Below are 57,224 nucleotides of genomic sequence, written 5' to 3'. Positions count from 1 at the left end.
AACCCTTTCAACTTTGGATTTTTAGCAAGCTGCGCTTTGCTTACCCGTTTCATAAACGGCATACCCATGGCCCACGCACCAGTGCCAATAAAAGGCATGTATTTTAACCCGTCTTTTAAAAAGAACTTAGGGGCAGGCAATGCATGTAATGAGCTAAGTACAGTTATATCTAACCAACTCGCGTGGTTACAAATAAGTAAATACCAACTTTTTGAGTTTAAGTCGCCACTTATATCAACCACAATGTTAGGGCAACCTAACCAAAGCCCTAAACGGTTGCCGTTACACCAACCTCGGTAAGCGCTGTGTAATATAGAGTTAACCACAGGCAAAGGCAGTAATAACTTAATAAGGCCCAGTACAAATACTAGCGAGCCAAAAAGCATTACATTAGAAAACAATACGCAGCCTACAATTAAGCCGTTAAGCCAATTTGGTAACCACTTTTTTAGCATAACTGTAAGCTCATATTTTTACCTTTTACTTATGGTTTTTTTCGAGCGATTGTAGTGTTTGCTCTTTGTTTTCCCATAAGCGGTTTAACTCGCTTTGAAAGCGAACTCTAAATTCAGAATCACCTGTGTAGTCACCAATAAGCTCTTCGCTTACCGGCCTTACTTCCACGTGTACGTTGATATTTTTTACCTTACCACCAGCAAAATCCATAAAAGTAGGAATACCATCTGGGTACTGAATAGTAACGTTAACCACTTTAGTAATTTGCTCGCCCATTGCTTGCATTACAAAAGCAATACCGCCCGCTTTTGGTTTTAATAAATGTGGGAACGGGCTATTTTGGCGCTCATGCTTTTGCGTAGTAAAACGAGTGCCTTCTACAAAGTTAACCACACTTACTGGCATCTCTTTAAATTTTTCGCAGGCTTTACGTGTGGTTTCTAAATCTTTGCCACGCAGCTTTGGATTCTTTTTTAATTGGCTTTTACTCGTGCGAGTCATAAACGGAAAATCAAGCGCCCACCAACATAAACCTAAAATAGGCACGTAAATAAGCTCTTTTTTCAAAAAGAAGTTTAAAAATGGAATTTTACGATTAAACACGCGCTGTAATACTAAAATATCGACCCAGCTTTGGTGATTTGCAATTACTAGGTACCAATCTTTTAGTTTAAGGTCTTCAAGGCCAGTTACATTAAGTTTAGTTGGCGTAAATAACGCTTGATTTAAGCTATTAAAGGTAACCCAAATAGTTGCAAATTGCTTAGCTGCCCAGCTCATAAGCTTTTGTAGAGGCTTAATAGGGATAAGCTTTATAAGCCCACAAACAAAAATAGGCACAAACCAAAAAAGTGTGTTTATTGTGTAAAAAACAATACTAAATACACTGCGAATAACTGACATTACTTCCATTCCTTTAAACATTGCGCAGCCACTAATACTGCGCTTTCAGTTGCTTACAAATTAATCTTCAAAATAGGTATAGCCTTCAAGGCCTGCATTAAGCTCAGCTAAATAACCTTCTTTACACTGCGTCGATACATCAAGTTTATTAACTTGGTACGCAAAGTTGTCAGCTAAAATGGCGCTATCATAGTCAACAAACTTTAATACATCCTTAACGCTATCACCTTTTATGGCATTGGTTAACACGTAGCCATCGTCGTTAAGCTCTACGTGCACCGAATCAGTGTCACCAAATAGGTTATGTAAATCACCTAAAATCTCTTGATACGCGCCTACCATAAACATAGCAATGTGGTATTGCTCGCCATGCTTATATTCTGGTATTGGTAGGCTGGTTTCGATACCAGCGCCTTCAACGTATTCACGAATCTGCCCGTCAGAATCGCAGGTAATATCTTGAATAATCGCGCGCTGAGTCAGTGGCTGAGTTAAGTTTTCGATTGGCATAACAGGAAACAACTGCTGAATACCCCATACATCAGGCAACGACTGAAATAATGAAAAGTTAACAAAGAGTTTATCAGCAAGCTTTTCGTTTAAATCGTCGAGTACTTCACGGTGCGCGCGCGCGTTATTACTAAGCGATGCACGTACACGATGTAAAATAGTAAAGTAAAGCTGCTCTATTTTCGCCCACTCTAGCATGCTTACTAAGCCATGCACGTACTGATCGTGCGCTTCGCTAAATAAGTGCATAGCGTCGTGATAAATTTCTAATGCCATACGCGGGTTTAAACGCTGTAAACACTGCCACATTTCATCAAGCACTAATGCGCTATTTTCAAGCGGTGGCTCTGGATTTAAATGATTAGGCGCTTTTTCTACGTCAATTACATCGGTAATTAATACCGCATGGTGAGCAGTTAAAGCACGCCCCGACTCGGTGATAATGGCCGGATGCGTAAGGTTATGCTGATCGCACACTTCTGCAAATGCATTCACTACGTTACGCGCATACTCTTCTACGGTGTAATTCATTGAACATGCACTACGCGAGCCAGAGCCCTCGTAATCAACGCCTAAGCCGCCACCCACATCAACGGTATTTAACGGTACGTTTAATTGTGTAAGCTCAGCAAAGTGGCGTGCACATTCACGTAAAGCACGGTGAATATCACGAATATTGGCAATTTGAGAACCAATATGAAAATGCACCATTTGCATTAAGTGCAGCTTATTATGCTTTTTAAGCACTTCAACAGCACTTAGTACTTGGCCTGCTGTTAAACCAAACTTGCCTTTTTCGCCGCCCGTGTTTTGCCACTTGCCTTTGCCTACTGAGTTTAGGCGAATGCGAATACCAATAGCCGGTTCAATGCCTAGGTTGTCTATTTCTTCAAGTAGTGTGGTCAGTTCTGAAAGCTTCTCTACCACAATTTTTACGCTGTGGCCCATTGCTTGACCAATACACGCTAGGCGTAAAAACTCACTGTCTTTATAGCCGTTACACACTATTGTGATTGGCTCTTTTGCTACACCCAAAATAGCCATAAGTTCTGGCTTTGAACCTGCTTCTAGGCCAACAAGCCCGCTTGGATGCGCTAATAGTTTACTTACTACAGAACGTTGCTGATTTACTTTAATTGGGTAAACACAGGTGTATTTTCCGTTATATTCGCGATTTGCTCGCGCCTGCGTAAACGCGTTAGTAAGTGTGTCTACACGATTTTTTAAAATATCAGTAAAGCGCACTAAAACCGGCAACGTTAAACCTTGTTGCTTAAACTGCTCAGTTAATTGCGTTAAAGAAATGGCCGGTTTTGTTTGGTCGCCATCTGGGTAAGCCACCAGTTCGCCTTGTGCGTTAATATCAAAATAACCATCACTCCAATGAGCAACGTTATAAGTGGCGCGTGCTGTTTCTAAACCCCAGGTCATGGCAACTCTTCTTTAGTCAATTAGGTATAAAGGCGCATTTTAATACGTCACTATCCACTAGGCTAACAAAAATTGAACTTTCACTCACTCCTAACTAACTTTATTCGTCAAATCAGTTAAAATGTCATTGAGCAAAACGCCAAGCACTGGCAGAATTGCCCCTTTTTCATACTCAACCTAAAAAGTGTAATAGTAACTATGGCAAATTTAGATCAAAGTAAGTGGTTTACTGAAATTAGCGACCGCGATGGCAGCGCATTTTCATTACGTATTAATAAAAAGTTAGATGAAAAACAGTCTCCTTTTCAAAAGGTAGAAATGTTTGAAACCACAGACTTTGGTAATTTAATGATCATCGACGGGTGTACTATGGTAACAACCCGCGAAAACTTCTTTTATCATGAGATGATCAGCCACCCTGCACTTTTAGCGCATCCAAACCCTAAAAACGTCGTTATTATTGGCGGCGGCGACTGCGGTACTTTACGCGAAGTATTAAAACACCCAGGCGTAGAAACTGTAACGCAAATAGATATCGACGAAGTAGTAACGCAAATGTCGTTAAAATACTTCCCAGAGCTTTGTGAATCTAATAACGACGCCCGTGCAACTGTTATGTTTGACGACGGTATTAAATACATGCGCGAAGCCGCTGGCGAATCTATCGACGTAGTGATTGTTGATGGCACAGATCCGGTAGGTCCAGGTGAGGGTTTATTTAATCATGCGTTTTACACAAGCTGTTTAGATGCACTGCGCCCAGGTGGTATTTTAGTACAACAAAGTGAATCGCCACTTATGCACATGCCATTATTAGTTGAAATGCGCGAAGCAATGCTAAGCGTAGGCTTTAAGGATTTACAAACACTGCCATTCCCACAACCAATTTACCCAAGCGGTTTATGGTCAGTAACACTTGCGCGTAAATCACAAGCATTTGACGGTTTTAGAGAAGACGCTGCTGCAAATATTGCACAGCACAGCGAGTACTATAACAACGGTATTCACCATGGTGCACTCGCTACACCTAACTACATGAAACGCGCATTCGATAAAAAATAATACCAATCTGCTTATATATAGGGTCTATTTAACGTTAAGAAAATTACGCTAGAACTAGGCAAAAATTTTTGTATCTAGTTGTTCTAAATAAAAAATTTTTAACGACGTTATAGTGCAATTTAATTCGTTAAATTGATCAAAGATTTATGCAGGTTGGTATAATCTATACCAATTTTATTAAACTAAAAAGGGAGCATTTAAATGCTCCCTTTTTTATACTTTTAAAAACGCCATTGCGCATTTAGCATTATTTGCTGCTGCGAGATTCGTTCATTAAATCCAATTGGCTCTCTATTTTTTGCAACACTTTTAAGTGCAGAACCTTCAACCCCTATTTGTAGTTTATTAGTGAGCTGGTAGCGCCATGTTGCTGTTAAGCCTTCCCCATTGCTGGCATTAGGGTCAAACGCAGTTGTGTCGTTGTCAGTAACTTTAAAATAATCATAACGTACTGAAACTCGATGTTTGCCTTCTTTATGGCTCAGCATTAAATAATGGCTATAAAAAGCATTATCAATTAATGCGTTACTGCCCATTTCAGTTTTACCATTAAGTACCTGTGCTATTAAACGTGTTTTACTATTAAACTTATAAAGCCAAGCGGCGCTTGTAAAGCGAGTATCCCAAGCATACTGCCCTGTACTAATATTAAGTGTGGTTGGGTCACCGTTATTGTTGTAATAATAAATTCGAAATTGTGATTTTTTTAAGTAATCCCAATGTACGCCAGCGTAATAGCCAAAACGCCCGTCTACTTCTTCAAACGGTAAAACCTGATTAGCCTGCCAACGTAATTCGTATGCATTTAATGCCGCTATAGGCGCAAATTTAATACTTTCGTTAAATGTAGTTTGTCTATCGTGTAATGCAAAACCACGCCACGCAAGTAAAGTACCTGCAGGGTCATTGCCTTTAAATGTAGCACCTACAAAGCTAAAGCTATGAGCGCTGTTAAAACGTTTTGCTGGGCGCTTAATAGTTACCTCTGCGCCAACAGTGCGTACTTCCTCGCCTATCCAGCTATTAATAGCTGAGTTTGTATAGTTATAAGGAGAAGTCCACCCTATATCAGGATTTTCAAGCGACATAAGTGGGTAAAAGCCCCCCACGCGCATGTGCCATTTATAGTTGCTGTTAGATAGCGGCTGATACTTTATATAAGCCTGCGTAAAACCAAGGCCAACGTCAGGATCTTGATTCGCATTTAACACCCCATGAGCCGACCAACTAGATGCTAAATCAACATTAAAATCTAAAATACCTTGGGATAAAATAAGTTCGTCGCTTTTAGTATCGTGCCGATATAGCCCAAGGCCGCCTTCTTGGAAGCTACGTATATCGTCACCCTGCACGGCTCTAATTTGTATTAAGCCTTTTACTTGTGCATACAACACATTACTAAAACATAAAGCACCGGCTAAAAATGCCAGCCTCGTTAAGCGATTAATAGTCATCAAATTCATCCGTAGCAAAATCAATTTGCTCCGCAATTTCCTGCTTTACTTTATAAGTGATAGGGTTAGTAGCCACATTGATAGTTTGAGATTCAACCTTACTAATATCACTAAACCCAGAATGCCAAACACTTAACGTGTATTCGCCTGCATTGGCATTTAAATCAACATTCCCGTTTTCATCAGTGATTGCAAAAATAGTGCTATCTACCACCACAATATAACCTAACATCCAATCATGAATATTACAGCCAAGCTCAACAACACCCGTTTGATCAAAAGTAATGGGCGCTTTTGGGTGCTCCTTATATAGCTTTAATTCGAACGTTTTGGCTTTAGAAAATGAATAAACATGATGCATGATTGAGTCCGCATTCGGAAACTCTACCTTTGCATTTTGTGGGACAACTAAAATACGCGGCTTAAATTCTCGATTTTTCTGGGTCATCGCATAAGGTGCTTCTGGAGGAATAACGCTAGAGGTGTCTCCTGCAGTTAGCCATACAACAGCATTAGGTAATGGGTCATTATTAGCATTTTTAATTGTAATATTTGCTGCAAAAACTCCAGTACTAACACTTAGTAAAAATACATAAAGTAAGCTTTTTATCATTTTCTTGTCGCTATTATCAATTTGTTTACATTATAGACCGATTAAGCCACCAAATTCTTTCTATTTTTTAAAACATTGAATACGTATGTAAGCAGTCGTATTAATCATCAACAGTCATTATCCTTAGATGTCACCACCGACTCATCTAAGGACACACCATGAGAATACCAGCACTTGTGCTTTTAGCCTTTGCTAGTAATAGCTACGGACAAACCGTAGAGCTAAAATCGCCAGACACACAAATAACAGTAAGCATCTCTGACGAAAACAACACGCCAAGCTACGCAATAAAATTTAAAAACAAAGCGGTTATAAACAAATCTTTACTGGGGTTTGAATTTAAAACACAAGCAGCTTTTAGCGACGGCTTTAAAATTAAAAGCATTGAACAACAAAGCGTTAACTCGCAGTGGCAACAACCTTGGGGCGAACGCCAAAACGTTGTTGACGAATATAACGAAGTAGCCGTTACCTTTACAAAAAATGAGCCAAATAAAGGTACCTACACAATTCGATTTAAAGCATTTGATAGTGGTGTAGGTTTTCGATACGAAGTACCACAACAAGCCGGCTTCGAACATACAGAAATAACCAAAGAGCTAACTGAATTTGCAATAAACAATAGTCATGATGCAACAGCATGGTGGATACCTGCTCGTGGCTGGAACCGCTACGAATATGTTTACAACACTACTCCACTTAACGAAGCTCCACTAGCTCACACACCATTTACGTTTAAAACAAGTGACGGTACTCATATTAGCATTCATGAAGCCGCACTTGTTGATTACGCAGGCATGGTGCTTAATCAACGCCGCTCTGGTACGTTCACTGCCGATTTAACGCCGTGGTCAGATGGTGTTGCAGTTAAAAAACAAGGTGCTTTTAAAACACCATGGCGCACCATTCAAATAGCCGACAGCGCTGTTGGCTTAGTTAATTCAGATATAATACTAAACCTAAACGAGCCTAATAAACTCGGTGATGTGTCGTGGGTTAAGCCTGGCAAATACGTGGGTATCTGGTGGGGTATGCATATAAACACGCAAACTTGGGGTAGCGGTAAAAAACACGGCGCCACTACGCAAACCACAAAATACTATATGGATTTTGCAGCGCAGTATGGTTTTGATGGTGTACTCGTTGAAGGCTGGAATATTGGTTGGGATGGCGATTGGTATTTTAATGGCGATGTATTTAACTTTACCAAACCGTACGACGACTTTGATATAGCAGCGCTTGCTCAATACGGCAAAGAAAAAGGCGTACAGCTCATTGGCCACCATGAAACATCAGGCAATGTAAGCAACTACCGTGACCAAATGGAAGATGCCTTTGCCCTTTACGAAAAATCAAACGTAAGCCAAGTAAAAACAGGTTATGTAGCCGATGGCGGAAATATAAAACGTATAGACAAAAACGGTATTGCTCGCCACGAATGGCATGACGGCCAGTTTATGGTTAACGAATACCTTTATAACGTAAAACTTGCAGCTAAACATAAAATTAGCATTAATACTCACGAGCCAATTAAAGATACAGGCCTGCGCCGTACTTATCCAAACTGGATTGCGCGCGAAGGCGCACGCGGACAAGAATACAATGCATGGGGTTCACCACCTAACCCACCAGAGCATGTACCAATGCTTGCTTTTACCCGCATGCTTGCAGGACCAATGGACTTTACGCCAGGTATTTTTGATATGAGCTTTAATGGTTTAGGAGGCGATACAAACCGCCCACAAACTACACTTGCCAAACAACTTGCACTTTATGTTGTTTTGTATAGCCCAATTCAAATGGCTGCCGACTTACCTAAAAACTATTTGGCTAAGCCCGATGCGTTTCAATTCATTCAAGACGTACCAACAGATTGGCAGCAAAGTATTGCTATTGATGGTGAAGTAGGCGACTTTATTGTATTCGCTCGTAAAGAACGTAAAAGCACTAAATACTCAGGAAACGATTGGTACCTAGGTGCTGTTACTGACGAAAAAGCCAGAACAATTGAGGTAAAACTCGACTTTTTAGAGCAAGGCAAAAAGTTTGAAGCACAAATTTATAAAGATGGTAAAAGCGCAGAGTGGAAAAACAATCCGTACGATCTAGCTATCGAAAAACGTGTTGTAACTGCAAGCGATAAACTAACACTTAAATTAGCCACTAGTGGCGGTACAGCTATTCGTTTTAAAGCACTTTAAAATAGAAATTAAAGGCCGCAGTAAAATATAGCGGCCTTTAATTTATTTCTCTAAATTGCAACTAACTTCATCTTCGCGTCTGACAGCAGACAAGGCTGAAGCTACAATACCAGTGGGGACAGCTACGAGTCCAAGCCCAATCATTAAGATGAAAAAAGTAAAAAAACGTCCCCCAATAGTTATAGGGTAGATATCGCCATATCCAACTGTAGTTAATGTGGCAACTGACCACCAAAGGCTATCAAAAATTGATTTAAAAACCTCTGGCTGCGCAGTGTGCTCAAAATGATAAATACCTACAGCTGAAAGATATAATAAAACCAAACTCATCCCTGTAAAAATAACTAACTCTTCTTTTGCTAAGTAAATAGCCCTCGCAAATCGAAGTAAAGCAGTGTTATATCTTACTACCTTCAATACTCGAACTAATCTTAATAGCCTAATTAAGCGTAATGTCCTTAAATCTACAGCAAATGCTAGATAAAAAGGTAAAATAGCAACAAGATCCACAACTCCATAGAAGCTAAAAACAAAGTTTAGCCTGCGTTGCGATAAGGCAACCCTTGTTAAATATTCAAGAGTAAAAATTACAGCAATTAACAGTTCGGAGTACTTTAAAAATACTTTTGTTTCACTACTTAAGTCTGGCAATGTTTCAACTGAGAAACACAATACAGAAAATAAAATTAACCCGGAAATGACCCATACGAATATTGGTCTATCTAAAAATATTTTATCATCTTCCTTAACAACCACATTTATTCCTTGATATTAAAATTCAATAGTCTAAAAGCGCCTTTAGGTATTTTTTAAATTAATTCAAGACCTTTATTGGCAAATATACTTGTGCACTTAAACCGCCTTCTGGGCGGTTTTCTAGCTTTACTTTACCGTCGTGCATATCAACAATGCGTTTAATAATAGCAAGGCCTAGGCCACTGCCTTCACTTCCTCGTGCAGCATCGCCTTGTTTAAAAGGCTCAAAAACAGACTCTAATTCGTTTTCAGGAATGCCGGGGCCATTATCGTTTACAGCGATAACTACATACTTTTTGTTTGAATTAAAGTAGCTAAGTACTTCAATATCGCCCTCAGAATAACGCAGTGCATTACCAATCATGTTGGTAATTACACGCTTAATAGCCACAGAGCTTAACGGTATATTGCCTATCTTTGGATTACTTTTAAACGTAATAGTACGTTGATGCTGAAGCTCAGAATTGACAACCTCGGCAACTAAAGCATTGATATCTTCGCAACTTAGTTCTTCACGTTTATGGTGGCGTAGATACTCAATAAACTGATCAATAATCCCGTTCATGTCTTCTATATCGTAAATAATACCTTCACGAAGATAGTCGTCTTCATCAACCATCATTTCGGTGGCTAAACGGATACGCGTAAGCGGCGTACGTAAATCATGAGATACACCGGCCATTAGTAAACGGCGGTCGTTTTCAAGTGCAGCAATTCCGCGCGACATTTGGTTAAACGCGCGCGTTACTTCTATTACTTCTGTTGAGCCTTGTTCTTCTAACTTGGTAGAAAAGTCGCCTTTACCCACTTTCACTGCAGCTTGTTGCAGTGCTTTTAATGGTCTATTAAGGTGCCTTGCAAACAACCACCCACCCAGCACACTTAAAAAGCCAATACTTGATAAGTAAAAAGTTAAAAACTCTAAGTTGTTCTCTTTAAAGCCTTTAAGCGGTACTTTTACCCAATAACCTGGCGCTTGCGGTGCTTCAACCCAATAAATCAACGGATCAGTTTGGCTAATACGTACACGAGAATAACCACCAAGTTGCTCAGTCATGCTGCGCGATAGCATAGAATATTCGCGGCTTTGCCCAAGCCCTTGGCGCATCGCTTCTCGCTGAGTCATGACTTCAATGCCGGTAATTTCAAAAAACTTTGCAGATACTTCGTCGTTTATTTCAACGCCATCTTCCCAGTCAATGAATACTGTTTTAATTTGCTTAGCAAGCATCAAGTTAACTTGCTCAATGGTTGGTTTTACAACATAAAAACTAACCGTAACATAAGACACTATTTGATTTATGAGCAGCAGAGCCGCCACTAAAAAAACAGTTTGTCCAAAAGCACTGCGCGGAAACATGCCCATAAATATTACTTTTCACCGTCGGGAACAAACACATACCCCAAACCCCAAACGGTTTGAATATATCGTGGATTGGCAGCATCTACTTCGATCATGCGGCGAAGTCGCGACACTTGCACATCAATGCTTCGCTCAAGCGCACTGTAATCGCGGCCACGCGCTAAGTTCATTAGCTTATCGCGGCTAAGTGGCTCACGTGGATGCGAAACAAGCGCTTTAAGCACTGCAAACTCACCACTGGTAAGCGATATTGTTTTATCCCCTTCACTCATTTCGCGCGTTGCTAAATTAAGCGTAAATTTACCAAAAGCGATTAAGTTTTCTTCAGCAGCAGGTGCGCCTGGCACTTCTTTTGCGCGGCGACGTAAAATGGCTTTTATGCGAGCAAGTAGCTCTCGTGGATTAAATGGTTTTGGAATGTAATCGTCAGCGCCAAGTTCAAGGCCAATAATGCGATCTACTTCGTCGCCCTTTGCAGTAAGCATAACAATAGGAATTTCATTTTCTTTTTGGCGTAGACGGCGGCAAATAGATAAGCCATCCTCGCCTGGGAGCATTAAATCGAGAACCATTAAGTGAAAGTTTTCTCGCTCTAGGAGTCTATCCATTTGCTCCGAGTTTCCTGCGGTCCTAACAATAAAGCCTTGCTCTACTAAATAACGTTCAAGCAAACTGCGTAAGCGCATATCGTCATCAACAACTAATACTTTTGTGGTTTCGTGTCCCATAATCTCTTTCTTATTTTTATATCCAATTACTAGTTAATATAAATGAAAAACTTAATAATCAAAAACTAATTACTTGCTTAGATTGTTACTGAACATTTCAAAGCTTACTTACTCGTACTTTATTACATTTTACGCTCGACAAGTTTTGGCAAATTTAATAACGTGCACACCATTAGAGCTAATAAAGAATTCACCATGAAAACAAATTTAGTTACCCGCGAAGGTTACTTACAATTACAACAAGAACACGACCAACTATGGAACGTTAAACGCCCAGAAGTAACAAAAATAGTAAGCTGGGCAGCCAGCCTCGGAGATCGCTCTGAGAACGCAGACTATCAGTACAACAAGCGTTTGCTACGCCAAATTGACCGTCGTGTACGCTATTTACGCAAACGCATACCTGATTTAAAAATCATCGACTACTCTCCCGTTCAAGATGGAAAAGTGTTTTTTGGTGCATGGGTCGAAATTGAAAACGAAGAAGGTGAAACTAAAAAATTCAGAATTGTCGGACCTGATGAAATTTACGACCGAAAAGATTACATATCGATAGACTCACCTATGGCGCGGGCGCTGATTAAAAAACAAGTAGATGACGATTTTGAGGTACCTACTCCTCAGGGTAAAAAACAGTGGTATGTAAACAGTATCGATTACCAAAAAAAGAAATAAAAAGTTTTGATTCAGATCATGTTAACTTTTGATTGTGTAAATTAAACCAATAAGCTATAACTGAATTATTCAAGTTGATTTGTTTAATTTGAAAGCAGTTAATTAAGGTCGTGGTTATGTCAAACATAGTACAGCGCATATTAAATAATGCCGTATTGTTTGCACTTTTAATGAGTGTAAGTTTGACGCTGCATGCCAGTAACACTGAAGTAAACCTTGATAACGCTAAACTATCTAATCACTTTATTGCTTGTGACATTCCTGACCAAGCAAACCTCGATTTTGACGTAGACTCTCACGTTAATACTATTACCTTTAGGTCGCCTCAACCACTTCCTAATGTCGTAGATTCTTTTTATAAGAGCACCAACCTAAACAGACCTTTTAGCACTGCGTACCAACGCGGACCACCTAGCTATTTAATTTAATTCATTATTTTACAACTTAATTAAATTTTATAACTACTAAGGTGACTACTATGTCTAACTTTAAAGAATTACGTACTCTAAATGTTTCTCACGGCGTTATTGCAAGCACATTTGCAGATGACCAACCATTGATTGATTTATCATCTCCAGCGCTAAAAATGGTAAATAACTTTACTCAAAAAACGCCTATTCGTGCAGAGCATACAACAACGATTACAGATGCACTTAAACAAGTTAGTGCACAACAATCTGATTTTGTTTTAGTAACCGACGAGAACCAAAAATTGATTGGTCTTGTTTCTAGCGCCGATTTACAAAGCTCTAAAATTACTATTATTGCAGAGCGTTTAAATACCCCACGAAGTGAAGTAAGTTTACGCGATATTATGACGCCAATTAGCCGACTTACAGGTGTAAGCATGCAAAGTTTAAGCTATGCATGTATTGGTGATGCGCTGCAAACAATGGAGCATCAAGGTGTAATGTTTTTATTAGTAACAACAGCAAGTAGCGAAATTTGTGGTTTAATTTCAGCTCGCCAAATAGCTAAAACATTACATATTCCACTACATATTAGCCCTATTGCTCACTCTTTCAGTGAAGTATTAGAAAACATTGAGCATCCTCACTAGGGCGCTCTTTTAGTTGAATTGATTTACTCCCCTCCCAACCATCTTAAAGCAAGTGAAATAGCTTGCTTTAAGAGCTTTTTATTACTACCTCCTGTGATATTATTCAAGCAATTAACGGCGCCAGTAACACGCTTCTGGTCTTATTTTATTGTATAAAAAGGTTTTTGCATGAGCGATATCTCTGCACGTTTAGCCGGTGAGTTAAACGCACAGCAGCAACAGGTTGTTGCAGCTACAAAATTACTTGATGAAGGCGCAACTGTTCCTTTTATTGCCCGCTACAGAAAAGAAGTTACCGGCGGCCTAGACGACACCCAATTACGCCTTTTAGAGCAGCGTTTATCGTATTTACGTGAACTAGAAGAGCGCCGTAGTTTTATTTTATCGACCATCGAATCGCAAAATAAATTAACGCCAGAGCTAAGTGCCGATATAACTAATGCACAAAGTAAAACTGAACTTGAAGATTTATACCTACCTTATAAAGCTAAGCGCCGTACTAAAGGCCAAATAGCAATTGAAGCAGGTTTAGAGCCACTTGCAGATGCACTATTTAAAGATGCTAACCTTGACCCAGAGCAACAAGCAGAGCAGTTTGTAAATGCTGAAAAAGGTTTCGCAGATACAAAAGCGGTACTCGAAGGCGCTAAATTTATCTTGATGGAGCGCTTTGCTGAAGACGCAAAATTACTTGCTAAATTTAGAAGCCACATAAGCCAAAACGGCGCAATTGAAAGCACTGTAATTAAAGGCCAAGAGCAAGCAGGTGCAAAATACCGTGACTACTTCGAGCATCAAGAACTTCTCAAAAAAGTACCTTCTCACCGTGCGCTTGCTATGCTTAGAGCCCGAAATGAAGGTGTACTTCAGTTAAATGTTAATCCAGAGCCTAGCGCTGAAAATTCAGCGCAACTATGTGCCAACATGATTGCTGACCATTACCGTTTAGATATTAAATATAAAGCGGCAAGTCCTTGGTTATTAAACGTTGTGCAATGGGCGTGGAAAATTAAGTTAGGATTACACCTAGAGAATGAATTTTTTGCGGCAATGCGCGAAAAAGCAGAAGCTGGTGCAATCGACGTATTTGCTAAAAACTTAAAAGATTTATTAATGGCAGCACCTGCAGGCCCTCGTACTACTTTAGGTCTTGATCCAGGCCTTCGTACTGGCTGTAAGATTGCCGTTGTTGATAGCACAGGTAAATTACTAGCTACACAAACTATTTTCCCTCATGCTCCACAAAATCATTGGGATAAATCAGTGCGTACGTTAGAGCAGCTTTGTCGTCAGCATAAAGTTGAGCTAATTGCGATTGGTAACGGTACTGCATCACGCGAATCAGATAAGTTGGTTGCTGAGCTTATGAAAGCAAACAGCGAACTTAAGCTTAGTAAAATTATGGTTAGCGAAGCGGGTGCATCGGTTTACTCAGCTTCTGAATTTGCAGCTAATGAATTTCCAGATTTAGATGTTTCTATACGAGGGGCTGTCTCTATTGCGCGCCGCCTTCAAGACCCTCTTGCTGAACTTGTTAAAATTGAGCCAAAATCAATTGGTGTTGGCCAATACCAACACGATGTATCGCAAAGCCAATTAGGCCAAAGCCTTATTTCAGTAGTTGAAGACTGTGTAAACTCAGTAGGCGTAGATTTAAACATGGCATCGGTACCGCTACTTACACGCGTATCTGGTTTAAACAAAACATTAGCGCAAAATATCGTTAATTATCGCGATGCTAACGGCACATTTACTAAACGTAGTGAGCTTAAAAAGGTTGAGCGTTTAGGGCCAAAAGCATTTGAACAAGCGGCTGGTTTTTTACGTATTAACAATGGTAGCGATCCTCTAGATAACTCATCAGTTCACCCTGAAGCTTATCCTGTTGTTAAACGTATTTGTGAACGCAATAGCGTAGATGTCAGTAACCTAATTGGTAACAGCGACTTTTTAACTAAACTTGCTGCTAACGATTACACTGACGAAAAGTTTGGCTTACCAACCGTTACCGACATTATTACTGAGCTTGATAAACCAGGTCGAGATCCTCGCCCTGAATTTAAAACAGCTGAGTTTAAAGCCGGTGTTGAAAAAATTAGTGACCTAAAACCAGGTATGATTTTAGAGGGCGTGGTTTCAAACGTTGCTAATTTTGGTGCGTTTGTTGATGTAGGTGTTCACCAAGATGGTTTAGTGCATATTTCAGCAATCACGAATAAATTTATATCAGATCCGCGTGAAGTTGTTAAAGCTGGTGATATTGTAAAGGTTAAAGTTGTTGAAGTAGATGCTGCACGTAAACGTATAAGCTTTACTATGCGCTTAGATGACGACATTGACACAAGTAATAAGTCAGCAGCGCCAGCTACGCAAAAGCCACAAGCACGTGCTAATAATTCGCAACCTCGCGCTGCAAAGCCTAAACGTGACAACGGTAATGCGTTAATGGGTAATGCATTTGCCGATGCGTTCGCTAATGCTAAAGTGAAAAAATAATAGTTGTACAGCTAAGCTAAAACGAAAAAAACCGCGTAAGCGGTTTTTTTGTGGTTACGTTTTGCTAAAATATTAACTTAACGCTGAAAAACCACCTTGGCTCGCTGGCGATGTAGCCATTTGATAAAAGTTAGCAATACGCCCCGCCCGTGCCTCAACATCGGCATCACGTGTTTTCTCATCACTTTTAGCTGTTTTAGTATCGCCGCTTTCATCGCTAGAGAATGAAGCTTCAAGCTTACTTTTTGCGTCTTCGTCGTCTTCTTTTTCAGGTTGTGCAAGCTCAGCTTGAGCCGCTGCTAGCTTTTGCGTAGCATCTGCAGCAATAGAGAGATCAGCTCCCGAAGGCTCTGCAGGTGCTAATGCGGCAGCTCGTACCGTTTGCATTTTGTCTATAGTCGCTTGCGGGTCACCCGGAATTTCTGATACATCTATTTGTACTTCTCCGCCAACTGCGTAGTTAGTACCATCTGGGCCACGTTGATACTCATAGCTTGGCGAGCCAGCATGTTGCCCACCTACAGAAGCGTGTGCTTGCTCGTGTATTCGTACTTCAGTATCTCGTGCTTTTAGCTCTGTAATTTGTTGTTGTTCTTGTTCTAATTGCAGCTCTTCTTGCTCAGATTCTTTTTTCTCGATTGTTTCACTTTCTTCCTCAGAGCCCTCAGGGTTTTCTGAGTTTCCATCGCGCTGCTGAACTGACTTTTCGTCTGCTATTTTTCCCGTTGCGTTATACGTCGCAGCATCGCTACTGCCTGGTAATTTTGCTTTTTCAGAATCACTTTGCGCTTTGGTTTCTGTATTGCTTGCGCTACTAGATGCGGGAGCAGGAATAACTTCGCGTAGTTGGTTGTCACGCCGTGCAGTTTCCGTATAAACATTTGCAGTGTTTATATTGATAGACGGAAATGGCGTGACAATATTCATAATACTAAACTTTAATATCGATTAACGTGCCAAGTACATCATCGGCCGTTTGAATTGATTGCGTATTTGCCTTGGCATTAAACTCTTCAACTTTTAAGTTAACAAGCGCTTCATCAACACGAGCAGGCTGTGCTACAGGTGCAGTAATAGCTTCTTCAGGGCGTGCTGCTGTAAGCTGACGTTGCTGCGCTAATTGCGCGTCATCTTGCTGTTCTATACTGGCACGGTTAATCTCAGCACTGGCTTTTTCAATACCTTGGCTAGCTCGATTAAACCCTTCTACACCACTATTAAATACAGATCCGATTGGCATATTAAAACCTCCACCAAATAAACATTGTTTAATTATCGCTCAGGTTCTGCTCAAAATAAAGCTTTAAACAGCGCTATTCTTAGCTCTATTTTAAAGCATTGATTTAACGACAGATAAAAACTCACTTTTATGAGAAATAAATGGCGCGTGCGACGCTTTATCTAGCACCTCGTATTCAAACTCAGTATTTAGTACTGACATTTCACTAATTGCTTTATAAGGCACTAAGGCATCAAGTCGGCCAAATACTCCTTTGATAGGTACTGGGCAATGAGCAAATAAATCACGTAAATCGTCGTTTTGTAAAATATCTAAACCAGCACTCAGGGCGTCGCTTTGTGGTGCGCTGTACTGATTTAGTAATTGTTTAAGCAGCTTTATATCATCACGCGCCGACTCGCTACCCATCGCTTGAATAGCTAAGAAGCGCTCTATTGTTTTTTCTCGATGATTAACTAACTGCTCTTTAAACTGCGCCAATACATTCGCTTTTATTCCGGGCCAATTATCTGCCTCCGCAAAAAAAGGAGTCGATGCAATTAAAATAACTTTTGATACTTTTTCAGGCCAATGCTTAGCAATATAAAGTGCAAATAATCCACCTAACGACCACCCCATTAAAATGGTCTTCGGCTTTAACTGCTTACTTAAAGTTTCTGCTGCATCATGCAAAGTATAAGGGCTTGGGCAAACATGGCTATTGCCAAACCCAGGTAGGTCAAGGCTACGTACACTTCCTGAATATAAAAACTCAAGTTCTGGCTGTACTAACTGCCATACGCCCTGATTCATTCCCCAACCATGTAATAACACTAACTCATTTTGCATATTTGCCTAACCTTTACCAAACTTAGGCTCATCATAACGTTTAAAAAGGCGATTGCAATGCAAGGAGCGAGTCAGTGAAACAAGCCATTTTAAATTGGTTATTTCCCTCTTATTGCGTGCAATGTCAAAATACGATTACGACCTCTTTAGGGCTTTGTGATTATTGCCTTGAAGATTTACCATTGTTTGATTTTAGTAAGCATGAGAATTTACTGCATCGACCCGATATTGTTGAGATGTTTCCTAATTGCGAGTTTGATAAATTATTTGCCTGTGCTTTTTATCAACCTCCCTTTGAACATTGGCTTAAAAGGCTAAAATTTAATAATCAAATTCATTATAAAAAGGCATTGCAGCAAGTTATACAAAAACAATTAACGCAGTTTTTTGAGCAAAGCCCTACTTTGCCAGATACCTTTATTATTTTACCTCTTCATAAAAGCCGATTCATTACTCGCGGGTTTAATCAGGTAAGCCAAGTTTGGCAACCATGTTTAGCTAATTACGCATCAGTGAGTAACGTACTTATTCGCAATAAAAAAACACAAGCCCAGTCGGAGCTATCTAAAGCAAAGCGTATTAAAAACTTAAAAAATGCCTTTATTTGTACAGAGGATATGGGCGGTAAGACAGTCGCTATTGTTGATGATGTGATGACGACAGGGGCAACATTAAACGCAGCTACTAGTGCACTAAAACAAGCAGGCGCTAAACAAGTGTGGGCTTTTACAACTTGCTTAACGCCTATTTAATTATTAAAAATTATTATACCAATCCGCAATAATACTTGATCATTTTGCGGGGCTAAACGTGTCGCTGCCTGTGTTAAAAAATTCTCATTTACGACTGCATGGATGCAGAAGGTAGAGCAATGCAGGAGCAATTGCCGAGAACAACTAAATAGCGAATTTTTTGCCTAGCTATCAACACGTTTTTCCATCCTCAAAATAGATCACTTAATTAAGCGAATTGGTATTATTCGCCATTTGCACGAAACGTATGACCAAAAAATAAAGCGTTGCTTAGTAGTCGACTAGTCCCATACCAGTAACCTCTAAATACAGGGTCGTCGGTCATGCCTATCACTGTACCTCGTCCGTATGAGTGAGCAATTAATCCTGCGCCGCCAGCAACTTGCTCAACATTAACGGCATCGGTAAAGCCTGCCAATAATGGATTTTTAGTGTAGGTAAGTACATTTACGAACGGAGCATCAGAAGCTTCTAGCAACCAAGTACTGTTTTTGAATACGGGCAATGTATTACGCTTAAGTGAAAATGTAAGCGGATGAGTTAAATCTACATTAGTATTAAAAATAGCACCTGCAATGCGTTGACGTCCTGCTAAATGATCTTTATCGCCATAACTTAAACCTGTCGTTTTAAATGCACTTGCTACATCTTGTCGTGATAGATAGCTTGCTTTGAGTAATTGCTGATCAGCTAAAAATTTAGCGCCGCCTTTGTGACCCCAAATAACGCCGCCTTTCCTTACCCAGCTTTTAATAGCCACTTTGTCGGCATCAGATAAGCTATTGTAATTGCCATGAGCAAGCACAATATGACTGTAGTCACTTAACTCGAGTGAACTAAAGCGGTTCATTTCAACAATTGTTGGTGCAACACCTACAAAGCGATCTAGGTAATACCACACTTCGCCGACTTCGTACTGGCTTGCGCCTTGCCCGCCAATAAGCAGTACTTTTGGAGCACTAACAACCGCCATTGATCGCGACCCTAAATCGGCTCCTTTGCTTGTTAAGCCTGATGTAATAGGTTTGATTGCAATACCAAACTCATTTTGTGCTTTATTTAGCAAGGTAATCCAATCTGTATTTGTTTGTAGTCCAGCCGGTATAATAATACTTCCAGGTTTAAAATTAATTTCTCCTGATGTTGATTTAGCCGTTAATGCTTTTAGCGCTACACGTGCTTTTATACCTTGCTGTAATAAGCTATTTAACATTTTAGGTGCTAAATAATCATCCCACGAAAAACCAAATGCGTAACCTTCGGTGAGTGAAGAAAATGATGGGGTTGCTACTTTTTCCCATGCTTTATCAGCAACTTTTAATCCCCAACTACTTTTAACTTTAGAAAATGGCAAATTAAACGCATGCGCTAATGTCCAGCCAGATACATCGTAAAAAGTATTATCGGCAAAGTTTTTTTGCTCACTAAAAATCGCTTTTACCAAACGATATTGTGGTTGTGCTAATGGTACAAAATAGCTATGTGTACTGAAATTCTTACCATCTGCTTTTAATGATTTAGTAAGTGGGTAAGCGTTAATTTGGTGCTGCTTTAACAATTCTAAAAAGTGCATAATACGGGTGTTGTCGCTTGCACCTTCAACAACATACCCTTCAAAGCTTTCATCGCTGGCTAAATCAGTAGCCTGATTATAAAATTTAGCCTGGTAATCAAGTAATGCTTGGCGGTTATCAACTGCTGCCTTAAAGGTAGATAAACTCGTTAACAGTTGATTTTTAATAGTGAAAGGAAAGCTCAAAGGTCCATTTATAGTGTCTTGAATATGTCCACGAGAACTTGCTTGCTCAAATAAAATGCCTATGCCGCCATTTACATCGGGATAGGTTGAACCTTTACCGTAATAGAAGTCATCAAAGCTTTCTTCAGTAAAATAAAGTGCGTTGTTTTTATCTAACGTTTTTGCGTGATAGTTAGCAATCGCTTTAGTTAACGTTACATTTTCATCAGGTGTTATTGGGTGTTTACGGCTTGGAATACCTGGCTGAAAAAAGTAACTGCTATTAGGCCCCATTTCATGAAAATCGGTTAAGACATTTGGTTTCCACTGATGAAATTTAGCAATACGCGCACGCGATTCAGGATGCTGTAGTAATAACCAGTCACGATTTAAATCAAACCAGTAATGATTGGTACGACTACTTGGCCAGTTTTCAACATGTTCACGGGTTTTAGGGTCACTTGATAAATTCATGCCTCGATTACTGTTGGCCCAATTAGCAAAACGCGCTAAGCCATCTGGGTTAAGTGAAGGATCGAGTAAAATAACCGTGTTATTTAATAGCTCATCTATTTCAGTACCTTGTGCAGCAGCTAAGTAATATGCCACCAGCAAAGATGAGTTACTACCTGATGACTCATTACCATGAACGCTATAACCCATCCATACAACGGCAGGGTCGTCTTGTGCTTTACTACTGTTATTACTTAAGCGTGCTAAGTGAGCTTGGCGTGTCTGCTCTATGCTTGATAACTTATCAGCAGCAGTAATTGTTAGCATTACTAACGGGCGTTGTTCATGCGTGCGGCCAATCACTTCAAAATTTATACGGTCACTTTTTTGCGCAAGTATTTCCATATAACGTACGAGCTGATCGTGTCTCACGTGCCACTCTCCTACTTCGTAACCGAGTACTTGCTCAGGAGTAGGAATTGAAGGGTCAAATTTTACATCTTGTTCAAAATAATACGAAAGTGGCTTAGCTACACTTGAAAAGCTAAGCAACACCACCATTAATGTTAATACCAAACGCATATAAATCACTCAAAAAATGTTCGTTGTTTGCACGCTACCATTGCTTAAAATAGATGCCAACTTTTTACGCTCAACACTAGCCGCAACACGATGAGCGGAGTATGATACGCAGTATCCGAGTAATTTAGTCAAGTATAGATGGTTTTATGATTTCTATTTCCGAAACAGCGCAAGCGCATTTTGCTAAACTATTAGCAGATCAATCACAACAAACCAATATTCGTGTGTTTGTTGTAAACCCTGGTTCATCACAAGCGGAATGTGGTGTGTCTTATTGTCCAGAAGACGCTGTAGAAGCGAGCGATATTCGCCTAAACTTTAACGGTTTTGATGCCGTTGTAGATGCAGAAAGTGCTCCATTTTTAGAAGAAGCTGAAATTGATTTTGTTACCGACAAAATGGGTACTCAGTTAACGCTAAAAGCACCAAATGCAAAGGCGCGTAAAATAGGTAACGATGCATCGTTAAACGAGCGTGTACAGCACATGCTAGAAACCGAAGTAAATCCACAACTTGCTAACCACGGTGGTCAAGTAAGCCTTGTTGAAATTACAGCTGCAGGTATAGCTATACTTCAGTTTGGTGGTGGTTGTAACGGTTGTTCTATGATCGATGTAACGCTAAAAGAAGGCATTGAAAAAGAAATGATAGCTAAGTTTGAAGAAATCACCGGTGTTGCTGATATAACAGAGCATGAAGCGGGCGATCACTCTTACTATTAGGCCTTCTAAATGCTAAAGCAGCTTATTTATCGCTTAGGGAGCAACCCTAAGCTGAGCTTAAAGCGCTTTTTTCACGGCTTAGCACTGTTTGTGCTAGCCGTGATATTCATATCTATTGGGTATTACACTCACTACAGCTTACAAATAATTGGCGTTATAATTTTACTCCCCGCATTATTTTTTGCCGGTTGGGGCTACTGCGGTATTTTTGCTAATCGTTTTTCACAAGTTTTAAAAGATATGGGCCCTAAACACCACGACCCCGATCTCTGGAAATAAACCATTTATTTAGTTTAATCTAATAGCTGATTATTTATTTTTAAGTGGTGATATTTAATTATTAATGTAACCCCGCGCATTAACATAAAACAGCTCATAGCAAGCCATAACCCATTATTTTGCCAGTCTATAAACACCCAAAACACACCAAAAAAGCCAACTCCAGCTGAAAGTATCATACTGTTACGCATGTTCTTTGCTCGCGTAAGCCCTACAAAAACACCATCAAACAAAAAGCAACTCATGGCCAAAATAGGCAACACTATTAGCCATGGTAAATAGTGTGTTGCCTCTTGAATAACCTCTGGCACATTGGTTAAAAGCTTGATTATACCGCGGCCAAATAATGCAAAAAAAGCGCTATATAAGACGCCAAAAAGCATGCCCCAAAATACACTTATTTTAACCCAAAGCTCTATATTTTTAACGCTTCCTTGGCCTTTAGCTTGCCCTACTTTTGCCTCAGACGCGTAAGCAACGCCATCAAGAGCAAAACTCACCAACATTAGAAAGTTAAGTAAAACAGCATTAGCAGCTAATGTGGTTTCGCCTATACGCGCTGCGTAAAACGTCATAAAACTAAAGCATAATTGCAGTATTAAAGAGCGAATAAATATATCTCTATTCAAACTCAATAATTCAGCCATTTTGCTAATACTCAACCAATTCGGTACATTTAGATCAATGTCTTGTTTTTTAGCTAGTTTAACCACTAAAAACAGTGCAAATACTAAAGCCGTATAATCAGCAATAAGTGAAGCCCACGCAGCGCCTGCAACTGCCCAATCTAAATAAACAACAAAATAAATATCGAGTACTATATTAACGATATTAGTGACGAGTAATAAATAAAATGGGCCTCGACCATAATGTACACCAAGCATCCAACCCAGTAACACTAAATTACACAATGCTGCTGGAGCACTAAAAATACGAATGCTAAAATACTGATACGCTTGGATAAGTACATCGCTATTGGCGGCGGAGAGGTAAGCAATAGCGTGCTTTATTAATGGGGATAACACAATTAATAGCACAGCCACTGCGCTTGCAAGCAATAGGCTTCGTTTAAGTAAAGCGGCAAGTTGGGTTAAATCGTTTTTTCCGTATGCTTGTGCCACAAGCCCCGTGGTACTCATTCTTAAAAAACCAGCAAGCCAAAATAAAATAGATATAACTGCAGAGCCAAGGGCAATACCCGCTAAGTAATGAGCGCTTCCTAAGTGCCCAATTACAGCAGTATCAACAATTCCTAACAACGGCACTGTGATATTTGATAGTATCATCGGACCCGCTAACAACAGCAAGCTTTTATGGTGTGCCTTATTATGTATAAGAAATTGTTTCATTTAGTATTATTTATCCTCATTAGTGTATCTGTGCGGGCTCAAGCAGCCGTTATTTTACAGTATCATCATGTTAGTGAAACCCTACCCGCTGTAACGAGCGTTAGCGCCAATACATTCACTAAACATTTGAGCTATTTAAAAGAGCACAACTTTAACGTTATTCCTCTTAATGACTTAATAAGCGCACTTCAGCAAGGTGAAACCTTACCTGATAAAACTGTCGCCATCACCTTTGATGATGGTTATAACAATAACTATGAACAAGCGGCGCCTATTTTAGAAAAGTTTGGCTACCCGTACACTATCTTTGTAAATCCTAAATTAATAGACGAGGGCATGAGCTACGTAATGGGGTGGGATAAGCTCAAAGAATTATCTAAAAAAGGGGCATTAATAGCCAATCATAGCGGACAACATGATTACTTACACCTTAAGCTTGAAAACGAAACCGATGCACAATGGCAATCACGTATTAAGCAAGATATTCTTAGCTCTCAAAAGCGTATAAAAGAAGAAATAGGCCACGACTATAAATACTTAGCATACCCGTATGGTGAGTTTAATAACGAGCTGCAAGCACTTGTGACAGAGCTTGGTTTTGTGGGTATTGGTCAGCACTCCGGCGCTGTAAATAAAGACTCTAATTTTAGCCGCTTACCGCGTTTTCCTGCATCAGGCTTTTACAGCAAACTAGAAACTCTTATTACTAAGCTTAACTCACGCGCGTTTAATATCACCAATTTAACTTATCAAGATAGCGTTACACAACAAAATCCACCCACGCTCACAATTGAATTTAAAATGGGTGATTTTCATAAAAGCCAATTTGCCTGTTACGTATCAAGCGTAGGCCAAGCAGATTTAAAATGGGTAAATAAAAATACAGTCGAAATAACCTCACCAAAGGTGCTTAATAAAGGGCGTTCTCGTTTTAATTGCACGGCCCCTTCTATTTCAAGCCCTGGTGATTACTTTTGGTTTTCGCAGCCTTGGGTAATTGAAGCGCCTAAACCTTAACTGCCTGATGTAATAGTCGCTGGGTTATTTTATCCAGCGCAACTATCTCGTCCGCTGCATTTAACTCAGCGGCAGCCTTAGGCATACCCCATACCACCGATGAGTACTCATCTTGAGCCAAGGTATACGCACCGTTTTGTTTTAGTGCAAGTAACCCTTTTGCGCCATCACTCCCCATCCCTGTTAGTATGGCTGCAACTACGTTTTTAGCTCCTGTCTCAACTAATGAGTTAAACAGCACATCTACCGCAGGTTTATGTCTGTTGACCGGCTCGCCATCATCAAGCTGGCAATACAAGCTAACACCTCGCTTTTTAATACTTAAATGAAAACCACCTGGTGCTATATAAGCCCAGCCAGTGCTAAGCTTATCGCCATGTTCAGCCTCTTTCACATTTATCGTGCATGTACGATTCATTCGCTCTGCAAATGAGGCGCTAAACACAGGAGGAATATGCTGAGTAATTACAATGGGCGGGCAATTTTGTGGCATTTTAATAAGTACTTCTTTGATAGCCTCAGTACCACCCGTTGAAGCACCTATCGCAATTACTTTATTAAGTAAAAATTGAGAATGGGTATTAATAGGCTCATTTGTGACGACCGTTTTTTTATAGCTTCTTACTCTTGCTCCAGCAGCTATTCGCACCTTTTGTTGAACAAGTGATGCATATTGACTCAATTGCTCTCCTACGTTGTTAGTAGGCTTAGCTATAAAATCAATAGCCCCTAATTCGAGTGCCTCGAGTGTAATAGGAGAGCCTTTTTGGGTCAGTGTTGAAATCATCACTACTGGCATTGGTCTTAATCGCATTAAGTTTTTTAAAAAACTAATGCCATCCATTTTTGGCATTTCTACGTCGAGCGTTAATACATCAGGATTTAACTTTTTTATCATTTCGCGAGCTTCGTAGGGATCCTCAGCGCTCCCCACTACCGTAATATCTTTAGCTTGCTGTAATATTTCAGTGAGTAAACGCCTAATTAAGGGGGAGTCGTCAATTATTAATACTTTAATCATGCATACTCCTAAAACAGCTCTATATCAGTTACTACTTCTTGCTTTTTAAGGTTTTGTAAGTAACGGACTTCGCGTTTTTCAATCGTATTATTATGTAGGTTTTTAAGTTTTTTCATATGAACTTTACCGGTGTTCGGATGAAAAAATATTTTTCGTGGCCATGGTCCACCCATATCGTGGGCAACTAGATTTAATGCCTCTTCTTTAATATACGCCGCTGCAAAACTAATATTACCCAGCCCTATATCAGTCATCGCACTAATAATTTTACCCCCACCAAAAAGTTTTACTTTTAGGTTACAGCGAGACGCACCATTTTTTAAAACTTCGTTTATAAGATACTCCATAGCCCAATTACCGTACCGACAACTTAAACTATGCGCATTCTTAAGTTCTACTCCCTTTTGAATTGGTAACATAAAGTGATTCATGCCCCCAATCCCTAGTACTTCATCGTAAACACAAGCCGCAATACACGAACCCAAAACTGTAGAGATCAGCTCATTATTTTTAGAAACATAAAACTCACCCGGAAGCACTTTAGCAACAACGCTACCTCGGCCCGAGTCCCAATATCGTTTAATATGTTCAAAGTTAGGTAATACCGGCCTAAACTCTGCGTGCATTTTGTCCCTTTTGGTACATAGTTTTCCCTAAATTTTTAAATTGCGTATGCTCTTTTCCCATACTTTCTGAGTGACCTAAAAACAAATAACCTTGTTCATTTAATATATTGGCGTAACGTTTAAAAAGCTGATCTTTTGTTTCTTTATCAAAGTAAATAACAACATTACGACATAAAATAAGATCAAATGATCCTTTCATTGGCCAATCTTGCAATAAGTTTAAACGCTTGAATGAAATAGACTCTTTTAGTCTATCTTTAACTTTATAGTTTTCACCGTCTTTACTTTTTAAAAACCAACGCTTAAGTTGCACGTCATCTAAGCCGTTAACATTCGCTGCGGTGTAAATACCCTTTTGTGCTTTTGCCAATACATTAGAATCTAAATCGGTTGCTAGTATTTTTACATCCCAATTGCTCGGAAATGCATTATTTAAAGTCATCGCCAAACTGTAGGGCTCTTCTCCTGTTGAGCAACCTGCAGACCAGATTCTTACTCGCTTACTATTTTTATTTGCCTTTAAGAGAGCAGGTACAAGCTCAGATTTTATAAATTCAAAGTGGTGTATTTCACGAAAAAAAGACGTTAAGTTAGTTGTTATTGCATTAATAAAGGCATCAAACTCCTGATCTTTATGGCTATTTAAATACTCTAAATAGGCTTTAAAGTCAGTTAGTTTTCGCTCTCTAATACGTCTTGCTAAGCGTGAATAAACCATCTCTCGCTTATGCTCACCTAATACAATTCCACATGCGCTATAAACTAAACTGGCAATTTCTTTAAAGTCGCGGTCGGTACACAAAAACTCTTTCATTGTTCGCTCTCAATTTAGCCTGCCAAATAATACCTCGCTGTGATTATGTATTCAGCGAGGTATATAAGAAGATTGGTTGTTAAAATTCTTCCCATTCATCAGCAGAGTCTACAAAGTTATCACCTCTGGGTTTATTACTTACAAAACTGCTTTGCGACTTATGAGATAATTTAGGTGTGCGCATAGTCGGCGAAATCATCGCCATCTCTTGCTGACCTATTGAGAAAAAGTTGAGTAGTTGGCGCATCTCATTAGCTCGCTCAGCCATAGACTCGCCAGCGGCAGAGGCTTGCTCTACTAAGGCGGCATTTTGTTGCGTCATTTCGTCCATTTGTGAGATTGCGGTATTAACTTGTTCAATACCCGCACTTTGTTCTTCAGATGCCTCTGTAATATCAGAAATCATTTGCGTCACTCTTTGCACCGACACAACAATCTCTTTAAGTGTAGCGCCCGACTCATTAACTAATTGAGAGCCATCAGCTACTTTGCCTACACTATCTCTTATTAACTCTTTAATTTCTTTCGCTGCGCCTGCAGAGCGCTGTGCTAAATTACGAACTTCACCTGCAACAACCGCAAAGCCTCGACCTTGTTCACCAGCCCTTGCAGCCTCTACTGCAGCATTAAGCGCTAATAAGTTAGTTTGAAATGCTATTTCGTCAATGACACCAATAATATCTGCAATTTTCTTGCTCGACTCATTAATTGCCGACATGCTCGTAACTGCTCTATTTACAACCTCACCACCTTGAATCGCCTTTTCGCATGTTTCTTCTGCTAAATCGTTTGCCACTTTTGCGTTATCAGCATTTTGGCGAACGGTGCTAGTCATCTCTTCCATGCTCGACGCTGTTTCTTCAAGTGACGAGGCTTGCTCTTCTGTACGTTGGCTTAAATCAGCATTACCTTGAGAGATTTCCTCTGCACCACTGGCTACAAGCGTTGCCGATGAATTAATACGATTAATCACTTCCGTTAACTTATCTGCCGTAGCATTAGCATCGCGTTTGAGTTTATCAAATGAGCCTTTATATTCTTTTTCAACTCGTTTTGATAAATCACCATTTGCCATCGCATCGAGCATACTGCCCGTGTCAGCAACTGCATCATCAACTATTTTAACTAAGCTATTTAGCCCTTGAGCCAAACGTAAAAAGAATCCTTCCTTGCCTTCTTCCGCGACTCTTGTATCTAATTCGCCATTACCTGCAGCGCCAATCAGCTCAGCAATTTCTTTTTCAAGCGCAACCTCATTGGTCCTATCTTCCCACTCAACAATGGTGCCTAAATGCTTTCCATCTTGGCTAATCCAAGGTGAAGCAATCAAGGTGAAAGTGACACCCGCTAAAAGTAATTCGGCTTTATGAGGCTTATCGAGATTTTTTAATAAATCGCGCTGATGATTAGGGTGCTTATGAAAATCATCAACACATGTGCCAATTAAATTATCAACAGAAAAGCTTGGTAATACAGTTTGTAATTCTTTTTCGCGGACTTTTAGCATTTTCTGAACACGATCGTTCACAAATACTATATTAAGGTCTTCATCAGCAATCATTACGTTCGCTTGGCAAACTTTAAGCGCATTTGCTAAATCGGCTGCTTTGCGAGATGCTTTTTCAAGCTCTTTTTGTTCAGTAATATCAGATGCGTATTTAATCACTTTAAACGGCTTGCCGTTCATATCATAAATTGGGTTATAAGATGCTTGAATCCAAACCTCCTGACCCTGCTTCCCTATTCTTAAATATTCCCCTGAATCAAATTCACCACGACCTAGTTTGGCCCAAAATTCTTTATATTCGATACTATTTGCATGTTCGGGTTCAATAAAAAGCCTATGGTGCTGACCTTTGATCTCGCTAAGTTGATAACCAAGTGCATTTAAAAAGTTATCATTGGCATCAATAATAGTGCCATCTAAATTAAACTCGATAACCGCTTGAGATTTACTTATAGCACTAATTTGCCCTGAAGCTTCTGCTGCTATTAACTTTTGCTCGGTCACGTCGGTGGCAAACTTAACTACTTTTAATACTTGCCCTTGCTCATCAACAATTGGGTTATAAGTTGCTTGGATCCATACCTCAGTTCCACCTTTTGCATTACGCTTAAACTCATCTGAGATAAACTCGCCATTACGCAGGCGTTGCCAAAAGTTCTTATAATCGTTGCCCTGAGCTTCATCTGGGTCAACAAACATAGAGTGATGCTGGCCTTGAACCTCTTCAAGACGATAGCCCATCGCGTTTAGAAAATTCATATTTGCAGTAATTATTTTTCCGTTAGGTTCAAACTCAATCACCGCTAATGATTTATTCAATGCGTCTACAATTAAATCATTACTTGATTTTGACTGCTTTGGATTACTAAACCATCCCATGCTCATCACCACCTTTAAGTTTATTATTCATTTAGTTTCTATTTGCTAAATATTCATTGTTTTTTGCAGGTCAATTAGCGCTACCATTTTTTCACCAACATTCACCAACCCAGCTACATATTCACAATTATTCGACTCAGATAAACTAGGAACCGCTTTCGCATCTTGCTCCGCAATACTGTAAACATCAGAAACGGCATCAACAACAACACCTATAATTTTACTACCTAGTTCAAATTCTATTTTAACAACGATAACCACCGTTAATGGCCCATAGTCGACACTTGGTAATCCAAAGCGCAACCGTAAATCAATAATTGGCACTATTGTTCCGCGTAAATTAATAACGCCTTTTACAAATTTAGGCGCATTGGGCAGTACTGTAATTTCTTCCCAACTGCGAATTTCTTGTACTGTTAAAATATCAACGCCGTATTCTTCATCAGCCATAATAAAAGTTAAAAACTGTTTTACACCTTGCTGTTGCTGAAGATTTAATTGGTTACTTAACTGGCTTTGCTCTGAGCTCATAACGCCTCCAAAGTGGCTTGCGTTTCAATCGTTAATTCTTGGCTACCTGGTTTTTTTAAACCTGAGAGCTTTATTAAGCCGCTAATGTCCACAATCAGCGATACACGCCCATCGCCTAAAATAGTGGCTCCCGATACACCATCAACTTTATGATAGTTAGCCTCTAAACTTTTAATAACAACCTGTTGTTGAGACAGTAAATCATCAACTAATAAACCCACCTTTTGGTTATCTGTTTCTACAACAACAAGCAGCGTTTTATCGAGTGATTCAATGGCATTTTTATGATTAAAAATATCGTAGAGCCTTAAAATAGGAATGTATTCGTCCCGAAGCCTCAATACATCAAGGCTTTTACCCACTCGACTCACTTTAGCAATATCAATTTGCAGAGATTCCACAATAGAAATGAGCGGGATAATATAAGTATGCTGAGCCACCTTAACTAATTGCCCATCTAAAATAGCGAGAGTAAGTGGTAATCTAATAGTAAACGTAGAACCAACACCGGCCGCTGAGGTTACCTCTACTGAGCCATTTAATGATTGAATATTTCGCTTAACTACATCCATCCCAACTCCACGACCAGATAAGTCACTTACCTCATCTACTGTCGAAAAGCCGGGCATAAAAATAAGCTCATTTATTTCATCGTCACTGAGATGGTTATCAGCTGAGATTAATTCGTTAGCGATGGCTTTTTCTTTTATTTTTTTTGTATTTAACCCCTGCCCATCATCCATTATTTCAATAACAATGTTTCCACCCTGATGAAATGCATTTAAGGTTACTGTGCCAACGGGATCTTTACCTGCCGCCAGTCTTTGCTCAACAGTCTCTAATCCATGATCAAGTGAGTTCCTCACTAAATGCACCATAGGATCGGATATTTTTTCCATTACTGTTTTATCAAGCTCGGTTTGCTCTCCAATCAACTTTAGCTCAACCTGCTTATTTAGTTTTTGCGCTATATCTCGCACTAATCGAGGAAAACGACTAAATACAAAGTTAATTGGGAGCATACGAATGCGCATCACATTTTCTTGTAAATCACGCGTATTATGGGCAAGTTGCGCTAGACCTTCTTGTAGTAAAGTAATTGTGGCTGGTGTGATTTCTTGTTCGCTGAGTTGATTTAGCATAGCTTGTGTAATAACAAGTTCCCCAACCATATTTATTAACGAATCAACTTTATCAATACCAACTCGAATGGAGGTAGACTCTGGTGTACTTGCAGGTTTTTTATCTTTATTAGCAGCGGGTTGCTTTGGCTTACTCGGTAGCTCAGCTACTTTTATTAAATCGGATGTTTCAAGCTCAACGGCTTTAGATATCTCACCTTGATTAGGTTGTATTTGCTCATCATTGCCAAATAAGCCTCCGCATAATTCAATTTTTATGTCGGCATCGTCTTCTACCCATTCAAATACTTCTTTTATGGCTTTTTCATCATGGCTAGTATCTAAAAAAAAGCGCCAATGTAAAAAGCATTCATCACTGCTCAAATCTGTAATTTCTGGAACTTCATCGTAAAATACTGTGGTTTCTAACTCACCTAGCTCTTCAAGCTCACTGATCATGTACAGTGGCTCGTTTCCTGTTTTAAATAAATGATGATGGGGTTTAAAGTCTATTTGATAGGTGTTACTACTTGTTTGCTCTTCACAGCTTTGAGGTTTATTTCCTTGTGTTTCGTTTTTCATTCCAAGTACATGTTCAAATTGTACTTTTAACGAATCTGCCTCGGTTAAATCTGGCTCTTGCTCACCTTGAAGTGCAGCAAGTAAAGCGCGCAAGCAATCCACAGCTTTGAGTAATAAATTGACATGCTCGGTACTAAGCTCTCGTTCACCTTGGCGAATTTGATCCAGTAGTGTTTCAAGTACATGAGTAAAGTCAGCAACGGAGCTAAAACCAAAAGTGCCACTGCCTCCTTTTATTGAGTGAGCAGCTCTAAAAATAGTGTTGATAGTTTCTAAATCTTCCTCACCTGGCACTAAGTTTAATAACTCAGCCTCCATGGTATCTAGGCCTTCAAAACTCTCTTCAAAGAAAACTTCAAAAAATTGACTTAAATCTATACTCACACTGCGCTCCTTAGCGAATAACTTTTTTAATTACCGCTAGTAGCTGATCGGGATTAAATGGTTTTACAATCCAACCTGTTGCACCAGCAGCTTTACCCTCTATCTTTTTTTCTAAGCCCGACTCTGTAGTAAGCATCAGTAGTGGTGTAAATTTATAACTAGGTAAAGTACGCAGCTCTCGTATTAATGTAATTCCATCCATTATTGGCATGTTTACATCTGAGATCACGGCATCAAAGTCTTGTTGCTTGGCAATAGCGAGAGCTTCACTGCCATCCTTAGCTTCGGTTACATCAAACCCGGCAGTTTTTAATGTAAAGCTCACCATTTGACGCATCGATGCTGAATCATCAACCGCTAAAATTCTTTTCATATATACCCCTAACTTTTACTTTCGGTTGTTAAGTATTGGCTTAAGCCAAGTTTATTAATTGTATGCGTTAAGGCCTCGCTACTGCCTACCCATATTATTTTGTGCTGTATAGTAAGTAGGTGTTTTTGTAAGGCGCATAAAAGTTGAATTGAGGCAGTATCAGCAGAAATCACATCGTTAATATCAAGACAGATATCATCGTTGCTATTGAGTTCGTGTAGTAAGTCTTGATGTAGTGTTTCAACTTGCGTAATAGCAAGTTCGCTCGGAAGTTTTAGCATTTAGTAAGTGCATTCCCTGTCAATTCAATTCATAACAAAAGCTTAGCCCTAGTTATTAAAATTGCCATAAAATGCTTAATTAAATTTAACCTGTCGTTAAAATACAAAAAAAGGAGCCTAAAGCTCCTTTAAAATTGGTAAAAAGTAAAAAACTAGTTTTTATAGTAATCAGCTATTTTTTTAAACTCTTCAGTTAAAGTCGTCGCATTAATTAATGGCACACTACCTTGTTTAAATTCTGGTTTAAAAATAGCTCTAACGGCTCCATTTTGATCAACCATAGCGACCGAGGCACTATGATCAACAGCATATTCTGATTCACTACTATCGCTAATGGCGTAAATTAAACTAAGCTCTCGAACAACAGGAAAAAGGTGTTTATGCTCTCCCGACACAGCTAAAAAGTCTGGGTTAAAGTAATCTATATATTGCTTTCGTTTAGCTGGTGTATCGCGTTTTGGATCAACCGATAAAAACCAAACTTGTAGCGGATAATCTGCTTGTAAGTTTTTATAAACAGCATTTAACTTAGCAAGTGTTAATGGACAAATATCTGGGCAGCTTGTGTAGCCTAAAAATACTAAATTCCACTGTCCTACAAATTGTTGCTTAGTCACTAATTCACCGCGCTGATCGTTTAGCGTAAAATCAGACAGTGGCTTTGCATTTTCGTAAACTAATGCATCGACATCTGGCGGACTATTTTCGTTTGAACATGCCGATAAAAACAAAACTAAAACAACGATTAATCCAAGCCATAACTGCTTCATAAAGGGAGCCATTTATCTATAAATAAGATTACAAAGAGTACCATTAAATGAATAATCGAAAAACGAAATAAGTCCATTGCAGTCTCATCATTTCCAGCAATTTTTAAATTGACCGCCTTATATATAAACACGGCATTTAATACACATGCACCTATCAAATAGATTAATCCAGACATACCGATTAAATAAGGTAATACGCAAACAACAGCGAGTAAAACAGAGTAAGCAACGACGCACGTTTTACAAAAATCGATACCATGGGTTACTGGTAACATAGGGATTTTAGCGCGTTCATAATCACTTTTTCGCGCTATAGCCAGCGCCCAAAAGTGTGGTGGGGTCCAGGTAAATATTATCATTACGAGTAACCAAGGGGCTGCTGCCATTTGGTTTGTTTCTGACACCCAACCTAATAATGGAGGCATTGCGCCAGCCAACCCACCTATAACAATATTTTGCGGCGTTGCACGCTTTAAAAATGATGTATAAACAAATGCATAACCTACCAATGCAAATAACGTTAATATAGCGGTTAAGGTATTGGCCCACACCATCAGCATAATAAAACCAGCAACCCCAATAACAGCTGCAAAACTAAGCGCATGTGTTTTACTTAAACGCCCTTTAGCCACAGGGCGATGACGAGTCCGCGCCATTTTTGAGTCTATCTCGCTATCAACCACATGATTAATAACCGCTGCAGCAGCAGAAAGTAGCCCTATACCTAACAAGCTAATAAACTGTACGACCATACCGCGCCCTACATCGGGAGCCAGCGCTAAACCAACCCAAGCTGTTAGCACCAGCATAGCTACCACTTTAAATTTACTAATTGCTAAGTAGTCTTGCAGCAAACTATGTGTACGCGAAATTAGCGATTGAGTATTAACGGGTAGCAGTATTTTTTTATCAATTATAAGTGCCATCATATTTCCCCTTTATGTGCGTGATTTTAGGTAATAACACAACCTAACCATGCTTAATAACAGTATGGCTGCCATCAAGTTATGCGCCAGTGCAACTCCCAACGGAATATGCCAATGTACTAAAATAAGCCCTAAGCTAATTTGGCAAAGCAGAACAAGTAATACACTCACAACGCAATTTTTAATTTTTTTAGAGTACGCTTGGCTGTATATTTTCCACATAATTAACGCCAGAACAATGCAAGTAACGAGTGCCCAAATGCGATGTAATAAATGAATAGACATACGCGCTTGCTGCGATAACACACCAAACTCATAATTACTGTGCTCAAGTGGTAATTGAAATACGCTACTCAATGAAAACGGTTGTGCGTAATTACACAATGGCAAACCACTACAATGTGGAGCGGCGTAATTTGCAGCCAGCCAACCACCAAGTGCAATTTGGATAATTAATACACTGAGCGCTACTAAACTTAAACCGAAATAGCGTTTTGCGCCGCTATCGCCACCCATAATAGGTTTTGCGGTTAGCCGTAAATATAAAAGCGTTATAAGTGACAAAATACTAAAGCCACCTAATAAGTGGCCCATTACAATAAGCGGCTGAAGGTTCATGGTTACTGTCCACATACCAAGGGCAGCCTGAAACACCACTAGTAGAAGTAAAGCCAAAGGCAATTTAACTGGCGTAGTTGGATATTGGCGTTTTAAAAAAGCCAACACAAATAAACCTAAAATAAGTAAGCCTAAAGCACCTGCAAAGTAGCGATGAATCATTTCTTTCCACGCTTTTGCGGTTTCGAACATCATATCGGGGTAGCTTTGAGTTGCTAAGGCTATGTCAGCCTCATGCTTAGGTACCGTTAAAAAGCCATAACAACCAGGCCAATCGGGGCACCCTAAACCTGCATCACTTAAGCGGGTGTACGCACCTAAAGCAACTACAATCAAAGCGAGTAATCCTGTTATTAATACTAAGTTTTTATAATTTTTATACATCAGATACTCCAACTTAAGCTCAACTTAGTTAGCTAGAACGAGAATAGTTAAGTAATTTTTTTAGATCTTTTAATAACCCTTTTTGTACTAAACGGTTTTCTTGTGGCTCGACCTTAAAGGGATATTCAAGTACCACTAACCCCATATGATCAATTAAATACAAACTTGCAGGATTTAAACTCTGTTGCTCGGTAATAATTTTCCATGGTAGGTTTTTATTGTCGGGACTTCCCATTACAGCCATATCAACCTTGCCTTGGTTTTTACCAAGTGCCACATATAAATTATTAAGTGCATTGAGCTGTTCGCGGCATGGGGTGTTACATTCGTTTGAATAATTAAGTGCGATAGTCCATTGCTTGGGATTATTTTGCGGCCAATTTTTAAGTTTTATTTCTTGGCTTAAAAACTCGCCATTATTAGTAATTGCAGTAGGCAACCAATCAAACTTTAATGCGCCATATGCCAAAATTAATGGGATAGCGCAGCAGCCCACAAACAACACAAGGGGATTATTTTTCATTAAGTGTCCTTTTTTTACTCGCAAAAATAGCCACAACAGCACATGCAACAGCAATTAAAAACCATTGCACAGCGTAGGCATTATGCTTTTGAGGGCTCATAACAACTGCCTCATAATGAGGTGTTGCAATCTCATCACCAGTACCTTGTCTGTAAGCCATAAAATTAATTAATGATTGCTGGCTTTGAGTGCTCAGCATATTCAAGTCGATAGATTGGATTCTTGTAGGTAAGTCATTATTTGTAGTTTTATCTTCAAGCGTAAAGCTACTTAAGTTATTTTCTTTTATTTGCGCTTTAAGAATAAAAACACCTGTAGGCAGAGTAACCTTTGGCAGTGTATCTCTAGATATAGGCGCTTTTACCCATCCTAAATTAACTAAAATCACTTTTTCTTCGCTGTCTGGCTTTAGTAAAGCAAGTAAATCGTACCCTACTTGCCCGTTATAAACTTGATTATCTAAAAGCCAATATTGGCTTTGTACAAACCGCCCTTTTAACTCAACCAATACACCTGTTTTGTTCCAGCTATCAGGCAGGTTATGTAATTGAGACCAACTCATCACACCACGAGTATGTTGCTTAGCAATAGCGGTTAGTTGCTGCTGTTTTTGCTCACCCCGCTCCAACTGCCAAAATCCTAGTCGCACACACACAAGTACAACAACCACAACCATACAAAGTGTGATTAGTGAACTAAGCTTTTGTTTGTGCCATAAAACTAACTGCATAAAGGGTCAACTCAGTGATTATTAAAATTATTATCGTACTGTTGTTAATATTTATACTTTTTAACTTATTTAGAGCATTGTTTATTATGGTGTCAGGGAAAACTGGGGGACGACCTATGTCTCACTTTTTAGGTCGTCGCGTATTGTTTTCGGTCGTTGTTTTAGTTGTTGTTATTGCAGCGCTTAAATTTGGTTTTATTAAAGCAAATAATTCGCCAATAAACGCTACAGCACATATACAAATACAAACAAACACAGCCACACCACATCAACAAAGTGCCAATACCAAGCAGCTGCTTGAAAAGCAAAATGCTTATCTTTAGTAAAGTGCCCTTTTAATATCCGTAAAAATATTACAAATAAAAGTACGGTTCCTAACGTTACATGCATGCCATGAAAACCAGTCAATAAAAAGAACGTATTACCGTAAATGCCCGCATCTAGCGTTAGGTTAAGGTCATTATATGCATGCATGTACTCCTCAACTTGCAGCCCTAAAAAGCAAACGCCCAATAAAATAGTAGCGCCTAAAAAAACTTTAAGTGGAGTGCGTTTATTGTTTTCCATCGCTACGTGGGCAAAATGTAAAGTAACTGAGGAAGTAAGCAGTATTAAGGTATTTATAAGCGGTAAGCCTTGCCAGCCCATAGCTTGAGTAGTTTCACCAGCAGGTGTTGAAACTAGCGGCCAAACAGCTTCGAAAGTTGGCCATAAAACCTCGTTAGTCATTGCATTATTGCCTGCGCCTCCAAGCCAAGGTACCGACAATACGCGTGCATAAAAAAGCGCACCAAAAAAGGCCATAAAAAACATAACTTCAGAAAAAATAAACCAGCTCATACCTTGTCTAAAAGAGCGATCCATTTGTGCTGAGTACAAACCTTGGTCCGATTCACTAATTACATTTTTAAACCAGCTAAACAACATATACACAAGTACAGCAATACCGGCATAAAGCAGATAAACCCCGCTACCACCTTCTTTACCTACACTCATAACAGTCAAGCCTGCCCCTACTGCAATAAAAAACAATGCAACAGCACCTACAATAGGCCATGGGCTTTGCTCAGGTACGTAATAATGCTCATATTCTTGATTCATTTTATTTACTCCTAGTTTCACACTAGTTTAAAAAGCTAGTTGTTACTTGCCACCAGCTGTTCACTAATATCAAATACGGTATAAGATAAAGTTAATTCTTCAATATCGCTCGGCAGTGCGGTATCAACATAAAAAAGTAATTTAAATTCAAGTTCTTCCCCTGCTTTTAGTGGTTGCTGATCAAAGCAAAAACAGGCTATTTTGTGTAAATACTTTGCCGCTTTACCTGGCGAGACTGATGGTACAGCCTGCATTACTTTATCTAGGTTGCTGTTATTTTTAGCACTAAACATTACTTCACGCATTGCACCGGGTTTTACCACTACACTGTATTCTTTTGATTTAACTTCAAACGGTGCACCACTTTGTGCGTGAGTAGTAAAGCTAACGCCGACTTCTCGGTTTTGTACTATTTGTGTACTTTGCTCTGCTTGCTCAAGCGAAGGTTTTCCATTAAGCCCTGTTACATCACAAAACACGTCATACAAAGGTACTAAAGCAAAGGCAAAGGCAAACATGCCTATGCAAATAAGTACCAAACGTTTGAGTAGCGGTGCGTGTGTCATTACTTAATTACCGGCGGCGTAGAAAAAGTATGATATGGCGCTGGAGAGTCAACTTCCCACTCAAGCCCTTCTGCCCCTTCCCATACTTTTGCAGGCACTTTATCACCGCCACGCGCGCATTTAATTACCACAGCTACAAACAACAATTGCGATAAACCAAAGGCAAATCCACCAATACTTATGATTGCGTTAAAGTCGGCAAATTGAAGTGCATAATCGGGAATTCGACGCGGCATACCGGCAAGCCCTACAAAATGCATAGGAAAAAACAGTACGTTCACACTCACCAGCGATAGCCAAAAATGCCATTTAGCTAGCGTGATATTAAACATATTGCCCGTCCACTTGGGCAGCCAGTAATAGGCCCCCGCCATTATCGAAAATACAGCCCCTGTTACTAATACATAATGAAAATGCGCCACTACAAAATAAGTATCGTGGTACTGAAAGTCAGCAGGTGTAATTGCCAGCATCAACCCCGAAAAGCCACCTAAGGTAAACAGCACAATAAACGCAATACTAAAAAGCATTGGCACTTCAAAAGTTATTGAGCCTTTCCACATTGTGGCAACCCAATTAAATACTTTTACTCCTGTAGGTACCGATATAAGCATGGTCGCGTACATAAAAAACAACTCGCCAGCGACCGGCATCCCAGTGGTAAACATATGATGAGCCCATACAATAAAGCTCAATAGTGCTATGGAGGATGTGGCGTATACCATTGAGGCATAGCCAAAAAGTTTTTTACGAGAAAAGGTAGGTACTATTGTAGATATAATGCCAAAGGCAGGAAGAATCATTATGTATACTTCGGGATGGCCAAAAAACCAAAAAATGTGTTGGAACATCACCGGGTCGCCACCGCCTGCGGCATCAAAAAAGCTGGTCGCAAAATACTTGTCGGTAAGTACCATAGTGACAGCGCCTGCAAGCACTGGCATTACCGCTATTAATAAAAAGGCAGTAATTAACCACGTCCATACAAATAAGGGCAACTTCATCCATGTCATGCCAGGGGCACGTAAGTTCACTATGGTTACAATCACATTGATTGCGCCCATTATTGAGCTAATCCCCATAATATGTACGGCAAATACAAACAATGCAGTATTATCATTACTGTATGTTGTAGACAGTGGTGCATAAAAAGTCCAACCAAATGCAGGACCCCCACCAGGCATAAATAACGATGCCAATAGGATTAAAAACGCAAACGGTAAAATCCAAAAGCTCCAGTTATTCATTCTTGGCAATGCCATATCTGGCGCGCCAATCATGAGTGGTATCATCCAGTTAGCAAGGCCAGTAAAGGCCGGCATAACCGCACCAAACACCATAATTAAACCATGCACGGTGGTCATTTGATTAAAAAAGTGAGGATCGACCAACTGTAAACCTGGTTGAAATAATTCAGCTCTGATCACCATGGCCATTCCACCACCAATTAAGAACATGGTCAGCGAAAAAATTAAATATAAACTACCTATATCTTTATGATTAGTTGTGTAAAGCCAGCGTTTAAAACCCTTAGCTGGGTGATGAGCATGATGTGCTTCATTGGCGTTAGGTTGTTCTACTATGCTACTCATTAGTTCGCCTCCACTTTGGCATCAAGTGCTGCCTGTATTTGACTCGGTTGAATAACATCACCCGTATCATTACCCCACGCATTACGCTTATAAGTAATAACCGCAGCTAATTGCTTTATAGATAACTGCTTGGCAAAAGCTTGCATTGCCGTACCGGGTCGTCCATGGATAACTACATCAATGTGATCTTTTATATCGCCAAGCACTATAGGGCTGCCTTTAAGTGCAGGAAATACACCCGGTAACCCCATGCCAGTAGGCTGATGACATGCAGCACAATTGGCCATATATACTTGTTCGCCTAAAGTCATTAATTCTTCTTTTGGGAGGGTTTTATCAAGTAATGCGGCATCTGCTAATGCTGCTTTTTGTTTAGCTTGCTTTGCATCTGCAAGCCACGTTTTAAAATCAGCCTCAGATTTAGCGACCACCACAACGGGCATAAAGCCATGATCTTTACCACACAACTCAGCACATTGGCCTCGGTAAGTACCTTCTTCGTTTATGTTCGTCCATGTTTCGTTTATAAAACCGGGATTCGCATCTTTTTTAACTGCAAAATCAGGTACCCACCAAGAGTGAATAACATCGTCAGAAGTCATTAAAAATCGTACTTTTTGATTTATTGGCAGTACGAGAGGTTTATCAACCTCAAGTAAGTAGTTAGGATTTTTATCTGCAAGATTCGCTATTTCATCTTGCGGGGTAGATAAAATAGAGTAGAACTCTACATCTTCACCCATATATTCATAATGCCATTTCCATTGCGAGCCTGTAATTTTAATAGTGAGATCAGCTTTGCTGGCATCTTCCATTGCAATTAGGGTTTTAGTGGCTGGTACTGCCATAGCAATTAAAATAACAAACGGGATTGCAGTCCAAAGTATTTCTACTTTAGTGCTTTCGTGAAATTGGGCAGGTACAGCCCCTTTAGATTTGCGGTGATGAATAAGTGCCCAAAACATAATTGCGAACACTATCACCCCAATCACACAACATATTATAAATATGGTCATGTGCAGCTGATATACATTATTGCTTATATCGGTTACGCCTTTGCGCATATTGTATTGGCTGTTAGCCAAAACTGGGTGCGAAAAAACACATAATATAAGCCACAAGGTAGAGGTCAGTTTACCCATGTGACGGCTCCTTTGATGCTATTGCGAATGCAAAGCGAAGAGGCATACGGCTTAAACGCCAATTCGTTATTTTTATTTTTTTAGTCAATCTCATTTAATATTGATTGGTTTTGCTGCGCCAACAACGTGTTTGTGTATATTGTGTGTTCTCAAAACTAAAAAGCTGTGAGTTATTATTAGCTCAGCACATTAATAATTAGCTAAAAAATGAACAACAAGCAAGTTTTAGTATAAAAAACAATCAGGTGATATTGAGTAATTAATAAAAAATCAGTAACCAACTAGGTAACAGGAAGTTCAAAAGATGAGCAAAACAAAGGGGTTTAACGCATTCGGAGGGGGAAAATATAAGTGCAAAAAAGTTTACAGCTTAAATTGTCAGTGAGCTATTTATGCCCTATTTTTAGTGCGAATTTAAAACAGAAAATGCGTACTAATTAGTACGCATTTATAAAACTGCTTGTTTAAAAGCTATTTTTAAAGTCACATCCAATCAGCGTTTCTTATAACGCCAACGGCTAAGCCTTCAATATTAAAAGACTCATTCTCAAGATCTACTTCAATAGATTCAAAATCGTCGTTTTCAGCATGAAGTAATACTTTACGACCCGCTTTCTCAAGACGTTTTACAGTTACGTCTTCGTCTAGGCGGGCAACAACAACTTGCCCATTTTCAGCGGTTTGAGTACGATGTACAGCAAGTAAATCACCATCCATAATACCAATATCTTTCATGCTCATACCGTTAACGCGTAGTAAAAAATCTGCAGCCGGTTTAAACATTAATGGATCGATTTTGCAGTGACTTTCAACGTGCTCTTGCGCCAAAATAGGTGAACCAGCAGCAACACGCCCTATAAGCGGTAAACCTAATTGTTCTGGCTCTTCTTCTTCAATTAACTGAATACCACGGCTTGCACCTGGTTTCATTTTAATTGCGCCTTTTTTAGCAAGTGCTTTTAAATGTTCTTCAGCAGCATTGGCACTTTTAAAACCTAATGTTTGCGCTATTTCAGCACGTGTAGGAGGCATACCAGTGTCTTTAATAAAAACTTTAATTAGTTCGAGTATTTGAGCTTGGCGGTTCGTTAATGGTCGCATATAACTGGTTTTCCATACAGTACATTTAACTGTGAGTATATACAGTTAAATAAAAATCGCAAATTTAAATTAAGCCTTAAAATAGCCAAAGTAATTTCACTTGTGTACATTTTAGGGATATAACTAAAGCTAGGTTTATAAATGATTAAAAAAGCAAAGGAGTCATTATGAGTATTTGGTACCAGCCCATCACTTTAGAGCTGTGCAAGCAGTTAGAACAAGGCATTGATGGCCAAGGAACATTAATGAAAACCATGGGAATAGAAGTCACTGAAATTGGTGATAATTACTTAGTAGCCACTATGCCGGCAATTCCTGAGCATCATAACCCAATGGGCATGGTTCACGGCGGTGCTAACGTTGTACTTGCCGAAACAGTTGCCAGCTATGCAGCTAACTTTGTTGTCGATTTTACAAAATTTTACTGCGTGGGGCAGGAAATTAGCGCAAGTCATTTAAAAGCATCTCGCAACGGCACTTTAACAGCAACGGCAAGAGCGTTTCATATTGGCAAACGTAGTTCAGTGTGGGAAATAAAAATTACAAATAGCCGCAATGAGCTGTGCTGCGTATCAAAAATGACCGCAGCAGTCGTAGAGCGAAGATAGTTACTTTTCGATTGGGTAAATTGTAATTTCCATACCCGCACCAATCGCAGATATACGTAGTAATGTATCTGCATCTAAGGCTTGATTAAAGCACTTAGGGGAAGTGCCCGATTCAAAACCAATATCAAACGTTCTACGTGAACAGCTTAACCATTGCTTTAGCGCGTTACGCGAACACGATTCAATAAGCTCACATATATGGTTTATTGCTTTGTCAGGCGTGTTTACTACACCTGTTGCTTCAATACGCGCTAATTGACGGTATTCGTCTTTGTCATAATGTAAAATCGTCGCGACTTTTTTCAAGTCTGCCACTAGCAAACTAATATCTTGCTTTGATTCAAGCTCAAGATCTACATTTAAAAATTGAATTTCCGACATCGTTTCGTATTTATCCTCTAATAATTTCATTGCAAACTTTAACGCAGTTTTACCGTTATACCAAATCAACTATGCTCTATTAACCACTTTATATGGATATTTCGCAGCTTTTAAGTATTTTTTAGCGTTTAAAGCTAGCTGGATATCAAACACTCAGCTCAATTAAACAAATAAGTCATGTTAGCAATTTAAGTGTAATCTTTTTTATTTTTAAATGATTACAGTAAGCTATAGTTTAAACTGCGACAAAATGTCGCAGTAACTAATCCCATTAATGTAATAAACTAGCCTCTAAAAATAATAAGACTAAAACATGAATAAAAAAATATTTAAGTATGCTCGCAAGTTACATAAATGGCTCGGTTATTTGCTCACATTACAAATTTTAGCTTGGCTATTAGGCGGTTTAGTCATGAGCGCTATTCCTCTTGATAAAGTTCATGGGGAGCATCTTGCAACACGTACTCTTAATAACCCATTTACGCAGGCTGATTATGTTGCCTCCCTTAACGATATTGCATCTCAGGTGGTTAATCCAACACAAATAATTTTTGAGAACTTTTTAACCACACCTATAATTACAGTAATAAATAAAGATGAACAGCAAAGCTTTAACGGTATAACAGGCCGGCCTTTTGAGCCGCCAACTAAAATACAAATTACCGCAAATGCTAAAGCACACTTACTTATTGATGCTCAAGTGACAAGCGCTGTACTGCTAAAGCAAGGTATGCGAGAAGTTGGATATAAAACCAATGTTTGGCAGGTACAATTTGACGACACATTTAACACAACACTGTATTTGTCAGAAAATAACGGCAGAGTTGTCACCGTTCGCAGCACACTATGGCGAATTTTCGACTTTTTTTGGATGTTACATATTATGGATTACGATGAGCGAGAGGATTTTAATAATCCGCTGCTTATTAGCTTTTCAGCAACTAGCGTACTTTTTTGCCTAAGTGGAATATTACTACTTATGCAAAACATACGACTAAAACGATTTATCCGAATTAAAAGTAAGAATAAATCAAAGTAGTCATATTGGTTTTTAAGAACTAGCGCACTCTCACCAAAGAGTAAATAAGCCCTAGGAAGTACCCAAGGGCAGATTTTATTCCAAGTGTTTAAATCGACTCAAATGTCGCTTTAACATTTCGTTTTCGAAAATCAACTCATCACGCTCATCCAGCAATTGTAAAACTAAAGCTATTGCCGACCAATCTAACGAAAAGTCATGTTGAATACGGGCCGCTTTTTTAACTAAGGTCACTGCAGATACCGTAAATTGCCACTGCGTAACATGCTTCCCCTCAATTGGAACCGCAATATTGTGCTCAACTAGCTCATATAAAATTGCTTCGCTAATATCACTACTCAAACATAGCTCTTTGCTAGTAAGTAAATCATCTTTTTGTGTCACGATAATTTGCATTATGGCTTGCTCCAGTTATTACGGGGATCAAAGTGAGCTTTTTCGGCTAATTCTTCCCAAAGTTTTTTACTGGTATCATCAACAGATGTTGGATTAACAATTTTAAGCACAGCAAATAAATCACCTTTGGCTTTTTTACTCATTAATCCCTTACCTTTAATACGCAAGCGTTGACCAGACTGACTATTAGATGGAATAGTTAATTGGATTTTGCCTGCCAACGTAGGTAAATTTATTTTTGTACCAAGAGCCGCTTCCCATGGTGCAAGAGGGACGACTATATTTAGGTTATGACCTTCAACATCAAATAATGGGTGGGGCACTAAACTAATTTGTAAGTACAAATCGCCATTTTGCCCGTTCGCTGACCCTAATCCGCCTTGCCCTTTTAGTCGAATTCGTTCGCCATTTACTGAACCTGCGGGAATTTTCACTTTAAGTGATTTTTTAATTTCAGAGACACGACCACTACTATCTCGCTGCGGTAACATAAACTCAACAGGCTTAACGGTATCAACTAAAGTCTCTTCAAGAAAAATCGGGAACTCTATTTCCACATCTTGTCCTTTTTGCGCGCGAGCGGCGTTACTTCTGCTCTGCCCGGAACGATTGAATCCACCGGCGCCGCCAAACATTGAATTAACAAAATCAGAAAACTCTTGATCGGTTTGAGGATCGCTTTGCTGATAATTACTTTGCGATGAGGCATTGTTACCACCATAATTACCTTGCTGTTGACGAGCACGATTTTGTTGATGACGACGTAACTCGTCGTATTTAGTGCGTTCTTCTTTGTTATGAATGACTTCGTAAGCTTCTGCTATTTCTTTAAACTTATCTTCTGCTTGAGGCTCTTTGCTTACATCTGGGTGATATTTTCTGGCTAATTTTTTATAAGCTACTTTAACCGCTTTATCGTCTGCATCAGGCGATATTCCGAGCACTGCATAATAATCAACAAATTTCATTTGCAATCCAAATCCCCATATTGAGTAAGCTTTAAGCATACTCCTTAACGTATAATCTTGTGTGGTTAAAATACGATAAATAGTAAGAAATAAATGAATAGTGAAAATAACTTTGAATAAAAAATTAATCGGACACTTTTTAGTAATATAAGTGCAGGCCTTAAGTTAACTTTATCTTTTATCTTCAAGGCTTTAAACTGCCTGTTCCTGTAGTTCACATTTGTGATGGATATGACTCGATTTATTCTGGCCTTACTGGCTTGCTGTGTGTGTTTTTCGGTATCTGCCGAACAATTTACCCGTTTTTCAACGGCTAAAAGACATTTAATTAAAACCCTCCCTGACAACGCCAAAAGTATTTACTGCGGTTGTGATATTAAAAAAGAAGGCAAAAAACTCATTCCTGATCCTTCTAACTGTGGTTACATTCCTCGAAATACACTTACCCGCTCAGGCAAAGTAAATGTGCGAGCACTACGCATTGAGTGGGAACATATTGTTCCGGCGTGGGAATTTGGTCATCAGCTACAATGTTGGCAAGATGGCGGACGTAAAAACTGCCGTAAAGTAAGTGCTAAATTTAGAAAAATGGAAGCTGATATAAATAACTTAGCGCCAGCTATTGGCGAAATTAATGCCGATCGCTCTAATTATCGTTTTGGCATGCTTAGCGAAAACGCCACACAGTATGGTCGCTGCGAAGTAAAAGTAAACTTTAAGCAACGTGTAGTTGAACCGCCTGTCTATGCACGTAAACGTATAGCCGACACTTACGCTTACATGCAGAAAACATACGGTTTAAAAATCTCTGATAAACAGCAAAAGTTATTTAATGCGTGGAAAAAGCAAGCATTTGCAGATACAAGTAGTGCGAGCAAGCTCTAAGCTTTAACACTCATTTACATAAATCAAAGTTATAAATGTTGAATAAACGAGCGAGTGTTGTAATATTTTAAACAACTTATTTACAGAAAGTCCTTAACTATGTTTAAAAATAATAAAACCTCGCTTGCCATTTTTGCAGCACTTTCGGGCTTTGCTTTAACGGGTTGTGGCGGCGGAGGCGGTATCGACTCTGCTCCTGTAGTTACCACGCCTATAGTTACAACACCTGTTAGTAGCAGCCCAACATGGACAGCGGCGGTATTTGAGCCCTCTAACGATTTAAAAAACTTTTGCGAAATCCCTCGTACGGGTAACGATCCCTTTAATAACAACAACCCCTACCCAGATCAAGCGGGTTCTGCCCTTTATGAAAAGCTTTGGCTTCGCTCTTGGAGCGACGAAACATACCTTTGGTATGATGAGATTGCCGATAACGACCCTGAAAGCTTTGCCACAGTAGCCGATTATTTTGCCCAATTAAAAACAGAGCAGCTTACCGACTCAGGTGCAAAAAAAGATAACTTTCATTTTTCAGAACCTACTGAAGATTACTTTCAAGAAGCGCAATCGGGCGTTACTTCTGGTTACGGTATAAATTGGGCGTTTATTGGCGATACAGCCGATCGTATTTTACGCGTTGCTTATCTTGAAGATGATTCGCCTGCAAGCCAAATAGGCTTTCAACGTGGTGATACCGTACTTTCAGTTGACGGTGTTAGCATTAATACCAATACAGAGTCGGGTGTAGATACGCTTAACGAAGGTTTATTTAGTCCTACTAACGGCGACTCACATACTATTGTTGTACGCAGTAACGATGGCGCCGAAAAAACATTTAATGTAACCGCTGGTAATATTGAACAAACACCTGTTCAAAATGTTAAAACGATTACAACCGCAAATGGTTCAAGCGTGGGTTACATGCAATTTAATAGCCATATAAGCATTGCCCAAGAAGGGCTTATTGATGCGGTAAATAAGTTTAAAACCGATGGTATTGATGAGCTTGTAATCGACTTTAGATATAACGGTGGTGGTTTATTAGCACTGTCGGCACAATTAGCTTATATGGTTGCCGGTAATGCCAACGTTAACAACCGCTTTTATTATCAAACTCAACAAAACGATAAACAACCCGTTGATTCGCCCTTCCCATTTATTGATGAAGAAATAGATTACTCTACTTTTTTTAGCACAGGTGAAAACCTACCTGATTTAAACCTATCAAAGGTTTATGTATTAAGCACATCAGGCACCTGTTCGGCATCAGAAGCTTTTATTAATGGTTTAAAAGGTATAGACGCAGAAGTTATTTTAATTGGCGACACAACCTGCGGTAAGCCCTATGGCTTTACCCCAACTCATAACTGCGCAACAACCTATTACACTATTCAGTTTAGTGGCGTAAATAGCAAAGGATTTGGCGAATACGCTGCGGGGTTTACACCAACCCCTACTCCACAATTTGATGCTGATGTTCAAGGTTGTGAAATTGAGGACGACTTTGATCATCAGTTAGGCGACAGTGACGAGGCCGTTTTAGCCACCGCATTATTTCATGTTGAAAATGGCAGTTGTCCAGTTAGAACGGCTGCTGCAAAAGCAGAACCAGCTAATTTTTCAAGCTCTCGTGAATCTCTCATTCCTTTAAATATGCCGGTACAATTTACCCAGCGTAATATGGACTTAACTTGGCCAACGCTGGGTGAGGAAAGGTAATGGCTAAATTATTACTCCCATTAGCCACCTTGCTCGCTTTAGGCGGATGCCAAAGTGTAGATAGTGAGCCTGCTAAACCCGCTATATTAACGAGCGTTAATCCCAGCGTTATTACAACACTACAACAGGCAATTCAACAAGCTAAGGGAGGCACATTAGTAACACTTGCCGATTCGGTATTTACTAAACGTAGCGAACAGCTAATTGATCATGCAATGAGTAAAGGGTCTGATGGCAGAGTAATTATGGGCGCGCATAATATAAAATCTGAGAAGTTTATTTTGCAACTACGTAATAACCAATGCGAGCTTTACTATCCTAAAAAAGAGCTTACTACAGTACTTGAAGGTGTTACCTGTAAAGAGTTATAAGGCACTTTATTAATGTTTATAAATTAATAAAAAAGGCGCGCAGCATATCGCTGCGCGCCTTTTTCTATTTTAAAGCGTTATTACAAGTCTTGATGCGGACCAAACACTTCATAATGAATCTGCTCGTTTTTAACACCTAACTCAAGTAACTGGTTTTTTATAAATGCCATAAAACCGGCAGGACCACATAAGTAAAAGTCACCATTACTCAATGGTAGCTGTGCTTGTACTGCGTTTAGGTTCATTAACCCAGTAAAGTCAGCGCCCTCTGTCGCTTGGTTAAACCACGTCATTGTTTGTAAGCGGTTATAAACTGCATTTAACTCATTTAAATATTTTGAAAACGAATGCTGCTGAGTATTTTCGCAGGCATGTAAATACATAATCTCTTGATTAGAGTTGTCACTTAATAACGTTTCAAGCATAGCCAGCATTGGCGTTTGCCCAACACCTGCTGAAATGAGTACCGCTGGACTTGTATTATTACGTAAAAAGAAGTCTCCTGCCGGCGGGTATAGCTCAACAATAGTGCCTTGCTCTAATGAGTGTAAATAATTAGACACCATGCCAGGCTTTGGCTGTAGCTCTTTTTTAACACTAATACGGTAGTTTTTAGCGTTACTTTTTTGTGAAATAGAATACTGGCGAATTTCTTCATATTCAGCGCCCTCTGGCTTAACTTTAATACCTAAATACTGCCCTGGTTTATGTGTAATAACAGCTTCGCCATCAACTGGCGTAAGTGTAAAACTCGTTACTAGTTCTGATTCAGCCTGTTTGTTGGTTATTTCAAATTGGCGAGTTCCCGCCCAACCACCGTGTTTATTTTTACTGTGCTCATACAAAGCAGCTTCTTCGGTTATACAAATATCAGCAAGTACGCCGTAAGCTTCGCGCCAAGCGTATTCAACATCGGGAGTAAATTGCTCAGGAAGAAGCTCTTTAAGCGTACCAATTAAGTGTGCACCTACAATAGGGTAATGCTCAGGTAAAATATTCAAGCTTGTATGCTTATGATTAATACGTGTTAGCGCTTCTTTTAATACGGCTAAATTATCAATATTTTGTGCATACGCAGCCAATGCATTAAAAAGTGCAAATTGCTGACGACCTGTATCTTGATTCGCCATATTAAAAATATTTTTAAGCTCAGGATTATGGCTAAATAAACGCTTATAAAAATGATCGGTAACAACCGTACCCGCCTCTGCTAATAACGGAACTGTGCTTTTTACAATCTCAATGGTTTTATCAGATAACATATGTGTTTCCTATGGATGAACTAACCACGACGCCCATCAACACGACGCCGCGTTAATATAGGTGTGCAGTGAATTAAAAATAATGAAAAAGCCACTAACCACAGCAAAGCACTTATTTGCCAAGCAAGGTGAGGCCCAATAATAAAAGGGAGTAATGAACGAGTAATAGCGGCCACAAGCAAAAACGCAAAAGCAACAGCCATGTAATGAGGAATAGCGAGTGTACGCCCTGTATGACCATGTGATACACGCGTCATCATTGCTAAAATCATCATACCTATTGTGCCAATAGTGATTAAGTGCAGCGCATCTTTAAATTGTATTGCACTGCTATAAAAGCTAAATGCAACCATCATTAACCCTACGCCTAACGCTAAGTAGGAAAAATGTAAAGACCATAACAACGGCACTCTCAATACCTTGCTATCCCACCAAAAACCAGCCCTAAGCAGGTGAAGCGCAGCAACAGTTGCAACAACTAACGCAGGATTAATCGTGTTCAAAAACAACTTGTTGATGAAAAATAAAGTGATAGCCAAAATAGATAAATACATCACCGCTTTATCTATTTTAGGAGTGCGAACTTGTGCGGTTAAACCTAGACCTTTAGCGGTAAAAAATGGTAGAACGCGACCCGCAACAATGCCAACTAGTAAAGTAATTACCAGTACTGCGGTATCAACCACACCAAGTGCAAGCTGCATGTTTTGTTTTAAAACAAGTATTAAATACAATACATTGAGCCCACAAAGCACAGCTAAAATAGCTAAAAACGGATAGTTACTTTTGCTATTGGCTTTTAATAACATATTAGCCAGTACTGCTATGGCGCCTAGCCACCAAATAACTTGTAATGTAAGTGCAGCATATAAATTAAAATGAGCAATATCAGGCAATATCACAAAAAAGGCTAAGCGCGCTGCAAGCCATATAAACGTAAGCCACATAAGGGCTTTCCCACTTATGCTCGGTACGCCTGTCCATGTTTGTGCAGCGGTAAGTAAAAAGCCAACAGCTACAACTCCTGCAAAGCCAAACAGCATTTCGTGCGCGTGCCATAATGTCGCAGGTATCGATGAGTGCCAACTTGCATGGCCTGTTAAAATAAGTAGCCAATACCCCACCGACAAAAATGCCAATAAGCCACCGCCTAAAAAGAAAGGTCTAAAAGCGAGCATCCATAATGGCCATTGAGATACTTGATGAATAGCAACGCGTGCTGGCATTGGCTCAGTTAAGTTTATAGGGCGCATTATCGTACCTCCTGCCCTAAACCATGTTGTGCAACACAGCGCAGTACGTAACTTACTTTTAAAATAGCAGCAATAACAATAGTCCCAATATGAGCTGATACTTGCACCGCCATGGAAAAGTACTCAGCAAACGGGTAGCTAATTAAAATACTTGCCGTAATACACACTAAACTCACAGCTAATGCAGTATTGGCAGCAAATAATACTGTTTCGTATAGTGAACTAAACTGTGTTTGATTATTTAAATTATTCAGCATTAGTGTGTTCATGGCGATCTCTGTAACTAACTACGTTACTTAGCTATTACACATACTGTGCCAACAAATTTAATTAATTAAATTCAATAAGTTAAATTAAACCACTTTACAGTATGAGTCTTTATGACCTACTATAAATTAACTCATAAAAACTCGAATAGGTCATTTTGACATGAATCAGCAATTCAACCTTACACAAGTTGCTCTAGAGCTTGCTCAAAGTACACTACACGAGCATAGCTTTGATCAATTACTAGCAACGGTTGAGCGGGTGATTCCTAGTGATGCAAGTGCGTTATTAGTGCTTCAGGGCGAGCAATTAAAACCACTGGCAATTAAAGGGTTAATGTCCGACAGCCTTGGCAGACGATTTAAAATAGTAGAACACCCTCGCCTAGAAGCTATTTGCAAAAGCACACTCGCGCTACAATTTGCGCACGACTGCCCGCTACCCGATCCATACGACGGATTACTATTAGCTAAAACCGGCGACATACCGGTACATGCATGTTTAGGCTTACCTCTTTATGATAAAAACGCGCTACTTGGCGTACTTACGTTTGATAGCCTTAACGCCAATGCATTTAACAGCATAAGCGCTGATACACTCAATACCTTACAAACGCTGTGTAGTGCGCACTTTAAAACAGCTTTAGAGCTTGCCCATTACAAACAGCATGCACAGCACTCAAGTGCATTAGTGCAAGAACTAAATCGTGAAGCGTTAACACGGGACGGCGGTGAAATTATTGGTCAAAGTCCGCTAATGCAAACACTTAAAAACGAAATTAAACTCGTTGCAGCATCTAATTTTAGCGTGCTTATATTAGGTGAAACAGGGGTAGGGAAAGAACTTGTTGCGCGTAATATTCACTTAAATTCAGCTCGCAAAGATCAACCGCTTATTCACTTAAATTGTGCATCGCTTCCTGAAAATCTTGCTGAAAGTGAATTTTTTGGTCATGCGAAAGGGGCTTTTACAGGCGCACAAAATTCGCGCCAAGGTAAATTTCAATTAGCTGATGGCGGCACGTTATTTTTAGATGAAATTGGCGAACTGCCCCTTGCCATGCAAAGTAAATTATTACGAGTGCTACAAAGCGGCGAAATACAAACGGTAGGAGAAGACACACCAAAGTACGTAGATGTACGCGTCGTTGCCGCAACCAACAGAAATTTAAAAGAAGAAGTAGCTCAAGGTCGCTTTAGAGCCGATTTATACCATCGCCTCAGTGTCTACCCTATTACTGTGCCACCACTTAGTAAACGCGAGCACGACATAACACTCTTAGCTGGTTATTTTATTGAGCAAACAGCCCGTAAATTAGGGATAAAACAATTAAAACTAAGCCCTGAAGCGCAAGTACTGCTTAATCAGTACAACTGGCCAGGTAACGTTCGCGAGCTTGAACATGTTATTAGTCGCAGCGCCCTAAAAGCAAAACAAAGCCAATGGCAAAATCCAATAATAACCATTACAAGCGAGCACTGTGATTTAACCCCGAGTGCGCCGCAAAACTCTCTAGTAGCAAGTCAAAGTACAACCAACACCTTAATCAACCAACCTTTAAAGCAAGCTGTAGAATCGTTGCAATACAACGTAATTACCGAGCAATTAAAGAAGCATAACTACAACTGGTCAGCAGCAGCAAGAGTACTTGAATTAGATAGAGCTAACTTAGTACGCTTGGCTAAACGCCTAGGCATAGAAGTAAAAAAAACACTATAATCATTTAAAACACAGCTAAAATGCTGCTAAAACTATTGATTAGCAGCTAACTTACTAAAGTGTGTTTTTAACAACCCTGCAAAAGCTTGTACTTTAGCAGTGCGATGCACTAAGTGATGCGTGACTAACCACACATCGGTAGGCCAGCTTAACTCACTGTGTAATATAGGTACTAAATCAGAATATTGCGCCGCTACGTCATGCTGTAATCCGCCAATGCCAAGCCCTTTAATTATTGCACGAGTCGCTTCTGCGGTTTCAGATACTCGCAGCTTAATTTGCGATGCAGGAATATGTTCATCTGCCCATGCAAAATAAGGCACGCGGGCATTAAAACCCGCCACACCCGATACAAAATTATGTTGTTGTAAATCACTTAATAATCTAGGCATGCCGTATTTATTAATGTAACGTTTATTAGCGTATAAACCCGATGAAAGCTGCGCCAAATGCTGAGCAATATAATCGCCCTCATCAGGTCTTGGGCCTGCACGCACTGCAATATGTGCTTGTCCGTGATCGAGCCTTAATCTTTTTTGTTCTAAAATAACTTCTAACTGCACTTGTGGATGTAGCGCCTGAAATTGCTCACATACATCACCAAGTACATCCATAAAACCACTTACCGTCGTTAGTAATAAACTCCCTCTAAGGGTGCTATCGGCTGCTGCTATATCGTTATGTAACTGCTCTAAGGAGCTATGGATAGTTTGTGCTGTTGCAAATAACTTGGTGCCAATTTCAGTAACCTTGTAACCACGGGCATGGCGATGAAAAAGGCGTGCATTTAAGTTTTTTTCAAGATTATTAATTCGCCTAAGTACTGTGCTGTGGTGCACATTAAGCTCTTCTGCTGCCGCCGTTAACGTGCCTAATCGTGCTACTTCAAACGCTACTTTAACGTCTTGCCAATCTTCAAATTTTATCGCCATGCTGTTTACCTTATACTTATGTGCATTTACGCACATAAGTGTTGCGTTTATTGGGGTTTTCTACAAGTAAAATTTTGCTACATTAGCGTTGTAAGTTTAAACACTAAAAGGTCACTAGCATGTCAGCACCAAAAATTATCGCCCTAGCAGGAAGTCTTCGACAAGAAAGCTTTAATCAAAAAATTATTAATGAGGCAGCACGTTTTGCTCTACAAACAGGTGCTGAAGTAGAAGTAATAAAACTAAACGAATTAAACATCCCACTATTTAACGAAGATATTGAAGCGCAAGGTACACCAAGCGATGTACAGCTTTTAAAAGACAAGCTACGTGCAGCTGACGGTATTTTACTAGCAAGCCCAGAGTACAACGGCTCTATAACTGCAGCACTTAAAAATGCGATTGATTGGGCATCGCGCACAGAGCAAGGTGCTGTTCCTGCTTTTCGTAATAAAGTAGTGGCGCTGTTTTCAGCATCACCAGGTGGACTTGGTGGGTTACGCGGTTTAAATCATGTACGTGATATATTAAGTGGTATTGGATCGTTAGTGCTTGCCGATCAACTTGCAGTACCCGCTGTACACACATTGTTTGATGAAAATGGGCAAATTAATGAACCTGTTACTGCAGAGCGAGTATCGGCGCTTGCTCATCAGTTAGTAAGCGTTGCAAGTAAGTTAAGATAACTTGCACGCCTAAATAACTAATTACTTTGTCGCCGCGAGTTTTGCGGCGATAAAATCGGTATGCGTTACATATAAAAGCCCTGCTACTTTACGTATTACGTAGTCTTCTTGGGGATCTATTTCTCCATCGGCATACGCTAAGCGCCATAATAATTCTATTATTTCTATTCGCTGCGCCGCGCTGCAATGCTCATTAATCTGTTTTGAAAACTGAAAGTAATCTATCGAATCATCTAAGCTACTTTCCGCGTTATTAGTAAGCTCATTAACCTCAATATCTGTTAAATTAAAATACTTTTTTAAGGTTACAGTCAGGGTTCGTTGTTCATCATGTTCAAGCTTGGTATCTGCACGCATAACTTCAATTAATAATGCAGCAACAGCTGTTTTTAAATCGTGCTCTTGCATACTTGGCTGCTGTTCATCGAATACAGCAAAAAGTTGTTTTATTTGTTTGAACATCACACTTTCCCTTTTTGGGTGTTAGACTAATACGTAAAGAAATCGACCTTATTACTTTTATTAATGGGTATAAAGTTCGCAAATTAAAGGATATATTTTATGAAAGGAATAAACGCACCACGCTTATTTATAGGCGCTACACTGGTGGCCCTTTCAAGTGCAAATACTGCACTTGCTGAAAAAGCCGAAACAGAGAAGCTCTACGACTTTGACAACAAAGTGCATTACTACCAAACAAAAATTGGCGAAGACAACTATAAAATAGAAATCCAGTCAGACGATTACAAACACTTTACCAATCAAAGTGTATTTTTATTACGCCATGCTGACCGTCTATGCCGCGGCAATACCTTTATGTTGAAAATACTTGAAGGCGTGCAAGAGTACGAGCGCTTTCCAACAAAACCACGTGCTTACCAACCAGATTTAAGTGTTTTACTACAATGCGAAACTAAAGAAGATACAAACAAGGGTAAGTAACCTTAGTCTTTATAACCCCAAGGTGCTGATGGTGGAGTAATCGGTTTAGTTAAATCAAAATCCACCTTAAACTCACGTCCTTGGCGAATTAATCGATAAGTAAATACTTCTGAGTAAATATACATTTGCCATGTATTACCTACAGACTGTGCAATGCCTTGTTTTACGAATAACTCTTTAGAGTATTGGTCTGCTGGAAACGACTGCATTTGCGCAAACCCAGCATCAAGAGTGTGACCACCATACATAGTTGATACGTCGTTAGTGCCATCTTTATGGCGATGATCGTGCTTTAAGCTCAAGCCGCTGCCCGTTTTAGTAATTATCCACGTACGTGATGCATCATCACCAACATGAAACGGAACTTGTAACTCAGTGTCGGTACATTTACGTACATGCATAACCAGCTTTTTATCTGTAAATGAGCTTGGCCCTTTCGCGTTATCTACCGCTACTTCACCTTCAAAAGCTTTACCGCAATGCGCTGCAATACTATTAAAAAAGGCATCATGAGTAGGAATAGACACTAACGGTGCAGGGCTTGCAAAAGCTGTCGATGAAGCAACTATTAAAGTTGCTGCAGTTAATAATTTCATATGTTTCTCGTTATAGTTATTTTAAAACACCTGTAATAGTACAGTTTTCTTAAGTACTTTATTAGAAGTATCTATATAAAATTTAGAACAAGACAACTAGGTAAAACTTCTAAATAGCGATTAACGACTAAATATCTCAGCCTTCATTAACAATCCTACTTTTATAAATATTAATTACACCTCAACTAGCCACTGGCCAATTACTTAATCACCATGGGTGATGACTGCTTAATAGGCCCGAACGTTCAGCTTTTAGCTGTGTCACATGCTACTAATCCAGCAAAAAAGCTTAATAAGGAAAACTTTGCAGCGCCTATCGCGTTAGGCAATAACATATGGGTTGGCGCAAGTGTAATTATTTTAGCGGGTGTAAGCATTGGTGAAAATAGTATTGTGGGTGCGGGTGCTGTGGTTACTAAAAATGTAATGCCTAATACTGTAGTAGCAGGTAACCCAGCTCGTGAAATAAGAACACTGTAGCTATTCTCGATGTGATTTTAGCGTCGGGAGTCGCTACGCTCGCATCAGCGAGCACTTTAACTCGTTAAATTAAGTGAATTATTCACTAAGAGACACTCCACTATAGAGGAATCCCTGAATCACTTTTTTGCAGACGTAAAAAAGCCCGAATCGTTAAATTCGGGCTTTCTACAATTTGAAGCTTGTGTAATGTCATAGTGCCCACAGCGGTGGAGAGTCACGTAGTAAATGCTACTGTATTGGCCGACTAAGATATTGAGGGATTTTGTTGTGATTTTAGCCTCAGGAATCGCTGCGCTCGCCCGACCTACGTGATGCGTGTTGATGTGAGTGTGTTAATTGCGCGCATTTCACTTTTCTGCAGACGTAAAAAAGCCCGAATCGTTAGATTCGGGCTTTCTACAATTTGAAGCCTGGTAATGTCCTACTTTCACATAGCAAATGCTACACTATCATCGGCGCTGTTTCGTTTCACTACTG

59 protein-coding genes and 1 pseudogene (1 of these 60 running past the window's edge) are annotated in these 57,224 nt (G+C 39.6%); 20 read left to right on the top strand and 40 right to left on the bottom strand.

Translation table 11 applies throughout. The features are described 5' to 3' along the window. The 3 genes in view from yihG (AAEY62_RS13300) to speA are tightly spaced (at most 60 nt apart) and all read right to left on the bottom strand, a layout consistent with a single transcriptional unit that may run on beyond the window. A protein-coding gene (gene yihG, locus AAEY62_RS13300; RefSeq protein WP_165722788.1) for a 1-acylglycerol-3-phosphate O-acyltransferase, YihG family crosses the window boundary here: on the bottom strand, positions 1–455 show its 5' end (the start). 466 nt of this gene lie to the left of the window's left edge; 455 of the gene's 921 nt are visible here — the first part of the coding sequence; its start codon is at positions 453–455; its stop codon lies beyond the left edge, outside the window. 25 nt (positions 456–480) lie between these two features. Then, complete coding sequence (gene yihG, locus AAEY62_RS13295) at positions 481–1,359, bottom strand: 1-acylglycerol-3-phosphate O-acyltransferase, YihG family (protein ID WP_350635106.1); 879 nt, start codon at positions 1,357–1,359, stop codon at positions 481–483. 60 nt (positions 1,360–1,419) lie between these two features. Further along, entirely contained in the window at positions 1,420–3,300 is a 1,881-nt protein-coding gene (gene speA, locus AAEY62_RS13290; RefSeq protein WP_007584591.1) for a biosynthetic arginine decarboxylase, read from the bottom strand. 198 nt (positions 3,301–3,498) lie between these two features. Here speA and speE point away from each other — a divergent pair, with 198 nt between their 5' ends. Further along, positions 3,499–4,362 (top strand): polyamine aminopropyltransferase, encoded by an 864-nt coding sequence (gene speE, locus AAEY62_RS13285; protein ID WP_024608074.1) that lies wholly within the window; start codon positions 3,499–3,501, stop codon positions 4,360–4,362. Positions 4,363–4,583: 221 nt separating this feature from the next. On the opposite strand, the gene AAEY62_RS13280 is transcribed toward speE, so the two are convergent. Together AAEY62_RS13280 and AAEY62_RS13275 are read right to left on the bottom strand one after the other, a co-directional pair. Continuing rightward, positions 4,584–5,816 carry a hypothetical protein gene (locus AAEY62_RS13280; RefSeq protein WP_165722789.1) on the bottom strand — a complete coding sequence of 411 codons (1,233 nt, stop codon included), beginning with the start codon at positions 5,814–5,816 and terminating at the stop codon, positions 4,584–4,586. After that, a complete protein-coding gene (locus AAEY62_RS13275) occupies positions 5,806–6,429 on the bottom strand; it encodes a cupredoxin domain-containing protein (RefSeq protein WP_101216087.1) in 624 nt (207 codons plus the stop codon). The genes AAEY62_RS13280 and AAEY62_RS13275 overlap by 11 nt, the downstream gene beginning before the upstream one ends. Positions 6,430–6,587: 158 nt before the next feature. On the opposite strand from AAEY62_RS13275, the gene AAEY62_RS13270 reads away from it, so the two are divergent. After that, a complete protein-coding gene (locus AAEY62_RS13270; RefSeq protein WP_010554940.1) occupies positions 6,588–8,630 on the top strand; it encodes a glycoside hydrolase family 97 protein in 2,043 nt (680 codons plus the stop codon). Between the two features lie 42 nt (positions 8,631–8,672). Here the strand turns inward: AAEY62_RS13270 and AAEY62_RS13265 are convergent, their stop codons facing one another. Genes AAEY62_RS13265 through ompR form a run of 3 tightly spaced genes read right to left on the bottom strand, consistent with a single transcriptional unit; the run spans position 8,673 to position 11,477 of the window. Continuing rightward, positions 8,673–9,386: an ion transporter gene (locus AAEY62_RS13265; RefSeq protein WP_350635093.1), complete on the bottom strand. Its 714-nt coding sequence runs from the start codon at positions 9,384–9,386 to the stop codon at positions 8,673–8,675. Between the two features lie 58 nt (positions 9,387–9,444). Then, positions 9,445–10,752: a two-component system sensor histidine kinase EnvZ gene (gene envZ / locus AAEY62_RS13260; RefSeq protein WP_350635091.1), complete on the bottom strand. Its 1,308-nt coding sequence runs from the start codon at positions 10,750–10,752 to the stop codon at positions 9,445–9,447. 5 nt (positions 10,753–10,757) lie between these two features. Next, positions 10,758–11,477, bottom strand: a complete 720-nt coding sequence (gene ompR, locus AAEY62_RS13255) for an osmolarity response regulator transcription factor OmpR (protein WP_002959552.1) — start codon at positions 11,475–11,477, stop codon at positions 10,758–10,760. Between the two features lie 195 nt (positions 11,478–11,672). Between ompR and greB the strand changes: the two genes are divergently transcribed. The 4 genes from greB (at position 11,673) to AAEY62_RS13235 (ending at position 15,708) form a co-directional block, all read left to right on the top strand. Then, positions 11,673–12,152: a transcription elongation factor GreB gene (greB, locus tag AAEY62_RS13250; protein ID WP_007584978.1), complete on the top strand. Its 480-nt coding sequence runs from the start codon at positions 11,673–11,675 to the stop codon at positions 12,150–12,152. Between the two features lie 116 nt (positions 12,153–12,268). Then, positions 12,269–12,580 (top strand): hypothetical protein, encoded by a 312-nt coding sequence (locus AAEY62_RS13245; protein WP_007584977.1) that lies wholly within the window; start codon positions 12,269–12,271, stop codon positions 12,578–12,580. A gap of 50 nt (positions 12,581–12,630) precedes the next feature. After that, entirely contained in the window at positions 12,631–13,212 is a 582-nt protein-coding gene (locus AAEY62_RS13240; protein WP_007584976.1) for a CBS domain-containing protein, read from the top strand. Positions 13,213–13,380: 168 nt separating this feature from the next. Beyond that, positions 13,381–15,708, top strand: a complete 2,328-nt coding sequence (locus AAEY62_RS13235; protein WP_024594285.1) for a Tex family protein — start codon at positions 13,381–13,383, stop codon at positions 15,706–15,708. 72 nt (positions 15,709–15,780) lie between these two features. Here AAEY62_RS13235 and AAEY62_RS13230 read toward each other — a convergent pair whose 3' ends face one another. The 3 genes from AAEY62_RS13230 to bioH all read right to left on the bottom strand — a co-directional run bounded on the left by AAEY62_RS13230 (position 15,781) and on the right by bioH (position 17,776). Next, a complete protein-coding gene (locus AAEY62_RS13230) occupies positions 15,781–16,635 on the bottom strand; it encodes a putative metalloprotease CJM1_0395 family protein (RefSeq protein ID WP_350635089.1) in 855 nt (284 codons plus the stop codon). 4 nt (positions 16,636–16,639) lie between these two features. Next, positions 16,640–16,948: a hypothetical protein gene (locus AAEY62_RS13225; RefSeq protein ID WP_007584971.1), complete on the bottom strand. Its 309-nt coding sequence runs from the start codon at positions 16,946–16,948 to the stop codon at positions 16,640–16,642. A gap of 90 nt (positions 16,949–17,038) precedes the next feature. Then, positions 17,039–17,776 carry a pimeloyl-ACP methyl ester esterase BioH gene (gene bioH / locus AAEY62_RS13220; RefSeq protein WP_010554945.1) on the bottom strand — a complete coding sequence of 246 codons (738 nt, stop codon included), beginning with the start codon at positions 17,774–17,776 and terminating at the stop codon, positions 17,039–17,041. Between the two features lie 74 nt (positions 17,777–17,850). Here bioH and AAEY62_RS13215 point away from each other — a divergent pair, with 74 nt between their 5' ends. Then, positions 17,851–18,528 (top strand): ComF family protein, encoded by a 678-nt coding sequence (locus AAEY62_RS13215; protein WP_350635087.1) that lies wholly within the window; start codon positions 17,851–17,853, stop codon positions 18,526–18,528. A 223-nt stretch (positions 18,529–18,751) separates the two neighbouring features. Here the strand turns inward: AAEY62_RS13215 and AAEY62_RS13210 are convergent, their stop codons facing one another. Then, complete coding sequence (locus AAEY62_RS13210; RefSeq protein ID WP_350635085.1) at positions 18,752–21,301, bottom strand: M14 family zinc carboxypeptidase; 2,550 nt, start codon at positions 21,299–21,301, stop codon at positions 18,752–18,754. Between the two features lie 146 nt (positions 21,302–21,447). Between AAEY62_RS13210 and nfuA the strand changes: the two genes are divergently transcribed. Together nfuA and AAEY62_RS13200 are read left to right on the top strand one after the other, a co-directional pair. Beyond that, a complete protein-coding gene (nfuA, locus tag AAEY62_RS13205; protein ID WP_007584966.1) occupies positions 21,448–22,023 on the top strand; it encodes a Fe-S biogenesis protein NfuA in 576 nt (191 codons plus the stop codon). Positions 22,024–22,032: 9 nt separating this feature from the next. Next, the gene (locus AAEY62_RS13200) at positions 22,033–22,302 is read left to right on the top strand and encodes a hypothetical protein (protein ID WP_101163191.1); all 270 of its coding nucleotides are present in this window, start codon (positions 22,033–22,035) and stop codon (positions 22,300–22,302) included. Positions 22,303–22,316: 14 nt separating this feature from the next. On the opposite strand, the gene AAEY62_RS13195 is transcribed toward AAEY62_RS13200, so the two are convergent. Beyond that, entirely contained in the window at positions 22,317–23,588 is a 1,272-nt protein-coding gene (locus tag AAEY62_RS13195) for an MATE family efflux transporter (protein ID WP_101163201.1), read from the bottom strand. 42 nt (positions 23,589–23,630) lie between these two features. Here AAEY62_RS13195 and AAEY62_RS13190 point away from each other — a divergent pair, with 42 nt between their 5' ends. Then, positions 23,631–24,668 (top strand): polysaccharide deacetylase family protein, encoded by a 1,038-nt coding sequence (locus tag AAEY62_RS13190; RefSeq protein WP_101216103.1) that lies wholly within the window; start codon positions 23,631–23,633, stop codon positions 24,666–24,668. Here AAEY62_RS13190 and AAEY62_RS13185 read toward each other — a convergent pair. The 13 genes from AAEY62_RS13185 to AAEY62_RS13125 all read right to left on the bottom strand — a co-directional run bounded on the left by AAEY62_RS13185 (position 24,658) and on the right by AAEY62_RS13125 (position 36,738). Then, positions 24,658–25,689 (bottom strand): protein-glutamate methylesterase/protein-glutamine glutaminase, encoded by a 1,032-nt coding sequence (locus tag AAEY62_RS13185; protein ID WP_101216093.1) that lies wholly within the window; start codon positions 25,687–25,689, stop codon positions 24,658–24,660. The two genes, AAEY62_RS13190 and AAEY62_RS13185, sit on opposite strands and share 11 nt — an antisense overlap. Positions 25,690–25,697: 8 nt before the next feature. Next, positions 25,698–26,315 (bottom strand): chemoreceptor glutamine deamidase CheD, encoded by a 618-nt coding sequence (cheD, locus tag AAEY62_RS13180; protein ID WP_039489124.1) that lies wholly within the window; start codon positions 26,313–26,315, stop codon positions 25,698–25,700. Then, positions 26,299–27,129: a CheR family methyltransferase gene (locus tag AAEY62_RS13175; RefSeq protein WP_024591684.1), complete on the bottom strand. Its 831-nt coding sequence runs from the start codon at positions 27,127–27,129 to the stop codon at positions 26,299–26,301. Before AAEY62_RS13175 ends, cheD begins: the two co-directional genes overlap by 17 nt. A gap of 79 nt (positions 27,130–27,208) precedes the next feature. Next, complete coding sequence (locus AAEY62_RS13170) at positions 27,209–29,515, bottom strand: methyl-accepting chemotaxis protein (protein WP_350635082.1); 2,307 nt, start codon at positions 29,513–29,515, stop codon at positions 27,209–27,211. 45 nt (positions 29,516–29,560) lie between these two features. Further along, positions 29,561–30,046, bottom strand: coding sequence for a chemotaxis protein CheW (locus AAEY62_RS13165; protein WP_350635080.1), 486 nt, complete (start codon positions 30,044–30,046; stop codon positions 29,561–29,563). After that, positions 30,043–32,133 carry a chemotaxis protein CheA gene (locus AAEY62_RS13160; RefSeq protein WP_024591686.1) on the bottom strand — a complete coding sequence of 697 codons (2,091 nt, stop codon included), beginning with the start codon at positions 32,131–32,133 and terminating at the stop codon, positions 30,043–30,045. Before AAEY62_RS13160 ends, AAEY62_RS13165 begins: the two co-directional genes overlap by 4 nt. Positions 32,134–32,143: 10 nt before the next feature. Continuing rightward, entirely contained in the window at positions 32,144–32,506 is a 363-nt protein-coding gene (locus AAEY62_RS13155) for a response regulator (RefSeq protein WP_007584956.1), read from the bottom strand. An 8-nt stretch (positions 32,507–32,514) separates the two neighbouring features. After that, entirely contained in the window at positions 32,515–32,787 is a 273-nt protein-coding gene (locus AAEY62_RS13150) for an STAS domain-containing protein (RefSeq protein WP_002959595.1), read from the bottom strand. Positions 32,788–32,939: 152 nt separating this feature from the next. Then, entirely contained in the window at positions 32,940–33,557 is a 618-nt protein-coding gene (locus tag AAEY62_RS13145) for an SCO family protein (RefSeq protein WP_350635078.1), read from the bottom strand. Further along, on the bottom strand, positions 33,554–34,483 hold the full coding sequence (gene cyoE / locus AAEY62_RS13140) for a heme o synthase (RefSeq protein WP_002959598.1): 930 nt from the start codon (positions 34,481–34,483) through the stop codon (positions 33,554–33,556). The genes AAEY62_RS13145 and cyoE overlap by 4 nt, the downstream gene beginning before the upstream one ends. Before the next feature lie 12 nt (positions 34,484–34,495). Continuing rightward, on the bottom strand, positions 34,496–35,485 hold the full coding sequence (locus tag AAEY62_RS13135) for a COX15/CtaA family protein (protein WP_007584952.1): 990 nt from the start codon (positions 35,483–35,485) through the stop codon (positions 34,496–34,498). Positions 35,486–35,513: 28 nt separating this feature from the next. Next, positions 35,514–36,008 (bottom strand): transmembrane cytochrome oxidase associated protein, encoded by a 495-nt coding sequence (locus tag AAEY62_RS13130; protein WP_101216094.1) that lies wholly within the window; start codon positions 36,006–36,008, stop codon positions 35,514–35,516. Further along, positions 35,998–36,738, bottom strand: a complete 741-nt coding sequence (locus AAEY62_RS13125; protein ID WP_350635076.1) for an SURF1 family protein — start codon at positions 36,736–36,738, stop codon at positions 35,998–36,000. Before AAEY62_RS13125 ends, AAEY62_RS13130 begins: the two co-directional genes overlap by 11 nt. Before the next feature lie 14 nt (positions 36,739–36,752). Between AAEY62_RS13125 and AAEY62_RS13120 the strand changes: the two genes are divergently transcribed. Beyond that, positions 36,753–37,061 carry a DUF2909 family protein gene (locus AAEY62_RS13120; RefSeq protein ID WP_350635074.1) on the top strand — a complete coding sequence of 103 codons (309 nt, stop codon included), beginning with the start codon at positions 36,753–36,755 and terminating at the stop codon, positions 37,059–37,061. Here AAEY62_RS13120 and AAEY62_RS13115 read toward each other — a convergent pair. From AAEY62_RS13115 to lexA, 5 genes are all read right to left on the bottom strand, one after another. Further along, positions 36,964–37,839 (bottom strand): cytochrome c oxidase subunit 3, encoded by an 876-nt coding sequence (locus AAEY62_RS13115; RefSeq protein ID WP_002959610.1) that lies wholly within the window; start codon positions 37,837–37,839, stop codon positions 36,964–36,966. The genes AAEY62_RS13120 and AAEY62_RS13115 overlap by 98 nt on opposite strands. 35 nt (positions 37,840–37,874) lie before the next feature. Next, positions 37,875–38,405 (bottom strand): cytochrome c oxidase assembly protein, encoded by a 531-nt coding sequence (locus tag AAEY62_RS13110; RefSeq protein ID WP_002959612.1) that lies wholly within the window; start codon positions 38,403–38,405, stop codon positions 37,875–37,877. Next, the gene (gene ctaD, locus AAEY62_RS13105; protein WP_007584944.1) at positions 38,405–39,997 is read right to left on the bottom strand and encodes a cytochrome c oxidase subunit I; all 1,593 of its coding nucleotides are present in this window, start codon (positions 39,995–39,997) and stop codon (positions 38,405–38,407) included. Before ctaD ends, AAEY62_RS13110 begins: the two co-directional genes overlap by 1 nt. Then, positions 39,997–41,139 carry a cytochrome c oxidase subunit II gene (gene coxB / locus AAEY62_RS13100; protein WP_024594300.1) on the bottom strand — a complete coding sequence of 381 codons (1,143 nt, stop codon included), beginning with the start codon at positions 41,137–41,139 and terminating at the stop codon, positions 39,997–39,999. The genes ctaD and coxB overlap by 1 nt, the downstream gene beginning before the upstream one ends. Before the next feature lie 483 nt (positions 41,140–41,622). Then, entirely contained in the window at positions 41,623–42,240 is a 618-nt protein-coding gene (gene lexA / locus AAEY62_RS13095; protein WP_007584941.1) for a transcriptional repressor LexA, read from the bottom strand. Positions 42,241–42,407: 167 nt separating this feature from the next. Between lexA and AAEY62_RS13090 the strand changes: the two genes are divergently transcribed. Further along, positions 42,408–42,848 (top strand): PaaI family thioesterase, encoded by a 441-nt coding sequence (locus tag AAEY62_RS13090; protein ID WP_024591691.1) that lies wholly within the window; start codon positions 42,408–42,410, stop codon positions 42,846–42,848. Here AAEY62_RS13090 and AAEY62_RS13085 read toward each other — a convergent pair whose 3' ends face one another. After that, positions 42,849–43,229: a hypothetical protein gene (locus tag AAEY62_RS13085; protein WP_008138697.1), complete on the bottom strand. Its 381-nt coding sequence runs from the start codon at positions 43,227–43,229 to the stop codon at positions 42,849–42,851. Between the two features lie 313 nt (positions 43,230–43,542). Here AAEY62_RS13085 and AAEY62_RS13080 point away from each other — a divergent pair, with 313 nt between their 5' ends. Beyond that, positions 43,543–44,268, top strand: a complete 726-nt coding sequence (locus AAEY62_RS13080) for a hypothetical protein (RefSeq protein ID WP_350635072.1) — start codon at positions 43,543–43,545, stop codon at positions 44,266–44,268. Between the two features lie 75 nt (positions 44,269–44,343). On the opposite strand, the gene AAEY62_RS13075 is transcribed toward AAEY62_RS13080, so the two are convergent. Both AAEY62_RS13075 and AAEY62_RS13070 read right to left on the bottom strand, forming a co-directional pair. Further along, a complete protein-coding gene (locus AAEY62_RS13075) occupies positions 44,344–44,664 on the bottom strand; it encodes a chaperone modulator CbpM (RefSeq protein WP_007584937.1) in 321 nt (106 codons plus the stop codon). Continuing rightward, positions 44,664–45,632, bottom strand: a complete 969-nt coding sequence (locus tag AAEY62_RS13070; RefSeq protein WP_007584935.1) for a DnaJ C-terminal domain-containing protein — start codon at positions 45,630–45,632, stop codon at positions 44,664–44,666. The genes AAEY62_RS13075 and AAEY62_RS13070 overlap by 1 nt, the downstream gene beginning before the upstream one ends. Before the next feature lie 231 nt (positions 45,633–45,863). Here AAEY62_RS13070 and AAEY62_RS13065 point away from each other — a divergent pair, with 231 nt between their 5' ends. From AAEY62_RS13065 to AAEY62_RS13055, 3 genes are all read left to right on the top strand, one after another. Further along, positions 45,864–46,517, top strand: a complete 654-nt coding sequence (locus tag AAEY62_RS13065) for an endonuclease (protein WP_029751433.1) — start codon at positions 45,864–45,866, stop codon at positions 46,515–46,517. Between the two features lie 99 nt (positions 46,518–46,616). Then, a complete protein-coding gene (locus AAEY62_RS13060; protein WP_101163181.1) occupies positions 46,617–48,236 on the top strand; it encodes a S41 family peptidase in 1,620 nt (539 codons plus the stop codon). Beyond that, positions 48,236–48,607, top strand: coding sequence for a hypothetical protein (locus AAEY62_RS13055; RefSeq protein WP_350635071.1), 372 nt, complete (start codon positions 48,236–48,238; stop codon positions 48,605–48,607). The genes AAEY62_RS13060 and AAEY62_RS13055 overlap by 1 nt, the downstream gene beginning before the upstream one ends. Positions 48,608–48,687: 80 nt before the next feature. Here AAEY62_RS13055 and hmpA read toward each other — a convergent pair whose 3' ends face one another. The 3 genes from hmpA to AAEY62_RS13040 are packed head-to-tail and all read right to left on the bottom strand — an operon-like array spanning position 48,688 to position 51,391. Next, positions 48,688–49,869, bottom strand: a complete 1,182-nt coding sequence (gene hmpA, locus AAEY62_RS13050) for an NO-inducible flavohemoprotein (RefSeq protein ID WP_101163180.1) — start codon at positions 49,867–49,869, stop codon at positions 48,688–48,690. A gap of 20 nt (positions 49,870–49,889) precedes the next feature. Further along, positions 49,890–51,122, bottom strand: coding sequence for an NnrS family protein (locus AAEY62_RS13045; protein WP_007584929.1), 1,233 nt, complete (start codon positions 51,120–51,122; stop codon positions 49,890–49,892). Continuing rightward, the gene (locus AAEY62_RS13040; protein ID WP_007584928.1) at positions 51,122–51,391 is read right to left on the bottom strand and encodes a hypothetical protein; all 270 of its coding nucleotides are present in this window, start codon (positions 51,389–51,391) and stop codon (positions 51,122–51,124) included. Before AAEY62_RS13040 ends, AAEY62_RS13045 begins: the two co-directional genes overlap by 1 nt. Positions 51,392–51,551: 160 nt before the next feature. Here AAEY62_RS13040 and norR point away from each other — a divergent pair, with 160 nt between their 5' ends. Further along, on the top strand, positions 51,552–53,108 hold the full coding sequence (gene norR, locus AAEY62_RS13035) for a nitric oxide reductase transcriptional regulator NorR (protein WP_008138686.1): 1,557 nt from the start codon (positions 51,552–51,554) through the stop codon (positions 53,106–53,108). 32 nt (positions 53,109–53,140) lie between these two features. Here the strand turns inward: norR and AAEY62_RS13030 are convergent, their stop codons facing one another. Continuing rightward, positions 53,141–54,040, bottom strand: a complete 900-nt coding sequence (locus AAEY62_RS13030) for a LysR family transcriptional regulator (RefSeq protein WP_350635070.1) — start codon at positions 54,038–54,040, stop codon at positions 53,141–53,143. Between the two features lie 119 nt (positions 54,041–54,159). On the opposite strand from AAEY62_RS13030, the gene AAEY62_RS13025 reads away from it, so the two are divergent. Continuing rightward, positions 54,160–54,726 (top strand): NADPH-dependent FMN reductase, encoded by a 567-nt coding sequence (locus AAEY62_RS13025; RefSeq protein WP_007584922.1) that lies wholly within the window; start codon positions 54,160–54,162, stop codon positions 54,724–54,726. A gap of 21 nt (positions 54,727–54,747) precedes the next feature. Here AAEY62_RS13025 and AAEY62_RS13020 read toward each other — a convergent pair whose 3' ends face one another. Continuing rightward, a complete protein-coding gene (locus tag AAEY62_RS13020) occupies positions 54,748–55,188 on the bottom strand; it encodes a tellurite resistance TerB family protein (protein ID WP_101216100.1) in 441 nt (146 codons plus the stop codon). 99 nt (positions 55,189–55,287) lie between these two features. Here AAEY62_RS13020 and AAEY62_RS13015 point away from each other — a divergent pair, with 99 nt between their 5' ends. Further along, complete coding sequence (locus AAEY62_RS13015) at positions 55,288–55,668, top strand: hypothetical protein (RefSeq protein ID WP_024591701.1); 381 nt, start codon at positions 55,288–55,290, stop codon at positions 55,666–55,668. 2 nt (positions 55,669–55,670) lie between these two features. Here the strand turns inward: AAEY62_RS13015 and AAEY62_RS13010 are convergent, their stop codons facing one another. After that, positions 55,671–56,264: a hypothetical protein gene (locus AAEY62_RS13010; protein WP_350635069.1), complete on the bottom strand. Its 594-nt coding sequence runs from the start codon at positions 56,262–56,264 to the stop codon at positions 55,671–55,673. A gap of 189 nt (positions 56,265–56,453) precedes the next feature. Between AAEY62_RS13010 and AAEY62_RS13005 the strand changes: the two are divergent. After that, positions 56,454–56,744 (top strand): annotated as a pseudogene (locus tag AAEY62_RS13005) (DapH/DapD/GlmU-related protein); the annotation flags it as partial. Positions 56,745–57,224: the final 480 nt, after the last annotated feature.

Origin of the sequence: Pseudoalteromonas sp. GW168-MNA-CIBAN-0100 (assembly GCF_040309225.1) — a bacterium.
Classification (GTDB): Bacteria; Pseudomonadota; Gammaproteobacteria; order Enterobacterales; family Alteromonadaceae; genus Pseudoalteromonas; species Pseudoalteromonas arctica.
The sequence above is the reverse complement of the archived record's forward strand: the minus strand, read 5'-3'. Positions and strand labels throughout refer to the sequence as shown.

Excerpts from the sequence above, each read along its gene's own strand:
- nfuA (WP_007584966.1), top strand. The coding sequence starts at position 21,448 with ATGATTTCTATTTCCGAAACAGCGCAAGCGCATTTTGCTAAACTATTA.
- AAEY62_RS13075 (WP_007584937.1), bottom strand. The coding sequence starts at position 44,664 with ATGCAAATTATCGTGACACAAAAAGATGATTTACTTACTAGCAAAGAG.
- AAEY62_RS13110 (WP_002959612.1), bottom strand. The coding sequence starts at position 38,405 with ATGACACACGCACCGCTACTCAAACGTTTGGTACTTATTTGCATAGGC.
- AAEY62_RS13115 (WP_002959610.1), bottom strand. The coding sequence starts at position 37,839 with ATGAATCAAGAATATGAGCATTATTACGTACCTGAGCAAAGCCCATGG.
- AAEY62_RS13045 (WP_007584929.1), bottom strand. The coding sequence starts at position 51,122 with ATGCGCCCTATAAACTTAACTGAGCCAATGCCAGCACGCGTTGCTATT.
- AAEY62_RS13225 (WP_007584971.1), bottom strand. The coding sequence starts at position 16,948 with ATGCCAATCGGATCTGTATTTAATAGTGGTGTAGAAGGGTTTAATCGA.
- AAEY62_RS13030 (WP_350635070.1), bottom strand. The coding sequence starts at position 54,040 with ATGGCGATAAAATTTGAAGATTGGCAAGACGTTAAAGTAGCGTTTGAA.
- speE (WP_024608074.1), top strand. The coding sequence starts at position 3,499 with ATGGCAAATTTAGATCAAAGTAAGTGGTTTACTGAAATTAGCGACCGC.
- AAEY62_RS13010 (WP_350635069.1), bottom strand. The coding sequence starts at position 56,264 with ATGAAATTATTAACTGCAGCAACTTTAATAGTTGCTTCATCGACAGCT.
- ctaD (WP_007584944.1), bottom strand. The coding sequence starts at position 39,997 with ATGAGTAGCATAGTAGAACAACCTAACGCCAATGAAGCACATCATGCT.
- AAEY62_RS13280 (WP_165722789.1), bottom strand. The coding sequence starts at position 5,816 with ATGACTATTAATCGCTTAACGAGGCTGGCATTTTTAGCCGGTGCTTTA.
- AAEY62_RS13060 (WP_101163181.1), top strand. The coding sequence starts at position 46,617 with ATGTTTAAAAATAATAAAACCTCGCTTGCCATTTTTGCAGCACTTTCG.
- AAEY62_RS13130 (WP_101216094.1), bottom strand. The coding sequence starts at position 36,008 with ATGAAAAATAATCCCCTTGTGTTGTTTGTGGGCTGCTGCGCTATCCCA.
- AAEY62_RS13085 (WP_008138697.1), bottom strand. The coding sequence starts at position 43,229 with ATGTCGGAAATTCAATTTTTAAATGTAGATCTTGAGCTTGAATCAAAG.
- AAEY62_RS13040 (WP_007584928.1), bottom strand. The coding sequence starts at position 51,391 with ATGAACACACTAATGCTGAATAATTTAAATAATCAAACACAGTTTAGT.
- AAEY62_RS13185 (WP_101216093.1), bottom strand. The coding sequence starts at position 25,689 with ATGATTAAAGTATTAATAATTGACGACTCCCCCTTAATTAGGCGTTTA.
- greB (WP_007584978.1), top strand. The coding sequence starts at position 11,673 with ATGAAAACAAATTTAGTTACCCGCGAAGGTTACTTACAATTACAACAA.
- AAEY62_RS13020 (WP_101216100.1), bottom strand. The coding sequence starts at position 55,188 with ATGTTCAAACAAATAAAACAACTTTTTGCTGTATTCGATGAACAGCAG.
- AAEY62_RS13195 (WP_101163201.1), bottom strand. The coding sequence starts at position 23,588 with ATGATACTATCAAATATCACAGTGCCGTTGTTAGGAATTGTTGATACT.
- AAEY62_RS13165 (WP_350635080.1), bottom strand. The coding sequence starts at position 30,046 with ATGAGCTCAGAGCAAAGCCAGTTAAGTAACCAATTAAATCTTCAGCAA.
- AAEY62_RS13025 (WP_007584922.1), top strand. The coding sequence starts at position 54,160 with ATGTCAGCACCAAAAATTATCGCCCTAGCAGGAAGTCTTCGACAAGAA.
- yihG (WP_350635106.1), bottom strand. The coding sequence starts at position 1,359 with ATGTCAGTTATTCGCAGTGTATTTAGTATTGTTTTTTACACAATAAAC.
- AAEY62_RS13145 (WP_350635078.1), bottom strand. The coding sequence starts at position 33,557 with ATGAAGCAGTTATGGCTTGGATTAATCGTTGTTTTAGTTTTGTTTTTA.
- cyoE (WP_002959598.1), bottom strand. The coding sequence starts at position 34,483 with ATGGCACTTATAATTGATAAAAAAATACTGCTACCCGTTAATACTCAA.
- AAEY62_RS13150 (WP_002959595.1), bottom strand. The coding sequence starts at position 32,787 with ATGCTAAAACTTCCGAGCGAACTTGCTATTACGCAAGTTGAAACACTA.
- AAEY62_RS13170 (WP_350635082.1), bottom strand. The coding sequence starts at position 29,515 with ATGGGATGGTTTAGTAATCCAAAGCAGTCAAAATCAAGTAATGATTTA.
- AAEY62_RS13055 (WP_350635071.1), top strand. The coding sequence starts at position 48,236 with ATGGCTAAATTATTACTCCCATTAGCCACCTTGCTCGCTTTAGGCGGA.
- speA (WP_007584591.1), bottom strand. The coding sequence starts at position 3,300 with ATGACCTGGGGTTTAGAAACAGCACGCGCCACTTATAACGTTGCTCAT.
- AAEY62_RS13235 (WP_024594285.1), top strand. The coding sequence starts at position 13,381 with ATGAGCGATATCTCTGCACGTTTAGCCGGTGAGTTAAACGCACAGCAG.
- AAEY62_RS13230 (WP_350635089.1), bottom strand. The coding sequence starts at position 16,635 with ATGAATATTGTCACGCCATTTCCGTCTATCAATATAAACACTGCAAAT.
- AAEY62_RS13125 (WP_350635076.1), bottom strand. The coding sequence starts at position 36,738 with ATGCAGTTAGTTTTATGGCACAAACAAAAGCTTAGTTCACTAATCACA.
- AAEY62_RS13245 (WP_007584977.1), top strand. The coding sequence starts at position 12,269 with ATGTCAAACATAGTACAGCGCATATTAAATAATGCCGTATTGTTTGCA.
- AAEY62_RS13175 (WP_024591684.1), bottom strand. The coding sequence starts at position 27,129 with ATGAAAGAGTTTTTGTGTACCGACCGCGACTTTAAAGAAATTGCCAGT.
- AAEY62_RS13065 (WP_029751433.1), top strand. The coding sequence starts at position 45,864 with ATGACTCGATTTATTCTGGCCTTACTGGCTTGCTGTGTGTGTTTTTCG.
- AAEY62_RS13070 (WP_007584935.1), bottom strand. The coding sequence starts at position 45,632 with ATGAAATTTGTTGATTATTATGCAGTGCTCGGAATATCGCCTGATGCA.
- hmpA (WP_101163180.1), bottom strand. The coding sequence starts at position 49,869 with ATGTTATCTGATAAAACCATTGAGATTGTAAAAAGCACAGTTCCGTTA.
- coxB (WP_024594300.1), bottom strand. The coding sequence starts at position 41,139 with ATGGGTAAACTGACCTCTACCTTGTGGCTTATATTATGTGTTTTTTCG.
- AAEY62_RS13135 (WP_007584952.1), bottom strand. The coding sequence starts at position 35,485 with ATGTATAAAAATTATAAAAACTTAGTATTAATAACAGGATTACTCGCT.
- cheD (WP_039489124.1), bottom strand. The coding sequence starts at position 26,315 with ATGCACGCAGAGTTTAGGCCGGTATTACCTAACTTTGAACATATTAAA.
- AAEY62_RS13240 (WP_007584976.1), top strand. The coding sequence starts at position 12,631 with ATGTCTAACTTTAAAGAATTACGTACTCTAAATGTTTCTCACGGCGTT.
- AAEY62_RS13090 (WP_024591691.1), top strand. The coding sequence starts at position 42,408 with ATGAGTATTTGGTACCAGCCCATCACTTTAGAGCTGTGCAAGCAGTTA.
- envZ (WP_350635091.1), bottom strand. The coding sequence starts at position 10,752 with ATGGGCATGTTTCCGCGCAGTGCTTTTGGACAAACTGTTTTTTTAGTG.
- AAEY62_RS13155 (WP_007584956.1), bottom strand. The coding sequence starts at position 32,506 with ATGAAAAGAATTTTAGCGGTTGATGATTCAGCATCGATGCGTCAAATG.
- AAEY62_RS13080 (WP_350635072.1), top strand. The coding sequence starts at position 43,543 with ATGAATAAAAAAATATTTAAGTATGCTCGCAAGTTACATAAATGGCTC.
- AAEY62_RS13270 (WP_010554940.1), top strand. The coding sequence starts at position 6,588 with ATGAGAATACCAGCACTTGTGCTTTTAGCCTTTGCTAGTAATAGCTAC.
- AAEY62_RS13275 (WP_101216087.1), bottom strand. The coding sequence starts at position 6,429 with ATGATAAAAAGCTTACTTTATGTATTTTTACTAAGTGTTAGTACTGGA.
- bioH (WP_010554945.1), bottom strand. The coding sequence starts at position 17,776 with ATGCAAAATGAGTTAGTGTTATTACATGGTTGGGGAATGAATCAGGGC.
- norR (WP_008138686.1), top strand. The coding sequence starts at position 51,552 with ATGAATCAGCAATTCAACCTTACACAAGTTGCTCTAGAGCTTGCTCAA.
- AAEY62_RS13015 (WP_024591701.1), top strand. The coding sequence starts at position 55,288 with ATGAAAGGAATAAACGCACCACGCTTATTTATAGGCGCTACACTGGTG.
- ompR (WP_002959552.1), bottom strand. The coding sequence starts at position 11,477 with ATGGGACACGAAACCACAAAAGTATTAGTTGTTGATGACGATATGCGC.
- AAEY62_RS13200 (WP_101163191.1), top strand. The coding sequence starts at position 22,033 with ATGCTAAAGCAGCTTATTTATCGCTTAGGGAGCAACCCTAAGCTGAGC.
- lexA (WP_007584941.1), bottom strand. The coding sequence starts at position 42,240 with ATGCGACCATTAACGAACCGCCAAGCTCAAATACTCGAACTAATTAAA.
- AAEY62_RS13190 (WP_101216103.1), top strand. The coding sequence starts at position 23,631 with ATGTATAAGAAATTGTTTCATTTAGTATTATTTATCCTCATTAGTGTA.
- AAEY62_RS13210 (WP_350635085.1), bottom strand. The coding sequence starts at position 21,301 with ATGCGTTTGGTATTAACATTAATGGTGGTGTTGCTTAGCTTTTCAAGT.